The organism is Streptomyces sp. NPDC058653 (assembly GCF_042716895.1).
Classification (GTDB): domain Bacteria; phylum Actinomycetota; class Actinomycetes; order Streptomycetales; family Streptomycetaceae; genus Streptomyces.
Genome location: NZ_JBHXRM010000051.1, coordinates 1 through 57,671, shown reverse-complemented (window position 1 = coordinate 57,671; position 57,671 = coordinate 1). Strand labels below are relative to the sequence as shown.

The following is a 57,671-nucleotide window of genomic DNA, read 5'->3' as shown; positions in this document are numbered from 1 at the left end:
CATGACGCTCCTCGGCATCGGGCTCGCGGCCGGCACCGTCAACGCGACCCTCGCCGCCGCCCGCGCCCAACGCCAGGCCACCGGGCCCGACATCCTCACCGGCAAACTGCTCGGCGCCTCCTGGATCGTCGCGTTCACCGCGCTGTTCCTCGCCATCACCGGACTGACGAACAGCCTCGGCATGCCCGACCTCCAGTCCGTTCTCTGGCCGACCGGCTCCGGCCTCGTCGTCGGCCTGCTCTACCTCGCCGAAGGCGCCGTACGCCGCAACATGCTGCACTACACCCTCGGCGTCTGGCTCTCCCTGACCTCCACGGCGGCGCTCTTCCTCGGCACGCCCGGCCTCTACTGGGTCCTCACCCTCGCGGGCGGCGGCGCCTACGCGATCGCGGCGGTCCTCGAACACCACCGGCTCACCGCCCGCCGCGCGATCTGAACGATCCCGCCGCGCGACCTGAACCATCCTGCCGCGCGATCCGAACGACCGTACCCGGCATGGCCGAAACCCCGGTCGGCCGCGAGGATCGAGCACCGGTCGTACGGTCCGCCACCCGGTGTTCTCCACCCCGTAAACCCCGTACGGTCACCGCTCTCCGGCCCGTGTGCGGACCGCCGAAGATGGCCGGAGGGTGAACGATTCCCGCTGCGGCGGATGCGACGGCGGTCGGCGCGGCACCCTCGCCGCCACGCGAGCGGCCTTGCGGCAGCGGCTGGTTGAGGCTTCAACTGGCCGGATCCAGACCGTCGGCCGGGGACCGGGCACTCGTCGATGATCTTCCGCGGCTGTTCACCCGCACGCCGTTCCGGCCTTGCCCGCAGGTGGGACGATCCTGCCCTCCCACTGTCTGCAACGGAGAAACAATGCCCCCGAAGAGAACCTGCGCCGCGCTCATAGCCGTAGCAGTCGCCGCCGGCATGCTGGCCGGGACGGGCGCGGCGAGCGCACACCAGGATTCGCACCAGGACCGGCGGCGGCCGCTCGCCTTCGACCGCACCGCCACCTACCCGGTCTTCCAGAACCGGCCGGCCGGCGAGGACCCCGCCTCCGCGACCGTCGCCGAGATCTCGGCGACCAGCGAGGACGGCCGGACGCTCGTCTACACCGACGCCCTGGCCCGGCGGATCGGCTTCCTCGACATCCGCGACGCCGACCGCCCGCGCGGCCTCGGCACCCTGTCGCTCGCCGAACTCGGCGACGCCGAGGACGAGCCGACCTCGGTGGCCGTCGTCGGCGGATACGTGCTGGTCGTGGTCAACACCAGCGCCGACTTCACCCACCCCTCCGGCCGGCTCGACGTCATCTCCCTCAACAACCGCCGACGGGTGGCCAGTTACGACCTCGGCGGCCAGCCCGACTCGATCGCGATCAGCAAGGACAAGCGGTACGCCGCCATCGCGATCGAGAACGAGCGCGACGAGGAGGCGACCCCGCCCGGAGGCGAGGAGGGCGATCTGCCCCAGCTCCCGGCCGGCTTCGTACAGCTCGTCGACCTCAAGGGCGCCGCGCCCACCCAGTGGCGTGCGCGTGCCGTCCCGCTGACGCGCCCCGACGGCACGGCGCTGCCCGCGCTGGTCGCGGCCGGGATCACCGAGCCGACCGACCCGGAGCCGGAGTACGTCTCCGTCAACAGCCGCAACCAGCTGGTCGTGACGCTCCAGGAGAACAACGGCGTCGTCGTGCTGGACCTGCCGACCGGCAGGATCACCAAGGCATTCAGCGCCGGAAGGGCGTCGGTCGACGGCATCGACACCGTCGAGGACGGCAGCATCGACCTGACCGGCTCGATCACCGACGTACCGCGCGAGCCCGACTCCGTCGGCTGGATCGACGACCGCTACCTGGCCACCGCCAACGAGGGCGACTGGCGCGGCGGCACCCGGGGCTGGTCGATCTTCGACAGCCGTACCGGCAAGGTCGTCTGGGACGCGGGCAACACCTTCGAGGCGCTCGCCGCGCGTCACGGACTGCACAACGAGTCGCGGGCCGAGAAGAAGGGGACCGAGCCGGAAGGCCTGGCGATCGCCGAGTTCGACGGGGTGCGCTACGCGTTCGTCGGCTCGGAGCGGAGCAACTTCGTCGCCGTGTACGACCTGAGCCGGCCGACCGCCCCCGTCTTCCGCCAGATACTGGCCACCACCAACGGCCCCGAGGGGCTGCTGCCGATCCCGTCGCGCTCGATGCTCGCGGTCTCCAGCGAGGAGGACGACGCGTCGGTCAACGTACGGGCGTCGGTGAGCCTCTTCCGCCTCGGCAGGAACACGCCCTCCTTCCCGAGCATCGTCTCGGCGGACGACTCGACCGGAGCGCCGATCGGCTGGGGCGCGCTCGGCGCGCTCTCCGCCGTGCCCGGCAGGTCGAACCAGCTCTACAGCGTCACCGACGCGGCGTACTCCACCACCAAGATCCTCACGATCGAGGCGGCGCGCCAACCGGCCGTCATCACACGGTCGTTGACGGTCAAGGACGCCGAGGGCCGGCCGACCGGTTACGACGTGGAGGGCATCCACGCGCGTAAGCAGGGCGGCTTCTGGCTCGCGGTGGAGGGCACGACCGGCGCGGGCAACAAGCTGGTCCGCCTGGACGGCGCGGGGAAGACCCGGCAGGTCGTATCCCTCCCGGCGGACATCGCGGCGGGCCTCGCGGGCCAGGGCTTCGAAGGCGTCACCGCGACCACGGACCGCCACGGACACGAGGTCCTGTGGGCCGCGCTCCAGCGCGAGGTCAAGACCGACCCGGCGGGCACGGTCCGCCTCGGCAGGTACGACGTCGAGGCCGGCACCTGGAGCTGGTACGGCTACCGGATCGGCAGCACCACCACGCCGGGCGACTGGATCGGCCTCTCCGAGATCACGGTGGTCGGCGACAGGCTCGCGGTCATCGAACGGGACAAGCTGAACGGCCCGGCCGCGAAGATCAAGCGTGTCTACACGGTCGACCTCCCGAAGTCGGCGGCCCCGTCCGGCGAACTGCGTGTACTCCCGAAGAAGCTGGCCCACGACGTCCTGCCGGACCTCCGCGAGACGAACGGCTGGACCCAGGAGAAGCTGGAGGGCCTGACGGTGGCCGGCAACGGCGAGGTCTACGCGGTGACGGACAACGACGGCCTGGACAACGCCACGGGCGAAACGACGTTCCTGCACCTCGGCTCCACCCGCAAGATCTTCGACCACCACTGACTCCCAGCGCCTGCCCCCACCCAACGCCCCACCTCACGGCCGCCGGCACAGAGCCGACGGCCGTGAGCGGTCGGTCGGCCCCTGACAGTCGCCACCCCGGCCGCGGTGCGAGGCGGCGTTCAGTCGGTACTCGTGTGTGCCGCGAGTGCGTCGATCAGTGTTGGCCAGAGGGCGCGGGGGCGGTCGTGGCCCATGTCCGGGATCAGCAGGAGTTCCGCGTCCGGGACCAGGGCCGCCGTGCGCTCGCCGCCCGAGGGGGCGATCAGTGTGTCGTCGAGGCCGTGGATCACCAGGGTCGGGACGCGGAGCTCCCGGAGCGCGTCGGCGCGGGAGCCCGCGAGGACCATCGCCGCGAGTTGGCGTGGGGCGCCGGCCGGGTAGTACGCGCGGTCGTAGGCAGCGGCGGCCAACTCGCGGAGGGGCGCGGCATCCCCGTACCGCTTCGACGCCCACACCAGTTCCCTCTCCGCCGCCGCGACGTACCCCTCACGGTCCGACGGCTTCGGCGCGGAGAGCACCGCGCGGGCCTCGGGCGTGGACGCGCCGTACTCCGGCTCGCCGGTCGAGGACATCATCGACGTCAGGGACAGCACCCGCCCGGGACGGCCGATCGCCATCGTCTGCGCGATCATCCCGCCCATCGATGTCCCGACCACATGCGCCCGTTCGATGCCGAGCGCCGTGAGCAGACCGAGACCGTCGTCCGCCATGTCCTCAAGCGTGTACACCCGCATCGCGAGCGCGGACGGGAGATCTCCCGAGCGGACCGCGGCCATGAACGCGCCCGCGTCGACGGGGTGGTCGTCGAACTTCGTGGAAAGCCCGCTGTCGCGGTTGTCGTAACGGATGACGTGGCGGCCACGCCGCGCCAGCGCGCGGCAGAAGTCCTCGTGCCAGGCGATCATCTGGGCACCGAAGCCCATCACCAGCAGGACCGGCGGGTCGGAGGGGTCACCGAACGTCTCGTACGCGAGGGACACTCCGGGCGAGGTTTCAACAGTTGGCATGGATCGCAGTGTCCGTCATCGCAGGTCACGGCGCAGCCGGTTATGGGACGCCCGCCCAGGACCGTCCGCGGCACGTCCCCCGCACATCCCCCGCGCCTCCTCCATGCACCCTCCATGCAATGACATGGATCACAAAAGTGACCTGCGCGGAGAAAGCAACTATCCCCGTATGTGGCGAATGTCCGGCACATGGGGGGTCTGCACCGCACTCGTCGCGTTTTCAACCTGCTTCCGCCAACCGCGTTTCCGGTCATACGATCCCGACGAAGCCCCGCGTGACGCCCACCGCGGGGATCGCCTCAACTCTTCTGAACACGCATGTAGAGCCAGCTTTTCCACCTGCTTTCCGGGACCCGAGAAGGACGTCCGTTGAAGATTCGCCGCACGCTTGCCACGGCTGTTGTCGCCGCCGTCACCACCCCCGTCATCCTGCTCACCGTCACGCCCGCGCTCGCCGACGCCCAGGCGTCCGCCGCGTCCGCCGCGTCGGCCGCCCAGCAGCGAGGTGCGCAGGACAAGCCGTCCATCGAGGAACTGGAGAAGGCCGCCGAGAAGGCGCAGAAGGCCTACGAAGAGGCCGAAGCCGCCTACCAGGCCGCACGGGTGGTCCTCGAAGCGGCGATCTCCGACGACGCGCCTCTCGCCGTCGCCGCGAAGGAGGCCAAGAAGGAGGCGGCCGACGCCGCCACCGCCAAGGAGAACGCCGACAAGGCGCTCGCCGACGCCAAGACGGCACTCGCCGCGCTGCCCGAGACCGCCACCCCCGAGGAGAAGGCCGCGGCGGAGAAGGCCGTCACAGACGCCGAGACCGCCGCCACGGCCGCGGCGGGCGCCAAGACCACCGCCGACGAGAAGGCCGCGGCGGCCGGCCGCGCCAGGGACGACGCCCGCGTGGAGGCCGTCCGCGAGTACGGCAAGGTCCAGAACGCCCTGAAGGCAGCCCTCGCGGAGAAGGAGGCCGCCGACAAGGCGCTCGCCGACGCCAGGGACGAGGCGGGGAACCCCGGCGAGCCCAGCTGTGTCCCGGAGAACAAGCTCACCACCGTCATCAACGGCCTGCCGTCCAAGCTCGTCGCGGGCTCCACGACCGTCTTCTCCGTCCGCGTCACCAACGGCACGAAGAAGACGTTCGACAAGGTCTCCCCGAGCGTCAACTTCCACGCCACGGACAACGGCGGCCACAACGTCATCGACGACGCCTTCCACCTCCAGTGGTCGACCGCCGCGTCCCCGGCCTGGAAGAACGTGGGCGAGGACCACAAGGCGGGCTCCATCAGCGCGCTGAAGGGCGGCGCCCACGCCGATGTGAAGCTGCGCCTGAAGGTCGACGCGAAGGCCCCGGCCGGGCACGGCGTCGCCTTCGTGGCCGGTAACTACGTCAACGACGACGAGACCTGCGGCGGCAACTTCTCGAGCGAGTACGCCTTCGAGCTCCTCCCCGCGGGCAGCTCCGTGGGAGACGACGTCGAGGAGGCCGAGCCGGGCAAGACCCCGCCGGCGTCCCCGGACAACAAGCCGCAGGGCGGCACGTCCGACGTGGCGAACACCGGCGGCGACGGCGACGACAGCGGCTCGCTCGCCAGCACCGGCTCCTCCTCGCCCCTGCCGCAGCTCGCCGCCGCGGCCGGCGGGGCCCTGGCGCTGGGCGCGGCCGCGCTCTTCACCGTCCGCCGCCGTCGGGCCGGCTCCGCCTCCTGACCCGGCTTCACCTGCCGCACCACGGCGAAGGGCGCCCCTCCCGAGGGGCGCCCTTTCGCGTCGTACGGGGCCGGACGACCTCGCCCGACCAGGCACCACGAGCCGGAACGCCACCGTCGAAGTTGCGGGGGCGCGGAACGCTGCGCAAGGTGGAGGGAAAGGGACCCGCCCTGACGGGCTGACGAGCCTCCGGACGCCGACACGCTCCGCACGCTCGGGCCCCGCACCCTGTCCGACGCCACCGAGCAGAGGACCGACCATGGGGACGACGGAAACCTCCCGCGCCGTGCCGCCCGCTCTTACTGCGTGGCCCCGGCTGCGCGTCGACGACTGGACCGAGACCCGCGAGACGCTGCACATGTGGACCCAGATCGTGGGCAAGGTCCGGCTGGCACACGCCCCCCTGCTCAACCACTGGTGGCAGGTGGTGCTCTATGTGACGCCGCGCGGGCTGACCACCTCCGCCGTTCCCCACGGCACCGGAGCCTTCGACATCGAGTTCGACTTCGTCGACCACGCGCTGCGGCTGCGTACCAGTGACGGAGGCGCCCGCGGCATTCCCCTGGAGTCCATGCCGGTGGCCGACTTCGACGCCCGTGTCGGGCAGGCGCTGGAGGAGCTGGGCATACCCACGCCCATCCAGGACCACCCCAACGAGGTCGAGCCGGCCATCCCGTTCTCCTCGGACTACGAGCACCACACCTACGACCCACGTGCGGCGCACCTGTTCTGGCGTCAACTCCTCCAGGCGAACCGGGTGTTGGGAGCGTTCCGCGCACGCTTCGTCGGCAAGGTGAGCCCGGTGCACTTCTTCTGGGGCGGTATGGACCTGGCGTGCACCCGGTTCTCGGGGCGCCCCGCGCCCCCGCACCCCGGGGGCGCGCCGAACTGCGGTGACTGGGTCATGACCGAGGGGTACTCGCACGAGCTGAGCAGCTGCGGATTCTGGCCCGGTGGCGGGGAGGAGGGGGCGTTCTACTCGTACGCCTATCCCGAGCCCGCCGGGTTCGCCGAGGGCACGGTCACCCCCTCGGAGGCCTTCTACAGCCGGCAGAACGGGCAGTTCCTGCTGCCGTACGAGGCGGTGCGCACCGCCGACGATCCGGACCGCGCACTCGCCGGCTTCCTCCAGAGCACCTACGTGGCCGCCGCGGACCGCGCCGGATGGGACCGGGCGGCTCTGGAGACCGATCCGGAGCGCTGGGCCGACCGGTGAGCGGCGCCCGCCCCCTGGGGCGGGCGGAGACGACGACGGCGGCCGAGTGGACGACGCACACGAGCGGAAGGACCGACCTCATGACCGACGATCTGCCGACGCCCGCCGAGGGCTTGGTGCTGACCCACTTCCTGACCGTGCGGGACGTCGCGGTCTCACGTCGTTTCTACGCCGATGTGTTCGGCGGGCAGGTGGTGCTGGAGGAGAACCCCTGCATCGTGAAGATCTCCAACGCCTGGATCATCATGAACCCCGGCGGTGGCCCCACCTCGGACAAGCCCGACATCGTCCTCACCGCCCCCGAGCCCGGCGACCCGGTGTCCTCGTTCCTCAACGTACGGGTGGCGGACATCGCGGCCTTCCACGAGCAGGCGGTCGCCAAGGGGGCGGAGTTCCTCACCGAGCCCATCGACCGCAAGGCCGAAATCCGGTGCTACATCAAGGATCCGGACGGCTACCTGATCGAGATCGGACAGGCCACGGGCATGGCGAGGGGCGTCTTCGCGGACCGCGCGGACCCGCCGGGGAAGTAGTGCGCATTCCATTGGCGAGCGACTTCGGCACCCCCAACACCGGCTAAATCAACGGCCTTTCGGAGATGTGATCGGATTACGCTGTGGGAAGTGGTTGTCCGTTGCCGTGGTAGAATTCGGTGAATTCACAGGACGCCACAAAAAAAGGGGAATGGCGTGAATACCGAGAAGGTTGCGGCTCGACGTCTTACGGCCGGAGAGGTTGCGGAGTTGGGCCTCCAGGACGGGATCTTCGTCTCGGCCGAGATGGAAGGCCTTCCTCTCGACTGCTTCGCCCCGGCTTTCCTTACGGAGCCGGGTAAGAATTCCGAGGGAGGTTCCTTCACCGCGAGGACGGTTTTCGGTGAGGAAATCCATGTTCTCCCGGACAATGCCGAAGAGCGCGGTATCTGGGTCGCCGACAAGGCGGGGGAAGAAATCGAGGTTCTCCAGAGCGCCGGCGTCCTCCTGAATCTCGCCCTCTTTGTGCCCAACGGCAACAAGGACTCCCTGGAGGCGCTCTACACCGTCGCGCGGGACGCGTTCGGCGTGGGGATCGTCCAGCGCTGGAGCGAGGAAGTCGCCGAGGTTCCGGACGTCAAGGTCGACCTCTTCGAGGAGCCGGCCCGGGGCCGGAAGAACACCAACAACCAGAATCGCGACCGTCGCGCCCTGGACATCTACCCGACGCGGGTGCGGTTCCTGGAGCCCAGCGAGGGCTGGAAGTTCATCGTCGAACCGCACAAGGAAATCGTCGACGACACACCGACGATCTGAACCCACGGCCGCCCGAACCCCGGCCCGAACGCCGGCCTGAACCCGGGCCCGGCGGTTCCCTCCAGTCAGACGCGGACGGCCCATGAGGACTCATCGAGAGTCCTCATGGGCCGTCCGTATGCCCGCCTCCGGCGCGTCAGGCTTTCTGCGCCCGGTCGTACACCTTCTTGGCCGTGGCCCCGAACACCTCGCCGTACATCTTCGTCGGCGTCAGGGCGTCCAGCGAGGCGTTGACCGAGACCAGGACGCCCTTGCCGGTGGTGGAGTCGAAGTCGGCCAGCCACGGTCCGCCGCTCGCGCCGCCCGTCAGATCGCAGGGGATGCGCTGCATGCCGCTCTCCTTCTTCGCCGTACCGACGCAGCGCAGGAGCTCCTCGCCGAGCTGCGGGCGGGTGGCGGAGTAGCCCAGGGCGGAGACGGTGCCGCCGACGGGCCGGCTGAAGGCGATGGCCTGGCCGCCCACGACGTCGGTGAGCTTCCGGCCCTTCTTGTCGGCGTCGACCACCAGGGCCGCCAGGTCGTTCGTGGAGTCGTTCACCCAGGCACGCGGCGCCGCGGCGCTGCGTACCGCGAACACGCCGTACGGCTTCTTGCCCTTGTCGTAGCCGGGGACGAAGACCATCGTGGTGTTGGTGTTGCCGGGGGACGAGCCCCGCCGGACGCAGTGCGCGGCGGTCATCACGGCGGACCGGTTGGCGCTCTTGACGGCGGTGGCGGTGCACCAGGTGTCGGCGCCGTTCGTGTTGACGAAGAAGAGCCGCCCCACGGTCTTGAGGGCGGTGCCCCGGTACGGCTTGGCCTTCGGCCCCGTAGGACCGAGATCCACCGACTTCCCGACGGCCTTGATCCGGGCGGTCGTCCAGTAGGCGAGGGCCTCGCGGCGCTCCTTGGCGGTGTACGACAGGACGGAGACGGGGTCGGCAGCGGCGGCGGCACCGGCCTGCCCGACGGCGGCCGACGCGGTGACGGGCACGGCGAGGACCACGGCCGCACCGGCCACGGCGAGTCCCATGACCCGCCCACGAAGGCTCCGGATGAGGGGAGTTGATGTCTGGGACATGACGGCTGTCTCCTCGGCTGTTACGTGCGGGGCGTGCGGGGCTTGTCGGGCGCTCTGCAAGAGAGGGGAAGCGGCTCACTCGGTTGCGCCGCCGACGATCTGTGACAGTGCGCGGATATACGACGCGGGGTGCGCGGCCCGGCGTGCGAAACGGGATCGCCGGGACGGGCTACCCCCGCGCTCAGCGGACCGGGAAGCCGAATGTGTAGCCCTGGTCCTTGAGTTGGGGGAGGAGTTGGCGCAGGGCCTCGACCGTTTGGGTGCGGTCGCCGCCCGCGTCGTGGAAGAGGAGCGTCGGTCCGTTGGGGAGTTCGCGTTCGACCGTGGCGACGATGGCTTCCGTGCCCGGGCGTTCGAAGTCCTTCGTGTCCACGTTCCAGCCCAGCGGGCGCATGCCCCGGGATGCGGCGAGTTCGCGGCTGTACGGGGTGAAGGCCCCGCCCGGCGCGCGGTAGTACATCGGGCGTACGCCCCCGGAGGCCTTGGTGATCATGCGTTCCGCGTCGAGGATCTGCTTCGACTGGTAGGCCCGGGAGTCCTTGTCCATGGCGGTGTTGTGCGACACCGAGTGGTCGCACAGCCGGTGCCCGTCCGCGACGACCCTCTTCACGAGGTCCGGGTGGGCCTGTGCCTGCGTCCCCACCATGCAGAATGTGGCCTTCACGTCGTACTCCCGCAGCAGGTCGAGCACTTGGGGGGTCCAGACGGGGTCGGGGCCGTCGTCGATGGTGAGGTTGACGCCGCGCGGCCCCTCCTCCGAGGCGTGCGCGATGGTCTCGGCGACCGGCTTGAGGTCACCGGCGGGCGTGGCCGGCGCGGTCGGCCTCGGTGACGGTTCGCTCGCCGTGCCGACCTGTGTGGCCCACACCGAGGCGCCGGTGGCGAGCATCGTCACCCCGAGCGCCGCACCGATCAACTTGCTGTACCAGCCGCGTCCGCCGTGCCGTGCCATGTCCGCTCCTTATGGGCAGTCCCTCGTCGGTCCCCGGTCACCTCGCGACCACCTGTCAGGACGAGGCGGTCGGGCCGGGGGATGCGTCCGTTACGGATCACGGACAACACCGGGAGGGTTCGCGGACAACTCCGGGCGAGGCGGGGACCGGACCCACGGAAAGGGGTCGGCACTCGCCGCCCTAGTTCGCCGCCCCGTCCAGCAGCCAGTGGTAGCGCAGCCGCAGCGCCCGCTCCATGCTGCCCAGCGCCGCCGCGACCCCGAGCGCGATGTTGAGCCACAGCGGCAGATGCACGGGCGAGTCGAAGCCCCCGACGCGTGAGGCGACCGGAGGTATCCGGGAGAGCGGTTCCACGATCTGTACGGCCAGAAGACCGGCGCCGATGAGAAGCACGATCAGCGAGCAGAAGCCGATCCACCGGCTCAGCGCCCGGTGGTCGCGGTCGAGGCGGGCGCGGCGGCCCTCGGCGGAGGCGGGATCCGGGACGAGCTGGTGCTCCGCTCCCGCCGTGGTGACGTAGTGGCAGCGTTTGATCCCGAAGCCGCTCATCGCCACCTCGATCCTGCCGTCCGGTACGGGGAAGACGGCGGGGAGCTTGGACTCGGCGTGGAGCCTGCCGTCGAGGTACAGGTGCGCCTCGACGTTGCCGGAGCTCTGGTTCTGCCAGTGCCGTACATCTACCGCGTACGCCGCCGGACGACCGTCGTGCCGCCGCAGAGGCAGATGGAACAGCGCCCGGCCCGGCAGCTGCCACCAGCGGAAACGTTGCAGGGGCCGCCCGTCCCCCGGTCGTACGCGCCTCGCGGCCCGGCGCCGCCGCCGCTCCTTGAACATCGCTCAGCCTCCCTGGCTAGTACGGTGTACTAGTGTCATGGGAGCTAAGCTATCACGGCGTACTAGTACGGTGTGATGAGAGGCGGCGGCAGTGGTGGAGAACGAGAAGAGGACCGGCACGCGTGACCGGATCCTCGCGGCGGCCGCGGCGATGATCGGCGAGGACCCTTCGGTGAACCTGAGCGTGCGAGCGGTCGCCGCCCGCGCCGGGGTGAGCACCGGATCGCTCAGGCACTTCTTCCCGACGCAGCGCGAACTGCTGGACGCCGTACTCACCGTCATCTACGACCACGTGGTCTCCGAGGGCGGGATCCACGACCGTTCGGTACCGGCACGGGACCGGCTGGTGAACTGCCTCCGCCAGGTGCTCGCGCCCGCCGGGGTCGGGGAGCAGGCGCGCGAGGCGTGGACCAGACTGTTCGAGACCTTCATCGCCCCCGAGCCGACCGACGAGGTGCGTGCGGCGTATCTCGCCATGGACCGGGAGGGGCAACGCCGTGTCGAGTCCTGGCTGGCGGTCCTCACTCAGGAGGGCGCGCTGGCCGCGGGCGAGAACACACGGCGGGCGAGATTCCTGATGACTGTCCTCAACGGACTCGCGACCGAGAGGGCGTTGCCCGCCGAGAAGTCGATCCTGCGGTCCGAGACGGAGACCCTGTACATGGCCGTCGACTGCGTTCTCGGCACACGCATGTGACGATCCATCACCTCACGCACGCGACGACCGGCCCCCGCGTGCCGGCGTGGGCGACCACCCTTGCAGCTCCCGCGAATCCCCGTCCCGAGCTTCCCGGTTTCGGTGGAACCGGAGCCTGTCCCATGTATACCTAAGGTAACCGCATCAGTGTGATTTGTGATGGTGTGAATTCGGGGTCTTCGGGGCATTGTGCCGGAGATCGGTACGGTGACAGGCGCGAGGGGGGCGGCTCGGCTGTGAGTGAGAACGCGGGAAGAACCAACAAGGAACGGCTCGACGGGGTGTTACGCCGCAGGCGCGAGCAACTCCCGTTGGTGGACGCTCAGATCGAGCAATGGCATCGGATTCAGGGGCTGATCGGAGAGCTCGGCGACACGGCCGCCGGCGGCACACCGGCGGGCCGTACGGCGGTTGCCGGCACACCGGTTGGCGGCACGGCGGTCGGTGGCACGGCGGTTGGCAGCACAGCGGTCGGCGGCACCGCTGCGGGAGGCACCGCGCCCGCGAGCACCGCGCCCGCCGCCACCCCCGCCGACGAGGGTGAACCGGCCGCCGCGCTGCGCCGGTTGGACGTGGCCGAGATGGCACGCGCCGCGCGCGACTGCCTGGAGGTCCTCGGGACCGTACGGAGGAGGGTGAGCCGCGCCACCGTCAACATCGGTGTCAGCGGCCGGGCCAGGAACGGCAAGAGCACGGTCCTCCAGTCGCTGTCGGGACTCGACGACCGGCAGATCCCCAGCGGTCGCGGCCAGCCGGTGACCGCCGTGCGCAGCCGGATCTACCACTCGTCGACCGATCGGGGCGCCCGGCTGACGATGCATACGGAGGCTTCGTTCCTCCGCGACGTGATCGCCCCGTACCACGAGGAGCTCGGCCTGCTGCCGGCCCCGCGTGACCTGGCGGAGTTCGTCCGGTACCGCTACCCGAGCGTGGCCGACGGGGTCGAGGGACCCGATCAGCCCCGGCTGGCGCCGATCCTCGCGCGCGTGCGCGAGGCGCACGAGGCACTCGACTCCTACCGCGGCCATCTCACCGGCGAGGCGCGGACCGTGGACCTGACCGACATCCGCGCCTGGGTGGCCTACCCGGACGCCGGTTCCGGCCCCGCCGCGCGCCCCTACCTCGCGGTCAAGGACGCGGCGATCACCTGCGCGTTCCCCGTCGAGGACGTGACGGCGCTCGGGCTCGTGGACATGCCGGGCCTGGGCGAGCTGGTCCCCGAGGCCGAGGCGCACCACCTCGAAGGGCTGCGCAACGACGTCGACTTCGTCATCGTCGTCAAACGGCCGACGGACACCAACGCCATGTGGGCGGAGGAGGACGCCCGCGCCCTCCAGCTCATCGGCAGCGTCTGCACCGTGGCCGACGTACGGGACTTCGCCGCCGTCCTCGTGAACACCGGCGACTGCCTGCCGGAGAACGTCAAAGCCCTCGATGACGACCTGCGGGAGCGGCTCAACGGCCTCGACAGCGAACGCGGTTACTGGGTGATCCTCGCCGACGGCGCCGACCGGGACACCGTACGGGACCAGGTTCTCCAGCCGATCCTGGAGCACCTCGCCGACGCGCTCCCCCGGATGGACCGGCTGGTCATCGAGGACGCGGTCGCCGTCTGCCAGGACCGGCGCGACCGGATCGAGAGCGAGCTCGCCGCTTGGTCCGACGCCCTCAGGGCGGCGTTCGTGCCGACGACGACGGAGCAGACCATCGCCCGCGCCGAGGAGTTGCGCGCGGAGGTGGCGGCGTCCGTGCAGGAGTGGGTGGACTTGCTGCGCGTCCGGGCCGCGGACGACTACGAGGACACCGAGTTCTACGAGCGGGTCGCCGAGGTCCACCGGGACGTACGGGCCTGGGTGCTCGACGGCTTCGGTGAGGGCGGCGACGTGTGGCGCGAGCGGGCGCTCAGCCGCTTCCGGGTGGACCGGGCGTCCCTGCCGTTCGCGTCCGGTGAACTCAACCGGGTCCGGGTCGAGATGGCCCGCCGCTTCTCGGCCGTGGATGATCTGCTGACGCGGCGCAGGGACGAGTACTGGGCGGGTCTGGTCACCGCTCTCGGGCCCCGGTTCGCGCTCCTGGCCGAGGAACCGGCGCGGCCCGGCCCCTCACGGCACCAGTCGGCTCTCCCGTCAAGTCGGCGAGTGAGCAAGGGTGTTGAGGAGCCCAGGCAGCCTCAGGACGTGCTCGCCGCCCTCGCCGACATCCTTGGCAACGCACCCGATCCCTGCCCCGGCCTGGCCGGCACGCTCCGGTCGGCCCTGGACGTACGGCTCGACTACCGGACCCGGATGCTGCCGAGGCTCCGTCGCGCCCTCGGCGTACTGCTGCCCGAACCGGACGACGTGTCCGACAAGGGCCCCACCAGCCTGCTCGCGGTGGAGCGCACGGCGGCGGGCGCCGAGTTGCTGTTCGACCGCGTCACCCAGCTCGCCCGGCAGGCCGCCTACGACGCTCACGCGGTGCTGGCGCAGGAGCCGGGCACGACGGCCCAGGCGCTGTTCGCGTACGGCGAGCAGTTCGAGGACGCCCTGGTGCGGTCCGACTCCTCGGCGGCCGAGTTCAGGCGCCTGGTGGGCGGCTTCCAGGACCGGGTGTGGCCCGACGACGCCCGGGGGCCGAGGGCGGCGACGGAGCGGCTGCGCCAAGTGCGCTCGCTGCTGGGGGAGTTGCGCGAGCTGATCACCGCGGAGGCGCCACCGGGCACGTCGCCACCAGGCACGTGGCTTCCGGGCGCGCTGCCGTCGGCCCCATGGCGGGCGGGCGCGGGCGCGAACGGAAAGGGCGTACGGCGGTGACTCTCTCGTTCAAGACCTCGATGGTCGGCCCCTCCAGGGTCGGCAAGACCACCCTGATCACCGCCATCCTGGCGGAGACGGAAACCATGCTCGCGGGCAGCGGCATCGCCCTCGTCATGAACGAAGCGACCGAGATGCGGATCCGCAAGAACCGCAAGGACCTCCGACGCGCCGTCGAGGCACGGGAGTTCGACGCGGGCTCGCTCGGCGGCAACCAGTCCATGTTCCGTTACGAGGTGGAGCTGCGGGCCGCGGGCGACACCGAGACGGACCCCGGCATCCCGTTCAGCATCCTGGACTACCCCGGCGGCTGGCTGGACCCCGCGGTGCGTATGAGCAGTGCGGAGGCCCAGCGGGACTGGCCGGCGTGCGAGGAGCACATCACCGAGAGCCTCATGCTGCTGCTCCCGGTGGAGGCGGCTGTCCTGATGGAGGCGGTCACGCCCGCGCAGCGCCGCGCGGTGGCCGATCTGCTCGGTTTCGAGGACGTCGAGGCCATGGCCCGCAAATGGGCCCGCGCGCGCAACCTCCCCGAGCACCGTGACGAACCCGCCGTCGTGGTCATCGCCCCGCTGAAGTGCGAGAAGTACTTCGACGACAACGGCGGCACGGGCCGGGACGCGGTGCGGCTGCGGACGCTGGTGGAGGCCAAGTACCAGTCCGTGATCGACATCATCCGGGAGGAGACCACCGACCGGGCGGTACGGGTGGTCTACGCGCCCATCGACACGTACGGCTGCGTCGATCTCATGGAGGGCGAGTGGATCGAGCGGCAGGACGAATACGGCTCTCCCACTCTCGACTTCCGGGGGCACTACCGCTTCCGCGAGATCCCGCCCGTGGTACGGCCCAAGGCGGCCGGCTCCGTGATGCGTGAGCTCTGCCAGTGTGTCGTCTCCGGGCGGCGTACGGCGGAGCAGCGCAGGGCCGCCGAGGCCCAGGGCTCGTACCAGGCCGCCCTGGAACGCAGGACGGAGCAGAAGGGCTTCTGGGGAGCGCTCGACTACTACCTGAACGGCGAGGCGCTGGCCAACAGGGCGGCCAGGCTGCGCAGCCGCCGGACCCTCGCGGAGGCGCGGGAGCGGCAGGAAGAGCTGAACACGATGCTGAGCCGTCTCGCCGGGCAGCCCGTGGACGACCGGGTCGACGAGTGGAAGACGAGCTGATGCGCGCCTACGTGATGACCCGGGGCACCCAGCGCCGGCAGGACTACGCGTTCCTCGGCGACGCCCCGCCCGACCTGTGGTGGGAGACCGTCGCCGCCTGGGTGTTCCTGGAGAGCGAGGAGTTGGTCGTCCGGCGGCGGGGTGCGGCCTCGACCGGGCTGCTGATCAGCGGAATCCCCTCGCGGCGTACCGATGTGATCGGCACCCGGATCCGGTTCACGGTCGTGGTGGACGACGTGCACGACGACCCGGTGTTCGCGGAGCGACTCGTACGGTGCGGGCTTGATCCCGCCGAGCGCGCGGCCCTGGGCGCGGCGCTGGACACGGCCTTCGACGCGGACTTCGTGGACGCGCGGCTGGCGGGCGGGGACGGGGAGGTCGAGACCCCGCTGCTGGCCGCGCTGCGGCAGGGCACGGACGGGCCGGACGGGGCGGCGGAGACGGCCGCCGGTGCGTCCGGCCGGCGCTCGGAGAAGGACCGCCGGCGCTCGGAGAAGGACCGCCGGGGGTCCTGGGCCGGGGACGCGGGGGACGAGACGGCGGTACGGGCCTTCCGGGCCCGCGTCCGTCGGCTGCTGGAGTCGGAGCGGCCCGGGTGGGCGTTCGCCACCCACGCGGTGGGAACTCTCGACGGGGCGCGGCGGGTGGCCGGCGCGCTGCCGCACGAGGTGGCCGTTCTGCTGCACGACAGCGACGACGACGGCGAGTTGCGGGGAGTCGAACCGCTGGGAAAAGCGCCCGTCCCGGCGGGCCGCCGGGACACCACGGGCGAACCGGCACCGGGCGGGGACAAGCCGTCCCGTACGGCTCCGAGGACGACGCCGAGCGCTACGAATATGACGACGCCGGGCGCTACGACTCCGACGACGCCGGGCGCTACGACTCCGACCACGCCGGGCGATACGACTCCGACGGCGCCGGGCGGTCGCTGGACATCGGGGGGTCGCCCGACATCGGCGGGGGCGGCGACGGCTCTGGTGACGCTCCTCCTGGTGACGGCGATCGCGGTCTGGTGGCTGGTCCGACTGCTGGGATGACCTCCCTGGAGGAACTGCTCGTCGCCCAACAGGGCCTCTACCGGATGGAGTTCTCGCTTCCGGGCAGGTCCCTGACCGCGAAACGGCGGTACGAGGTGGACGTGCGCGTACTCGCTCCCGTCGTCACCGGCGAGGTGCTGCTCAAAAGTGGCTGGGTGCCCCTGCGCGGCTACATCGTCCAGCGTGAACGGCGTCGGAACCCCTATGCCGATCACGACTGGGTGAAGGGCCGGTTCGTCTTCACGGTGGGCAGCTCCCGGCAGGAGGTGCGGATCGAGTTCGACTCCTCGTTCAACGGGAGCCCGCAGAACGTGCTGACCTCGTTCGCCGAGGCGGTGAGCCCGTACCGCTCCGACGATCTGCCGCGCCATCTGGCACGCGTCGTACAGGACGCGGGGCGCGGTCTCGACCACGTACGCGAGGTCTGCGCGGAGCTGGCGGGACACGACGACCCGGAGAGCCGGCTCGCGTACGCCGAGGCTCTCCTGGCCCAGGCGCGGCTGCTGCTGCTCCTCGACCAGGGGGCGGCGGCGGCCCGCGTCGGCGAGGAGGGCGCGGGGGCGGCCCGGGAGTCCGGTCTGCCGCCCGGCGCGCGCATGGCGACGTCGGGTCGGGATCTCGCGTGGGCGCTCGACCTGCGGGGACGGGCCGCGGCGGCGGCGCGGGTCACCGACGGCCTGAGCGCGGCGGCCGAAGGCGGCGGCGCCGGACCGGCGGCGGGCGGGGCCCCGGAGCCCGGGAGCACCGGGGAGAAGCGGAGAACGGAAGGGGAGGAAGTCGAATGAGCGACCCTGTCGAGCGCATCCTCGAACTGATCAACGCCCTGGGGCAGCGCGTGCTCTCCTACCAGGAGACACAGGACGCGCACTGTCTCCTGAACGCCGACGTGCCCGCGGAATTCGCCGAGTTGCGCCGGCTCGCGGGGCGCCCCGGCATACCGGAGGGCCTTGCGAGGCGGGCCGGACTGGCCGGCGCCTGGCTGCTGTTGTGCCGCTCCGACGTACTGCCGCCGACGGAGGCCGAGCAGTCGCGGGACTGGGCCTTCGACATCTTCCGGGACATCCTGCTCACCGAACCGGAACTGGTCCCGGATCTCGTACGCCGGGAGGTGGAGGCCCGCGAAGCGGCTGCCGCCGGGACCGGCCCCGACGGAGGGGCCCCGGACGGCCTCCCCACCCAGATGGTGGAGGAGGCGCTGCGGATCCTCGACGGCGCCTCGGACCCGGCCGGCCTGAAGCGGGGCCTGGACCTCATGCTGGGTGCCCTCGACGCGACGCCGGCGGACCATCCGTTCGCCTTCGCGGTGGCGACGTCGGCGGGCCCGCGCGCCCTGCAACTGTTCCTGCTCTCCGGCGAACTGGCCTATCTGGAACGGGCGGTGTCGCTGCTGACCTCCGTGGTCGCCGCGCTGGGGGCCGACGAACCGACCCGCCCCGCGATGCTGATGAACCTCAGCTCGGCCCTGACCGCACGCCACCGGAGCGGGTCCTCCGTACGGCAGCCGGGAGACATCGACGAGGCGCTGCGCCACGCCCGCGAGAGCGTGGCACTCGCGCCGGCCGGTCACGAGGACCACGTCGGCTGCGTGGGCGCGGTGGTGCTGGCGTTACAGCTGCGCTACGAGACGACCGGCTCCTTCGCCGACCTCGACGAGGCCATCGCCACCGGCCTCGCCGTGCTGGCCGAACCGCGGGGCCCGAACGAGGACACGGCGTGGGCGCGGAGCACGGTGCCGCTGCTCCAGGGGAACCTGGCGGCGGCGCTGCGGGTGCGCTTCGAGGCCCTCGGCGACGCGGCGGACCTCACGGAGTCGGTGCGCTGGGTCCGCACCTCCATCGCCGCCACACCTCCGGCCGACCCGGAACTCCCCCGCCGGATGGTCACCCTGGGCACGGCACTGAGCCTGGGCCCCCGGCTGCCGGAGGGGAGTACGGCGGGGGCGGGGAGCGTGGGCGTACCGGGGGCGGGCGCACCGGAAGGGCGCGCGTCCGAGGCGAGGGCACCGGAGGCGGGCCCACCGGCAGCCGGCCCACCGCAGGCGGGTGCACCGGCGGCGACCGCACCGCAGGCACCCCCACCCGTCCCCACCGTGGCCGACCTCCTCGAAGAGGCCGTGCAGTGGTGTCGGAAGGCCGAGAGTCTGCTCGTCGAGGGCAGCTCCGCCACTCCCGACGTGCTGTCCGGACTCGGGCTGGCGTTGCGCGCCCGTGCCGAGTGGCTGGGGGACTCCGGCGACGCCGAGGAGGCCGTCCGGTACTGCGAAAACGCCCTCGCGCGGCTGCGCGCGGACGACCCGAGGCACGCGCCCTACGCGGGGAACCTGGCGTACGCGCTCGGCCTCCTCCACGAGCTCACCGGGCGGCGGACCGTCCTGGACCGCGCGGTCGCGGTGGGGCGCGAGGCGGTCGCCGGGATCGACGCGACCGCGCCCGCGTTCCCGGTGCTCATGTCGACCCTCGGCGCGACGCTTCAGAGACGGTTCACCGTCGCCCGCCACCCCGACGACATCAACGAGGCCGTGGAGGCCGGCCGCGCGGCGGTCGACGCGCTTCCCGACGGCCACAACGACCGCGCCGCCTTCCTGTCGAACCTGGCGGTGGCGCATCGCGGTCGCCACGGCTGGTTCGGCGACCCCGCCGACCTCGGGGAGGCCGTCCGGCTGATCTCCCGGGCGGTGGCGCTGGTGGCCGTGGACGACCCCGAACGCACCTCGCTGCTCTCGCACTTGGGTATGCTGCTGCGCGTCCGGTACGAGCGGGACGCCGCCCCCGCCGATCTCGCCGAGGCGCTGAAGGCCACCTTCGCCGCTGTCTCCGCGACCCCGACGGGCCATCCCGAGGCGGCGGGCCGGGCCAACAATTACGCGCTCGCCGCACTGGCCCAGTACGAGTCCGACGGTGACACCGAGGTCCTCGAGAACGTCATCCGGCTGGCCCGCCAGGTACTTGACGACACCTCGGCCGACCGTCCCGACCACCCCGGACTCGCCGGGAACCTCGCGTTCGCCCTGAGACGCCGCCATGACATCACCGGCTCCGCCGAGGACGCCGACGAGGCGCTGCGGCTGTGGCGCGAAGCCGCACACCGTACGGACGCGCCCCCGCACACCCGCCTCGTCGCGGCGGAGAACTGGGCCGTGTTCACCGTCGAGTCCACCGGTGACGCCCGTGCCGCCATGCCCGGATACGCCCTCGGTGTCGACCTGCTGAGGGTCATCGCGGGGCGCGGCCTCGACCGGGCCGGCGGTGAACAGGCCCTGGCCCACTGGACCCGGCTCGCCGCCGACGCGGCCGGCAACGCGCTCGCCGCCGAGGAGCCGGAGCAGGCCCTGCTGCTCCTCGAAGCCGGCCGCGCGGTGATCTGGTCCCAACTGCTGGAGAACCGCGCGGACATGTCGGGGCTGCTGACCGACGACGACCCCGTCGTGCGCGCGCTGGCCCGGCGCCTCGGCGAGCTGCGCGATCTGCTCGGCACCCTGCCCGACCCGGCCGCGTCGTCCCTCCCGGTCGCCGGCCGGGGCGGCGGCGAGGGCGCCGCCGTCCACCGTACGGACCGGCGCATGGAACTCGCCGCCGAGCTGGACCGTACGGTCGAGGAGCTGCGCGCCCGCCGCCCCGACTCCGCGTTCCTGAGCCCACCCGGCATGGACGCCCTGCACACGGCGGCGGCCGACGGCCCGGTCGTCGTCGTCAACGTGGGCCGGTGGCGGTGCGACGCGCTCGTCCTGCACGGCGGGCGGATCAGGGTGGTGCCGCTGGACGTGTCCGCGGCGCGGGTGGCCGAACAGGCGCAGGAGTACCTCACGGCGCTCCAGACGTACGAGACGGAACAGCGCTCCTTCGCCGCGGCCCTCGGTCTGGAGGACAGCCTCACCGACATCCTCGCCTGGCTCTGGGACGAGGTCGCCGGCCCGGTACTGGACGAACTGGCCCTCACCGCCGGGTCCGACGGGGAACCCGCCCGCATGTGGTGGTGCCCGACCGGGCCGCTGGCGCTGCTTCCCCTCCACGCGGCGGGTCACCACTACGCGGGCGCGCCGCCGGACTGGAACGTCCCCGACCGGGTGGTGTCCTCGTACGCGCTCACGCTGCGGGCCCTGCTGGACGCCCGCGCCGCCGCGCACGGGGGTACGGGTCCCGGAACCGACCCGTTCCTGGTGGTCGCCCTGCCGGAACCGCCCGCGCTCCCGGAGACGGACACCCCTGCTCCGGGGGAGGAGCCGCTCCCACCGGTCGCCGCGCTGCCCGCCGTCGCCCGCGAACGGGACCGGCTCCGCGAACTGCTGACCGACCCCGCCCCCACCGTCCTCGAAGGCCCGGAGGCCCTACGGTCCTCCGTACGCGCGGCCATGGAGACGCACCGGTGGGTCCATCTCGGCTCCCACGGCACCCAGCGACTCGACGCGCCCTCGAAGGGCGGCGTGCTCCTGGCCGACGGCGTGCTGACGATCGCCGAACTGGCGGACGGGCGGGGCGGCGGCGAGTTCGTCCTCCTGTCGGCCTGCAAGACCGCGCTCGGCGGCGCCGCCATTCCCGACGAACTGGTCTCCGTGACGGCGGTGCTCCAGTACGCCGGCTGGCGCCATGTCATCGGCACGCTCTGGTCGGTGGACGACGAACGCACCGCCGATCTGACCGGTCTGCTGTACGAACGGATGATCGAGGACGGCACGATCCGTACCGACCTGGCCGCCCGCGCCCTCCACGGCGCGGTCCGCACGCTGCGCCGTGACGACATCGACAACGAGGTCCGCTGGTGGATCCCGTACCTGCACGCCGGGCCGTGACGGACCCGGCCCCGACACACGCCAACGACCCCGACGCGAAGGAGACGGCATGACGCCGCGCCCCGCCCGCCATCCCTACAGCACGCTCGTCGACACGCCGTACGACCCGGAGGCCCGCCGGCACAGGATCGTCGTGCCGGAAGGCGCCGCGGTCGGGGACGTGGCGGAGGCGGTCCACACCGTGTTCCTCACGACACCCGCGTGCTCGGTGCTCTCCCTGGAGGCCGGTGACCGGCCCCTCGCGTCCGTCGGCCGGGAGCGGTTCGAGCGCCGGATGGGCGGCCCGACCAAACCCTGGCGCGGCACGGGCGACGGCGACGGCGCGTCCCTGGCGGGCGCGGCGAACCGCTACGAGGTGTACGCGTACGACTGCGCCACCTGCGGGAGTTCGGCCTACGAGCTGGAGGCCGACCGTCCCGTCCCGGAGTGCGACACGGAGGGGGACGGCGCGATGGTACGCCGGACGTGAAGCTCGACAGCGTCCTGAGACCACCGTCCGCGGCGCTGTCCGGGCGCTTCTTCCTCGTCGGCCACCTGCCCGCCTTCGCCGCCACGGTCTACCTGCTCGTGCTGGTGTGGGCGGGCGCCCCGGGACCCCGGCTCTCCTTCTCGGACGCCTGGCGCACCGCGGGCGGACTGTCCGTGGGCGAACTCGTGCTCATGCTGGTCACCCTCACCCTGCTCAACCTGGTCCTGCACCCCCTCCAACTCTCCCTGGTCCGGCTCCTGGAGGGGTACTGGCCACGCTGGGCGGCCCCCCTGACCCGCCACTGCCTGGGCCGACAGCGACGGAAGGAGGCGGCGGCCCGGTCGGCGTCCCGGCTCCCGCGCGACACACCGCCCGACGCCCGGTCCATACACGCGGCGGGTGTCGCGATGAGCCATCTGCGGGCGCGTTACCCGGGCCGCCCCGAGGCGCTGCGCCCCACGGCACTCGGCAACGCCCTGGCCGCGATGGAGGACCGGGCCGGGACGGCGTACGGCTGGGACACCCCGGTGGCCTGGCCACGGCTCTACCCGCTGCTGGGCGCGGGCGTACGCTCCGTCGTCGACGACCGCCGCGACCAACTCGACGTCTGCTGCCGCGTGTCGGCGGTCGCGGGCGTGAGCGCCCTGGCCTCCGTACCACTGCTGGCCACCACGGACTGGTGGCTCGCCCTGACCGCGGCACCGCTGCTGCTGGCCTGGTTCGCCTACTCGGCGGCGGTACGCGCGGCGGTCTCGTACGGCGAGTCGGTCCGCGTCGCCTTCGACCTCCACCGCTTCGACCTCTACCCGGCCCTCCACATCCCGGTCCCTGACACCCCCTCGACGGAACGGACGACGAACACCGCACTGAGCACGTTCTGGCGCCAGGGCGCCCCCCTGACCACCCCGTACGAACACCCACCCCCACCCCCACTGCTGCTCCCACCACAGCCACCCCCACCCTCGCCACCCCCACCGGGTCAGTGACGCACGCCCACCAAGACACGAACGGCGGCTCCGGCGGGCGCCTGCCACGAACGTCCGCGGACCAGCACCAGTCGTGAGCCGATCACGCGCGTTCCTGACTCACCGTCAGATCGACCGCGGCGTTCAGCAGTCCGGTTCGCCGGCGCACGCGTCCTCGAAGGATTCGCGGACGCTCTGGAGCGCCTTGAGCAGTCGGTCGCGTTCGGCCTCGTCGACGTCCAGCGGGGTGATGCCGGAGACCTCCGTGAGCCGGCGGAAGCCGCCGCTGGACTCCAGACGGCCGCTGATCCGCAGCGGCAGGCCGACGAGGTGCGCGTGCGCCGCGATGCGGTAGGACTCCTCGTCGAGCTGGATCCTGACCTGGCGGACATCGGCTCCGGCGAGCACCTGGAGCCGGACGATGCCGCCGCCGGACGGCTCGGGGCGGCGCAGGCGGACGACGGTGCCGGTGAGGCTGACCGGTACGGAGGGCTCGCGCTCGCGGTAGTGGTCGGCGGCTGCCATCAGGGTGGGGATGTCGCCGGGCGAGAACTCGACGGGTTCGGGACGGCGGGCGAACCCCCGGGGACCCGCCACCAGCGGTGACCAGGCCAGGGTGATGGCGACACCCTCCGTGCCCCGGACCAGTTTGACGAGCGCGCGTACGAGTTCATGGCTGACGCCGAGGGCGACCGCGTCGTCGAAGGGGTCGAGGCCGCCGGTGGTCCGGGTGTAGTCGACGGCGTCCCGGGTCGTCTGAAGGGCGCGCAGCAACGTGGTGGCGGTCGGTCGGCCGTCGGGCACGGGCGCGTAGACGGAGAGCAGGTGGCCGGCGGGGGCGGGCCCGACGAGGATCTCGTCGAGCACGCGCGCGGCGTGCGTCCTGTGGCGCGCGCCGAACCAGCCCGCCGGGTGGACGGCGGCAAGGGTCGCGGCGACCAGCATCCCCCGGGCCGCCGAACGCAGTTGTTCCGCCGCGGTCCACGAGACGGCTGCGCCGGAGCGAGGGATCACACGGCGCCAGCTGATCTTGTCGCCGGGGATCGTCAGCGCGTCCAGCACCTCCCGGGCGGAGGGCACGCTGGAGCGGCTCAGCGCGGTGAGGGCCTCGCCGAGCAGCTCGCCGTGGTCGGCGTACGCCGACCGGGAGGCGTCGGGGACGAGGAGGCTGGTGCCGTCGCCGCTGGGCGGTGTCCAGCGGCTGTAGCGGCCGGGCGCGCCTCCGCGGCGGTGCCAGCCGTGCTGCTTCAGCAGACCGGTGAGGACGGCGGAGTCCACGTACTCGGGGCTGGGGGGCGTCGGCGCGTCGCCGGTGGGTTGCGTCACGGTCGTCCTCCGGCTCCGACCCGCGCCATGATCTCGCACAGCGCGCGGTCGTCGAAGATACGGGCGGTCGGTATCCGCACGGTGGTACGGGTCCGGCCGGTGATGGGGCGCCCGGCGAGATTGACCCAGTAACAGCAGTGCCGCAGGTCGAGTTGGTCGTGGCCGGCGCGCAACCACTGGTCCTGGGTGCGCGGGACGAGCATCACCACGAGGATCTTGTGGACCGACACCGGGGTCCGACCGAGCTTGGCGAGGTGGTCGTTGTCGAGGGTGAAGGCGAACGACGACCCCGGGGGGTGGGGCGCGGTCTGATACGTGCTCTTGAGCTGCACCTTGATGGTGACCTCGTCGTCGACGGTGTGCGCGCGTGAACTGTGGCTGACGTGCCAGTCGATGCCGTTGTCGGGAAAGGGCTGCGAGAGCGAGCAGCCCGCGGCTGCGGCGACCGCGTGCAGATAGCCCACTTGCAGGGTCTCCATGCAGCTGGTGGTGGCCAGACCGCCGCGCAGCACCCTGGCGCGCTCGGGCAGCAACTGGCCGTGGTCGGGCTGTGCGAGTGCCATCGCCCCGTGTGCCTTCCGTGCTGGTGTGGCTCGTCGAACGGTTGAGGCGGTAGTGACGACGCACCTACGCAACTCGTACAACCATGCGTGAGTCGTATGTTCTCCCCAACACCTGTGTTGTCTCCACCTGCGCCAACTCGTAAACGGTCCCGGTTCGTTGATGTTCCGTCAGGGGAATACCTTTGATGGGGAGTTGTCCCTCATCTCCCCCAGGACATCTTGTCGTTACGTGCTATTCAGCAGAATTCGGGGCAGACAATGAACTATTGGTACGAGGGAATCCTGGCCGCCTTCGACACCGAGACGACCGGGGTGGACGTCGAGCGGGACCGCATCGTCTCCGCCGCGTTGGTGGTGGAGTCCGCTCCGGAGCGGCCGACCGAGGTCATACGGTGGCTGGTCGACCCGGGCGTCCCCGTTCCGGAGTCGGCGCGGGCCGTGCACGGGCTCTCCGACGCCTTCCTGCGGGAGCACGGCCGGAGTCCGGGACCGGTGACCGACGAGATCGCCCGGGAGCTGGCGGCGCGCTGCGGGGCCGGCATACCGCTGGTGGTGATGAACGCGCCGTTCGACCTGACCTTGTTGGACCGTGAGGTGAAACGGCATCACGGGGCGCCCCTCAGCTCGTACTTCGGAGGCGGCGCGCCCTGGTGTGTCCTCGATCCACGGGTGCTCGACAAGCACCTGGACCGCTACCGCAAGGGACGCCGCACGCTCACCGACCTCTGCGCGCTGTACGAGGTGCCGCTCACCGACGCCCACGACGCCGCCGCCGACGCGCTCGCCTCCCTGGCCCTGGTCCGGGCGATAGGGCGCCGCTACACCGAGCGGATATCCGGGCTGAGCCGCGCCGAACTCCACTCGCGCCAGGCGGTCTGGCACGCGGCCCAGTCCCGGGGCCTCCAGGCGTGGTTCGCCCGCAACGGCTCCGACGAGGTGTGCGACCCGGCCTGGCCGCTGCGCCCGGTCCCGCCGGCCAGGGAGGCGGCATAGCCCTCGCGTACGGGACCGTCGGCCGCGAGGGTTCGTCGAGGAGCGGGTGACGAGAGCCGGACTCTCCGGTCAGGGCTTACGGGCGACCGCCCCGTACATGGCGATGTCGCGGCCGTCGATGCCGGCCTGTTCGGGGCCGGGGCGCCAGGTGTGCACCTGGGTGACTCCCGGCTCCTGGAGTTCCAGTCCCTCGAAGAAGGAGGTGGCGGTGGGGAGATCGCGCAGCGCCATGGGCATGTTCTGCTGCCGGTACTCCTCCGCCACCCGGTTGACCTCCTCGGGCGCGAAGTCGGCGGTGCCGATGGTCATCGCCAGATAGCTGCCGGACGGCAGCGGGTCCAGGAGCCGCTTGATCAGGCGCCGGTCGTCCGGCGGCAGGATGAAGTGCATGATGCCGATCACCATCAGGCCGACGGGCCGGTTCAGATCGATGAGGTCACGGAACTCGGCGCTGTCCAGAATCGTGTCGGGCTGGTGCATGTCGGCGTCCACGTACGCGGTCGCCCCTTCGGCCGAGCTCTGCAGCAGGGCGCGGGCGTGGGCGAGGACGATGGGGTCGTTGTCGACGTAGACCACATGCGATTCGGGCGCCACCTCCTGCACGATCTCGTGCAGGTTGGGCGAGGTCGGCAGCCCGGTCCCGACGTCCAGGAACTGGCGGATGCCCCGCTCCTCGGCAAGGAAGCGGCCCGCGCGGTGCATGAACCGGCGGTTCTCCATCATGTGGACCGGCAGGGCGGGCCAGTGCCGGCACATGACGTCGCCCGCCTCGACATCGACGGGATAGTGATCCTTGCCGCCGAGAATGTAGTCGTAGACGCGGGCGGAGTGGGCGCGCGTGGTGGCGAGTCCGCTCTGTCGATCGTGCGGGGAGTTCATGCGGCGCCTCTTTCGGTCGAGGACGGCTTGTCAACGGTATGAAGGTGGGGTTCGGGGCGCAAGCGAAACAGCGGGACGAGGACGCGGGTGGCGGTGCGGGCGGGCCGGGCGGGGTGGGCAGGCCGGGCGACGGGGGCGAGCCAGGCGTGGCGGGCGGGCCGGCCATGCGGACCAGGCGGACCAGGCCGACGGACCCCCGGCATCACTCCTCCCTCCGCGCGTGCAGGGAGATGACGGCGATGTCGTCCCAGCGGTTCTGGACGGGCGGCAGGAGCCCTCGGATCAGGCTCAGCTGCGGTACGCCCTTTCGGACCAGCGCGTCGGTGTGCTCACGCAGGCGCCGGAGACCGTCACCGATGTCTGTGCCCGGCACCTCCACGAGCCCGTCGGTGTACAGCACCAGGGTGTCGCCCTCCCGGATGACCGCGTGGAGGTCGGTACGGGGGATGGCCTCGCCGACACACAGCGGTGGGTCCGCGGCCGTGAGGTCGTGCAGGAACCGCGACGGCGCGTCCGCCGGGATCAGCAGGGGCGGCGGATGGCCGGCGTTGGACAGCGCGATGTGCCAGGCACCGTCCGCCTGCCGGTGCAGGACCGCGTGCACGGCCGTGACCATCGACGGGCTGTCGAGCGCCTGCACGATGCGGTCGAGCCGGCTCAGGGTGGCCGCCGGGCTGGCGCCGGGGCCGCTGTCGTACGCGAGTCCCCTCAGCATGCTGTTGACACGCCCCATCGCGGTGGCCGCGTCCACGTCGTGACCTGCGATGTCGCCGATGGACAGGGCGAGCGAGTCGGCCGAGAGCCGGACGGCGTCGTACCAGTCCCCGCCGACCTCGGCGGCCGAGTCGGCCGGATGGTAGAGCGCGGTGATGACGAGGCCTTCGACGGACGGCGGGGCGGCCAGGAAGGACTGCTGGAGTACGAGGGCCATGTCGCGGATGCTCTGCAGTTCCATCGTCCGGCGCAGGGGCCCGCTCATCTGCTGGAAGACGTCCTGCAGCAGATAGAGGTCGGCCTCGTCGGAGGGCGGGTTGCCCCGGCAGTTCGCCGTGGTCGCCAGCGCGACCGTGCGGCCGTCGACCACGACGGGCAGCAGGGCCACGCTCGTCGCGTCGGCCTCGCGAAGCCACCGGACGGAGACCCTGGAGAGACTGTCCGTGGGCGGCTCTCCGGGCGGGAAGGTCAGCAGCACGGGCTCCTGGCTGTCGATGGCCGCCTTCGCGGCCGGGCCCAGCAGGAAGTCGGCGTCCAGCGGATACATGGGAGGCAGCCCGGGGGCGAGCCCCACCCGCTCCGGCGAGGCCGCGGCCGGGACACCCGCGGACGTCCGGAAGGCTGCTTCGCTGTCGCCCTGTACGCGGAAGATGGCGACGGCGTCGGCGAGTTCGGGCACGACGGCGGCCGCGGTGGTCAGAAAGGCCTCGGACAGGTTGTGCGCCGCCGGTACGGGTGCCATACGGGCCAGCAGCTTCTCCCGCATGCGGGTGCGCCAGTGGTCCTCGGCATCGGTGGCGGTACCGACCCACTCCACCTCGCCGCTCGGGTCCTGGACAGGGGCGGCGATGAGCTTGATGTGGCGGAAACGGTCGGGGGAGCCCTCGAGCCGTACTCGTACGATCGTGTCGATCGGGGACCGCTGCTCGGTGGCCTTGCGCCACGCCCGCCGGAACCAGTCCCGGTCCTTCGGGTGCACCGCGTCCATCCATGAGCTCTCACCGTCGGGGCGCCAGAGCCGCTCCGGCAACCCGCTGCCCTTCAGAAGGGTGACCACCCCGTCGGCGGACAGCACCCAGACCGACTGCGGTACGGCGCCCAGGAGCGCTTCGTACCGTCTGAGGAGAGACCCTTCATTCACCGCCCCCTCCTCCACAGCCGGGCCGCCGCCGGCACGGCCCCGCCACGACCGGCGGCGCTCCCGGCCCGGACCCTCCGGACCGCACCGGTCACCGCCTCCTCAAAGCCCTGTACGCCCGGCCGCGCACCGACCACCAGAGGATCGTCGCCTCTCATGCACCGATCATCCCTCGCCTGAGGGACAACAGCACGCCCTGGCCCTTGGCTCATATGGCCATGCCTCCGCGTCCGGGCACGGATGGCCACTGCCCTGGTGCCCCGGATGTGCCCGGGCTGATCGACCTCGTCACGCTGCCCACCGTCTGTCGCCAAGCCGGACACGTTATCGTCCGGCCAGAGCCGTGGACCACCCCGGGGAGGCACCCCGTCGAGGCCGCGACGCGCCTGCTCGCCGCCACGCTCACGAAGGGCCGCGGTCACGAAGGGCCACGCTCACGAAGGGCCGCGGTCACCCGTACCGGCCCGCGTGGGATACGGGTGGGGAGAGCCGGCCGCCGAAGGGGGAGTGGCATCGCCCGGGATCGGCTCCGTGGCCCCCACGGACGGCTCGGACGCGAAGCCCAGACGCCCCCGGGTGACGGTCACCACGATGAGCGCCCCCGTGACGGCGGCCATCAGGAACGCCTGGGAGCCCTGCTTCTCCGTCAGCGTCGGGAACATGTCGGCCCAGGCCATGGAGAAGAAGTTGTTGACGCCGGTGTGCAAAAGCATGACCAGCGGCATGCTCTCGCCCGAGCGGTTGAACACCCACGTCATGACGGCGCTGAAGGCGAGCGCGGTGATCATGAACTCCAGCACGCCCATCGGGTCATGGCCCCGCCCGCCGCCCCAGTCGGTCAGGAACAGCGGCAGGTGCCACGCGCCCCACAGGACGCCGACGACGAGGGTCGCGACCAGCGGGCCGTACCGCCTCTGCATCCGGGGCATGGCGTACTCGCGCCAGCCGGGCTCCTCCGCGAGGCCCGTCGTGATCATCTGGATCAACAGTCCGGGCAGGTACATGGCGAACACCATGGCGCCGGGAAGTACGGGCTCGGTGTCCGTGGTCGCGACGGCGGCGAGGATCAGCGCGGCGGGCACCGAGACGAGCACCAGCACGTACCACTGCCAGCCGACCCGGAACTTGGTCATCCGGGCCCGCCAGTTCCGCAGCCCCTGACGGCCCTCGGTCAGGGAGGTGATCAGCAGGGCCGAGCAGATCGGGCCGAGGTACGCGCCCGGCAGCACACCCAGGATCTGGCCCGAGCCGCCGGCGCCGAAGTCGTGGTCCCAGACCCCCAGCCCGTTCTCCGACAGGATGTACGGCGTCCAGGCCAGCCAGCTCAGTGCGTACGCGAGGAAGAAGAACCAGGTCAGCGGGGCGCGTTGAAAGGCGCCTCGGATTCCTGAGGTGGTCTGGACGGTCACCGCGTGTCCTCTCGGAGGGGGCTGATGTCGATGCGCCCAGCACACCAGCCCCACCACCACGGATCATTCCCGCCGGCACCCCGAAGGGGGGTGCAGCAGGCTGTACTTTTCGTTCGCGAGCGGGACCGTGAGCGTGAGGGCGACACGCTCCGGTGAGTACGTCGACGTCCGGTAACTCGGCGTTCATCAAATGAGCCTCCGGCATTCCCCAATAGGTAACCTTCGGCCCCCGATTCGTTAACCGGTCGGTTGACGGCTATGGGTAACGGAATCCGTAATAGCCATGCATAAACGCGTACGTGAGAAAACTTCACGGAGTCGCACAACCATTCACCCGTGCTCCATGTCTGATCAGTGGAGTCAGCAGACTCCAGAGACTGGCTGGATCGGGCGGCACGGAAGCACGCAACAGAGCTGTCCCGTGCGCCCCTTTCTCAGACGTGGGGAAACACATGCGCATTCGTGCCTCTGTCACCGCAGTGACAGGCGCCCTGGCCCTTTCCGTCCTCGCCGTTCCGGCGGCGCAGGCGGATGACGGCAACACCGTCTCCTCGTTCACGAAGAGCGCCGAAAGGGGCGCGGCGGTCGCGGCCGACGACGTCATCGGAGACACCGCGATCTCGAACGTGGTCGTGAACGGAGGCAAGGCCGTCGTCATGGGCGCGACCACGAAGAAGACCTTCACGGTCAGCTTCACCGCCACGGACGACTCGGGCATCGCGTGGGGAACCGCGGTGCTGTGGCACGGTTCGACCTTCGACACCCTTGACGGCGGCGCGTTGCCCAACGAGGACGAGGCCGTCTGCACCGAGGTCAACGCCACGACCTCCACCTGCAAGCACACCTTCACCGTCGACGCCAACTACGACCTGCTGAACAAGCTGGCCGGCGGTTGGAAGGTCTGGGCACTCGCTCAGGGCACGGACCTCGACTTCGTCCAGAAGGACAACGTCAAGGGCTTCAACCTGCAGCGCATGTCGAAACTGACGGTCAACGCGTCCCCGGAGCCGGTGGTGAAGGGCAAGACCATCACGGTCACCGGCGCGCTGACCCGTGCCGACTGGGAGACGAACAAGTACGCGGGGCTCAGCGGCCAGTCGGTGGTGCTGCAGTTCCGCAAGGCGGGCACCACCAACTACACCAATGTCAAGGGCATCAAGTCGACCACGGGCGGCGCGCTGAAGACCACGGTCCCGGCGTCCGCAGACGGCTATTACCGCTTCACGTACGCGGGTATCGCGTCCACCGCGGTGGTCAGCGCCGAGGGTGACTACGTCGACGTGAAGTAATCCATGGCCCCGAGGCAGGGGCCCGTAACGGATTAACGGATTTCACACGGGAAAGCGGCGGTCGCCCCACCTCCACACGAGGTTCGGGGCGGCCGCCGCCACCGGTCACACTCGACTTCGAATCGCTGACCGGGATTTCGCCGATGGCGGTGCCGGTCGGCCGGTACGTCGAGATCCTCCGCAGCGCCTTTGCGCTTTCATGGCGGTCCACGTCGACAGCGACACCGCGAAGACCCACGCGCACGTCCGTGCCGAGCACTGACTCCCGGGGGAGACCTGTGGCCGCGATCTCGGGACCCTGCCGCTGATCGGACACGGGAGATCATCGGAGCGGTCCTGGAGGCCTTCACGGACCAGGTCCCCCGGCCCATGTTCCGGCGGGGTGCGCCGAGATGCCGCCCCGGGCCGGGCACCCCGTTCCTCGTGGTCGTGGTCGAGGTGGAGACCGTCGTCCCTAACGCCGCGATGTCGGCGACGTACACCTCGCGGTGGAGCCGCTGTCCGGCGTCATGCGCCCCCGCGCCGAACGCATCGGCCCTGATCCCGCCGCCTTCGCGCACACGGTCCGGTCGGCCCGGGAGACCACCGACACCGACACCGACGGCTCACGTCACAGCCTCGTCCGGGGAATGATCCACAAGCCCGGCTGACACAGGAAGCCCTGGGTCACGAGCCGGTGGGTGCCGGCACCGCCGTTGGCCCGCCGCGGGCGCCGGGCGCGCGAGCGGGCCCCGGCTCCGGCAGTTCCTTCACGCGTACGGCGGCGTCGACGATGAAGGGGTTGAACAGTTCCCGGATGCACAGAAGCGGTCGGCCGTCACTGTCGAGGGTGTAGGTCTTGACCGCACACGGGGTGCCGTCCGGCCAGGTGGCCCGGCCGACGTGCACGATGCGCCTGCGCAGGGCCACTTCCGCTTCGGCGAGCGCGAATCCCACCGGTTGCGAGGGGTCGGTGACCGCCTTGTCGACGCGCGGGTCGACTCCCGAGCGGGCCGCGACCGTGTTCTCCGACACCGTCTGTCCCGTGACCGTCAGAAGGCGGGATCGGCGCAGAAGGCAGTTGTCGCGGACGTCGGGGCGCAGGGCCTCGCCGATGCCGGGCGGGAGAACGGTCGGCCCGACCGTCCGTACGCCGTCCGCTCGCGCCCGCAGAGGGCCGTGCACGAGCGCCTGCAGAAGAGGGGTGGTCATGCCGTCACCGCTCAGCAGCATGCGTGTCGCCGCGGAGGAGAAGACCATCGCGGCAGGATTCAGGCCGCGCGGCGCCGACTCGGTTCCAGGCTGGAGAGTGGGGGAAGGCACGAACATCCTCGGTCTGGTCGACAACGGTCATCGGCGGTACTGAAGCGGACGGCGACGATCGCGCGTGCCCGCCCGGCGGGTCGGATCGTCACCGAACCGGGGCTCCCCCCGGCGGGGCGCGGAGCGGTCGCAGTCGCCGGGAATGCCGACGGCCGGGTCCGCGCCCACTCGAAGCTGCCCTGCTACAGACGGGCCGCGGGTCCCTTCCCGCAGGCGCGCTTGCCAGAGCGCCCACCGCCAGGATACTGCTATCGGTGACGGATCAGTCACTATGTGTCGCGTACGGCGATGGTCGTACGAGGCGAATCGAGGACCATGTGAGCCCAGCACCCGCCGCCGTACGCGACGTAGATCCTCCGGCGGCTGCCGACTACCTGCTCGGGTCCTCGTGTGCCGAGCATGAACGTCTCCTCGCCCAGTGCGCACTCCTGCGACCGGCCGCAGCCGCCTTTCTCGACACGATTCCCCTGCCGCCCGACGCGGACGCACTGGACCTGGGCTGCGGCCCCCTCGGCATCCTCGACCTTCTCAGCGAACGAGTCGGCCCCACCGGATCGGTCACCGGCCTCGACACCGACCACCGGATGACCGGCTGGGCCCGCGAGTCCGTCGGCCAACTCGGCCTCGGCAACGTGGAGATCCGCCACGAGGCCCTGCCGCCCGCCGCCGACGCGCACGCCCGGTACGACCTGGCCCACTGCCGGCTGCTGCTGATCAACACGACCGGCCCCCGCGGGATCCTGGGCTCCATGGCTGCCGCCGTCAGGCCCGGCGGATGGGTCGCGGTCCAGGAGTTCGACTGGGCGACGTGGCAGTGCGACCCGCCCCACCCTGCGTGGAACCGCCTCAAGGACCTGCTCGCCGGGGTCTTCGGAGGCGACGTCCACATCGGCGCCCGGCTGCCCGGTCTCCTGCGCGAAGCCGGCCTCACCGATGTCCGGGCCACCGCCCACACCTACTACTGGCATCCGGGCGACCGCTACCAGACCCTGCTCCTCTCCTTCGCCCACCTCTTCCGCGACCGCCTCCTGCACCACACCCCGCTCACCACCGAGGAGTTCGAGTCCCTCACCGGCACACTCCACGACCACCTCGACCAACCCCACACCACCGTCCGCGAAAGCCTCCTGGTCCAGGCATGCGCCCGCAAACCCTGACCCTGCGAGCAGGCCGTCTGCCGGTGTGCGGGACACCGGTCGACGGGCGCGCATCGGCGGAATCAGTACTCAATCGTCGTATTGGCCCACTAGAGGGGCGCATCGCACGCTAGGGTTCACTTCGCACATAGGGAGTGTGCTTCAGATCACATTGCATGACCGGCCGGCCCACGTCGCGGGGCCCGGCGCGGTCGCATGGCTGGGGGGCCGCATGCTGGAGATGGTCAAGGGCGCCAATGTCGCACTGGATGTCCTGAGCGAGGACATCAGTGCCGTGGTCCTGAGCTTGGCCTGGCGCAGCGCGACAGGGGACGGGGACGCGGACGTCTCCCTGCTGCTGGTGGGCGGGAACGGGAAGGTGCGTAGTGACGCGGACTTCTTCTTCTACAACAACCCGGCTTCGGCGGACGGCAGCGTGCAGTTACTGGGCAAGACACCGACCGCCGACGGCAGCGAGGACCGGATCACCCTCGATCTGAGCGCGATGTCGTCCGGTGTGGAGCGCGTGGTCCTGGCGGCCAGCAGGTATGGCGGCGCGCGTTTCGGCGATCTGGACGAGCTGCGCATCACGCTGGCCGACCGTACCGGCGAGCCACTTCTCACGTTCTCGATCGACGACGCGGACACGGAGAGCGCATTCATCTTCGGTGAGTTGTATCGGCGAGGGGAGGAGTGGAAGTTCCGGGCCGTAGGCCAGGGGTACGCGAGCGGTCTGGCGGGTCTGGCAACGGATTTCGGCATCGACGTGGACGACGCGTCCGAGGAGGAACCCGAAGTGCCGGTGGCGGACGCAGCCCCGGCGCCTTCCGCCGCGGTGTCGGTCACCCCCGCCACCGAGCCCCCGGCGACGCTGCCCGCGCAGCCGACAGCGCCCAAGGCCGTCGGTGTGCCCGCGCCCCGGCGTCCTCGTACCGCCAAGAAGAAGGTCGTTCTTCCCAGGACGGGCGGGAAGTCGCTCGCCGAGAGTGACGCGTGGCGACGTGCCCGACTCTTCCCGGTCCCGTCCCTCAAGAGCGATCGGGAGCGGGAGATGCGGGCGACGTCCATCCTGCTCTCGGTGATGGCTCAGGTGCCGGAGTACGGGCGCAGGCTCACCGCCGCGTTCGGCGCTCCCGCCGGCCGTACGGAGACCTTCACGGAGGTCTCACTGCCGTACGGCGACACACCCAAGCGTCCTGACGGCGTCATTCGCGTCGAGCGTGCGGGGAAGTTGTGGACCGCCCTGGTGGAGACGAAGACCAACGGCAACGCGCTCAGGGCCGACCAGGTGCAGGACTACATGGACATCGCGGCGAGGCGCGGCTACGAGGCCGTGATCACCCTGTCGAACGACGTGGCTCTGGACGGCAGGCCGCCGGTGGACGTCAAGGTGGACGGCCGGCGCAAGCACAAAGTGGCTCTGTGGCATCTGTCCTGGGCGGAGGTCGCTCACCAGGCGCAGATGCTGATCCGTCACGAGGGCGTCGGCAACGCCGCCCACGCCTGGCTCCTCCTCGAACTCCTCCAGTATCTCCAGCACGAGAACTCCGGCTGTCACGGTTTCCAGAACATGGGACCCGCCTGGGTACCGGTACGCAAGGGAATCGATGAGGAGACCCTCTGCCAGGGCGACCCGCACGCCATCCAGGTGGTCGAGAGCTGGGAACGCCTTGTCCGCCAGGTCTGTCTGCGGCTCGGTGGCGAACTGGGCCAGAAAGTTCTGCCCGTACAGCGGGCCAAACGCGGCACCGACCCCCATACCCGCCGCGCCACTCTGGCCGACCAGCTCTGCGACGACGGCCGCTTGCACGCCGAACTCCGTATCGACGGCACGCAGGGCGCCTTGTCCGTGGCCGCCGACCTGCGCACCGGCAGGTTGCGCACCTCCATCGACCTCGCGGCCCCGGAACAGGGTTATCCACTCACCTGGGCCAAGCGCCTGATCCGCCAACTCACCGAGGCGCCGGCGGACCTGCACATCGAGACACTCATCGAGGGCCAGGGCGGGGGCCCGCGCGGCACTCTGGAACGGCTCCGCCGCGAGCCGGCGGACATGCTCCCGCGAGACGGCGCCCAGATCGCGGGCTTCCGGCTCTCCCTCTTGAAGGGCATGGGCAGCACTCGCGGTAACAGCGACTCCGGCTTCATCCGAAGCGTGGACGATGCCGTGGACCGCTTCTACACGGGCGTGGTCGCCCACCTTGAACGCCGCCCGACCAGACGCCCCCAACTCACCGAAACCACGGCCGGGTGAGGTCCGCCAGGTCTTGGCCCGGGCAACCCTCGGTTGCCTGGGGTGGGCGTGGAGCGGGTGACGAGCAGGTACAGGTGCCGTGGTTCTCCACCGGGACGGGTACGCAACGGGCGCGCCCTTAACCGTGGTGGGGGTAGGGGGCGTAGATCGTCTGAGGTTCGGACGGCGACGGATGGTCCGTTTCGAGTTCCGGCAAGGTGTACTCAGGGATGAGGAAGCTGCTGTACGTCTCCGGTGCGGAGGACTCGCCCCAGAACGCGTTGCCGGCGACGACGAATCCGCCCAGCAGTCGCTCGCCCAGGACGAAGGCTCGCGCGTCGTACCAGGGGCCGGGAACTGCTTCGCGCAGCTCCTCCTCTTCCTCGCCGGATGCCAAGCGGATCGTCAGCGAGGGGTAGTGGTCCCGGACCGACAGGGCGCTGACGTTCTTGAAGACCACTTCCAGCGTTGTCGTGAGGCCCCGCTCATGGTTCTGCTCCCCGCGGAGCAGGAGTTGGCTGTGCCCGATGATGTACGTGAAGAGCCGGAGGGGACGCGCGAAGGTCACCGGCAGATCCACCAAGCTGACTCGTCGAGTCACAACACGTTCTCCCAGACCAGTGAGAAGCCCACCTGCGCCGTCATCTTTGCACCCTCGCGGACCGCTTTAGCGTCCTGGCCGTGCCGTGGGGGTCCACGCTCGTTGATGTCAGCGGTCCGCCACACCCCAGAAGCGCCGAGCGGCGCGGCACCCCTGGGCAGGGAAGTGGGCGGTCGTCCCGCGCTGTTCGCCGTCGGCGTGTGACCAAGAACAACTCTGACCCCGAAATCGGCGAGCACCCAAGCTGCACGCCCCGGACCGGACTCAGGACCGACCGCTGAGTCTCGCCGAGACCACGTACCCGCTGCCGGCCGGGCGCCGGAAGGATGGTGCGGAGGGGGTGCGAGATCCTCGCAGGGTCCAAGCAACAAACAAGGCCCAAGTCGCTGACTTGGGCCTTCGGCGTGGAGCGGGTGTCGAGAGGCGAACTCGCGCTCTGGGCTTGGGGATCACGGGTGACCGCAGGATGCTGTTGTGTGTGGTGCGGGAGGGGTGCAGTGGAGGGAGGGTGTCGGGGTTCGACGTCTTCCATCGAGCCGACGCGGCCCGCACGACGTCTTCGGGATCTCGGGTGGGATGCTGGTGGCGGTCTGTGGTCGGCCGTAACCAGTTCGCTGGCCAGCCGATTTGGCCTGTTTGTCGCTCCCGCTGCAGTTGGTTCAACGCTGCCTTGCCCGCGAAAAAACCTGCTGGCCACGCAGCCTGCTCCCCGCGCCAGCGGGGATGGACCCGTCACCCGTGGAGGGTTCGGCTTCCGTGGACTCTGCTCCCCGCGCCAGCGGGGATGGACCCGCGGACGCCGCGAAGGTGTACACACTGTCCGACTGCTCCCCGCGCCAGCGGGGATGGACCCTCGGAGACGAGTGCAGCCGCGCCGTCCTCGTTCTGCTCCCCGCGCCAGCGGGGATGGACCCGAGCACTACACAGAATGGCTCGACGCCATCGACTGCTCCCCGCGCCAGCGGGGATGGACCCGCGACAGTGATGATCGCGGTCGGCCCCCCGCGGCTGCTCCCCGCGCCAGCGGGGATGGACCCGCGGGGGATGTGCCCTCAAGATCGGGACCCGACTGCTCCCCGCGCCAGCGGGGATGGACCCGGGCGGAAGACGCAACGCAACCGGGTTACACGCTGCTCCCCGCGCCAGCGGGGATGGACCCGCGCGCTTGCCGAACCAGCGGCGACTACCGAACTGCTCCCCGCGCCAGCGGGGATGGACCCGAGACCGCCTCGAACGGCTGCCTGATCGCCCCCTGCTCCCCGCGCCACGGGGATGGACCCACGGGCGAGAACTTCGAGGGCATCGCCACCGTCTGCTCCCCCGCGCCTGCGGGAATGGACCCAGCCACTTCGTCGTCCCCGAGCGCGAGGCGAACTGCTCCCCGCGCCTGCGGGGATGGACCCGGGTACGGCCTGGAGTGGTGTCAGGGCCTCACCTGCTCCCCGCGCCAGCGGGATGGGCCCCCGGTCCTCGGCAACGGGCTTTGCTCTGGCCGCTGCTCCCCGCGCCCTGGGGATGGACTTGCCGAGGGCTAGGGGCCCGGCAACGCTGGTCTCTGGTCCCCCGCCGGAGGACGGACCCAACTCCGGAGATTCCGAGCCCGATATATAGAGCTGTGCGGGTCACTGTTCCTGGTTGGGCGGACCAGATGTCCTTCCCAAGCGCGGCGAGCGCACCCCTAGTGATCAAAGGGCTTCCAACGACCTGTGCAGACAGGCGAACCGTGGCTTTGCCGTTGGGGATCCGCATGGTTAGTGCCTGGCACGACCTGTGAGTTGTCCGGGTATGTGCACGGGTGCGACGTGAGCGAGGACGCCACGGCAGCACCGACCCTCCGGACCCCGGCTCTGACGCTCGACGGATTGCACCACCAGCCGAGTAGGTAAATGACGATTGCCGGGCAGAGCTGCGAGACGGGCGCAAAAACTTCAGCGGTCATTTTCTCCGTCAATCCTTTAAGTCGCATTATCGACGAGCCTACGTAGTGGCACGGCCCAAGCGGTCCTGACGTTTGGACTGTGGCGGACGCTATCCCTGAATCGCGAGCGCTTGCTACCGCCACGCCGTGGATGGGACGTTTTGGAGATTCAACTTCTAGCGTTACTGTCAATTGAATCCGGGCGTTGCTGCTCGTGATCCCGGGTGGGTTGGCGCAGGGGTCATCTCGCTCTGTGTCGGCGAGCGTGATGCCAATCCCCGCAGGCGCGGGGAGCAGGCGGATAATACGAGTGGAGATTCAACTTCTAGCGGGTACATCCGGTTTGCTCCGGATCATGAAATTATATTCCCGCAGGTATAACCGGGCCACCGTCCGCACACGGTTCTCGTACGCTCATGGCTCCAGCCAATTTCCCCGCATCGGCGGGGAGCAGACCTTGGGTCAACCGTAATCGATCCAAGGCTGTTAGCGGGTACTTCGGTCTACGGGAGAGCGTGCGCACCATTGAAGGCCGTCCCGTCGTGGATTGTCGCGCTGTCTGTGTTCCGTTGAGCGTGCTTAGATTTGACCGATCCTGATCGTTTTGCCGAACGTGCCGCTTGCTCAGCGCGGTGCCCTGTTAAATGACCGCCGTGCGTAACGACAGGGCTCAGCCCGCAAGTCTCGGTGGCCGGTTGACGGCTGCTGCCCGGACTGTGTGGGCCAAGCACAACCGGGCCACCGAGAAGTGGCTGCCCTTGTGGCGGCACATGGCGGACAGCGCTGCCGTCGCTGGGCTGTTGTGGGAGCACTGGTTGCCTCGCAATGTGAAGGGAATGGTGGCGGAGGCCCTTCCCGGGGGAGAGGAAGACGGGCGGCGGCTCGCCGTGTGGCTGGCGGCAACACACGACATCGGAAAGTGCACACCGGCTTTCGCCTGCCAAGTGGACGAGTTGGCACAGGTGATGGCGTCCGCTGGTCTCGGGATGCGTACCCGGAGACAATTCGGTGACGACCGTCGGATGGCTCCGCACGGGCTTGCCGGCCAAATGCTGCTCCAGGAGTGGCTTGAGGAGCGGCATGGATGGACCCGCCGGGCCTCGGCCCAGTTCTCCGTGATGGCAGGCGGCCACCACGGTGTGCCGCCGGATCACATGCAGATCCACAACCTTGACGCTCACCCCGAGTTGTTGCGGACCCCCGGCCCGGCGGAGGCCGTCTGGGCACGCGTGCAGAACGAGCTGCTGGATGCGTGCGCGGACGTGTTCGAGGTGGACGATCGGCTCGGCCACTGGCAGAAAGTGAAGCTGCCGCAGACAGTTCAGGTGTTGCTCACCGCCACGGTGATCGTGTGCGACTGGATCGCCAGCAATCCTGACCTTTTTCCTTACTTTCCCGAAGAGCAGTCCCGTAGTGATGCCGAACGGGTGGCCGCGGCATGGGAAGGTCTGAGGCTGCCGGCTCCCTGGGCGCCGGTCGAACCACCTCAACGCGCGGCCGAGTTGTTCGCCTCGCGCTTCGCGCTTCCCCCCGGCGCGTCAGTGAGGCCCGTACAGGAACAGGCTGTTGCGATGGCCCGCGGTATGGCTCGGCCGGGAATGCTTGTCATCGAGGCGCCCATGGGGGAGGGGAAGACAGAGGCGGCGCTCGCGGTGGCAGAGGTGTTCGCCGCTCGCTCAGGTGCGGGTGGATGCTACGTCGCGCTGCCCACCATGGCGACCAGCAACGCCATGTTCCCGCGGCTGTTGGACTGGCTCGACCGGCTTCCGGGGTTCGTACCATCCGCGCCGACCGAGCCCTCGGGCAGCGGTGAGCGGTCGGTACTGCTGGCCCACGCCAAGGCGGCGCTCCAGGAGGACTACGCCCTTCTGATGCGGGAAAGTCACCGCACCATCGCCGCCGTGGACGCGTACGGCGCCGACGAACGTCCCGCCGCTCCGGCCGGGGCCGACCCAACCGGGCTGAGCTCCTCGGAAGGGAAGACCGCGCCCGCCGACCTCGTCGCACACCAATGGCTGCGAGGCCGCAAGAAGGGGCTGCTCGCCTCGTTCGCGGTCGGGACGATCGACCAGTTACTGATGACCGGCCTGAAGAGCCGCCACTTGGCGCTGCGGCACCTGGCCATGGCCGGCAAGGTCGTCGTCATCGACGAAGTGCACGCCTACGACGCGTACATGAACACCTACCTCGACCGTGTGCTGTCGTGGCTGGGGGCCTACCGCGTTCCGGTGATCGTCCTGTCGGCGACACTTCCGGCCCCGCGGCGGAGGGAGTTGGCGGAGGCGTACACAGGCGCCGACGCTGCGGAGGTGGCAGCCTCCGCCGGTTACCCGTTGCTGACCGCGGTGGCTGCCGGTGCGGTTTCCGTGACGGCGTCGCCCGCTGCCTCCGGCCGCCGTACCGACGTGGAGTTGGAGCGTCTCGACGACGACGTGAGCGTGCTCGCCGACCGGTTGGTCGAGGAACTGGCCGATGGGGGCTGTGCCTTGGTCGTCCGCAACACCGTCGACCGGGTGATTGACACCGCAGCCGTACTACGGGAGAGGTTCGGCGCCGAGCACGTCACCGTGGCGCATGCGCGCTTCATCGACGTCGACCGAGCCCGCAAGGACGCATCACTGCTGGCCCGCTTCGGACCGCCGGACCGCGACGGCACGTCCCCGCAACGACCGCTCGGTGCGCACATCGTGGTGGCCAGCCAAGTGGCCGAGCAGTCGCTGGATGTGGACTTCGATTTGCTGGTGACCGACCTGTGCCCGGTGGACCTGCTGCTCCAGCGGATGGGGCGGCTGCACCGCCATCCGCGGGGCGAGCTCCAGAACGGGCGTCCGCCACGCCTACGGCGGCCTCGCTGCCTGGTGACGGGTGTCGACTGGCGGACGCGGCCTGCCCCCGAGCCCGTACGAGGTTCGCGCACCGTCTACGGCGCCTACCCTCTGCTGCGTTCCCTTGCCGTCCTGGCCCGGCATTTGGGCACCGGCGACGGGGCGGCCTGTCCGGTACGCCTGCCGGAGGACATCTCCCCGCTCGTCCAGCGGGCGTACGGCGCGGACGAGCCCTGCCCACCGCAGTGGGCGGAGACTGTCGGTCAGGCACGCGCCGCGCATGAAGAGGTCAGTGCCGGACAGCGGCAGAAGGCGGGCGTTTTCCGGCTGGACGAGGTACGCAAGCCCGGGCGGCCGCTCATCGGCTGGATCGACGCCGGCGTCGGGGACGCGGACGACAGTCGGGCCGGACGGGCGCAGGTTCGTGACAGCCGGGAGAGTCTGGAGGTCCTGGTCGTGATGCGCCGGGCCGACGGGACTCTGTGCACCTTGCCCTGGCTGGACAAGAGCCGGGGCGGCCTCGACCTGCCGACCGGCGCGGTGCCGTCGGCTCGCGCCGCGCGTGCGGCCGCCGCGAGCGGTCTGCGGTTGCCCTACCACTTCTCCTTCCCCAAGGAATTGGAACGGGCTCTCACCGAACTGGAGGAGCTCTACATCCCAGCCTGGCAGGAGAAGGAGAGCTACTGGCTCGCGGGAGAGTTGGTCCTCGCGCTCGATGAGGAATGCCGGACCTCGTTGGCAGGGTGGTACCTGTCCTACGACCCGGACGAAGGGCTTCTGGTGACCCGGGACAGACCGAGAAAGAGGACGGAGCCGGTACGGCGGACCGAAGCACCGTCCTTTGACTTGACCAACCGTCCCTGGCTGCCGGTGCAGTTCACCGACGGCCAGGAGCGTGAGCTGTCGTTACTGGAGCTATTCGACCAGGCCGGCGACATCCGTCGGCTCGTCGGGGATCTCCCGACCCAGGACTTCGCCCTGATCCGCCTGCTACTGGCGATCCTCCATGACGCACTCGGCGACGACCAGGAGGACGGACAGGCCCCGGCCGATACCGACGCGTGGGGCGAATTGTGGCTGGAGGAAACGCCGTTCGCGCCGGTCGTCGGCTATCTGGACCGATACCGCGACCGGTTCGACCTGCTGCATCCGGAACGTCCCTTCTTCCAGGTCGCCGAGTTGCGTACGGCCAAGGACGAGATCTCCTCGCTCAACCGCGTCGTGGCCGATGTGCCCAACGGCGAGCCGTTCTTCAGCATGAGAAGGCCGGGCGTCGACCGGCTCGGCTTCGCGGAGGCGGCCCGCTGGCTTGTCCATACCCAGGCGTTCGACTCGTCGGGCATCAAGTCGGGTGCCGTGGGTGATCCTCGGGTGAAGGCGGGCAAGGGCTATCCGCAGGGCCTGGCCTGGGCGGGGAATCTCGGCGGGGTTCTGATCGAGGGGGACACCCTCCGCGAGACGCTGCTGCTCAATCTCATGGGCGCGGACACGGCCGGTCGGCACATGGACAGGGCGGACCGGCCGGCCTGGCGGGCGGCACCCTGCGGACCGGCCGAGGCGAAGGATCTCCCGCAACGGCCCTACGGCGTAAGGGACCTGTACACCTGGCAGTCGCGTCGCATTCGGCTGCACCACGACACCGACGGCGTCCACGGTGTTGTGCTGGCCTACGGTGACCGCCTCGAACCGCACAACAAGCAGGGGTACGAGCCCATGACGGGCTGGCGGCGCAGCCCCGCGCAGGAGAAGAAGCGCGGAGAACCGCAGGTGTACATGCCCCAGGAGCACGCCCCGTCGCGGATGGCCTGGCGCGGTCTGAAGGGGCTGCTCGCCGGCCAGGAGCGGGCCGCCGCGATGGGGAAAGAGGGGGCGCCGCGTCTCACGCCCGGGATCGTGGAGTGGGTCGCCCGGCTGGCCACCGAAGGGTTCCTGCCGCATCGGCACCTGATCCGTACCCGCGTCGTCGGCGCGAGATACGGCACCCAGCAGTCGGTGATCGACGAGGTGGTGGACGACGGAGTGCTGATGCCCGTGGTCCTTCTCCACCGTGACGACAGGCGTTACGGACAGCGGGCCCTGGACGCGCTCAAGGACGCGGAAGAGGCTGTCCAGGTGCTCGGCGACCTCGCCGCCGACCTCGCCCTGGCAGTCGGCTCCGATCCCGAGCCGCGTAAGAACGCGGCACGTGACCTGGGATTCGGCACCCTCGACACCCTGTACCGCCACTGGTTGAGGGAACTCGGCGCGGCTTCAGACCCGGACCGACAGCGCGACCGCTGGAAACGGGACCTGCTCCGCATCGTCGGGGACCTGGGTGCCGGGCTGCTGGACGACGCGGGGCTCGCCGCGTGGGAGGGCCGCGTCGTGGAGGCCCGGGGCGGACCGCGCTGGCTGAACGACGCCGCGGCCGAATCACGCTTCCGCACCCGGCTCAATCGGCTCCTGGCCACCGACAGCGACGGCGCCCCACCTTCGATGCACGCCCAGCCCGCTTCTGTGGAGTCGCCGGCATGACCACCACCGTCCCTACCGCCAAAGCCGTCTCCGCCCGCGGCCCCCGGCAGGCACCGCTCGGTCCTGTCGGCGCTGTCGTCCACCAGCACATCAACGCTCTACAGCGTGGCTATCTGGACGACCGGAGCGATGCCGTGAGCACCCTGGCCCGGCTGCGGCGTGGCATCGGCCGCTCCGCCGGTGAGGCACCCGACCTGTGGGGTCTGATCGGCACCGAACCGCTGTACGCGCGTTACGAACGCGGCGAGGTGGCCGAGGAGGCGATGCGCCGGGCCGAGGAGGCGGCGTATGCCGCGGTCACCCTGTGGTCGCTGCACCAGCAGTCCCACCACCTCGCCCGCATGCACCGCAGACCCGGTCCCGAACTCGGTTCAGCCGTACGCAGGTTGCATCCCGGTCCCGAGATCGACGAGCCCACGCGTAGACGCTTCGTCCGCGTCGGCACCGCCGCCACCCCCGCCGTGCTTGCCGGCCGGTTGCGCGACCTCGTTCTCCTGCTGCGCCGCGACACGATCCCACTCGATTACGCGCTGCTCGCCGACCAGCTCTACACCTGGCAACAGCCGGGCGGATCCTCGTCGGTGCGTCGCTCCTGGGGCCGCTCCTACCTCGCGGTCCACCGGCCCGCGTCCGGCGGGGGCACGGCGGAGGCCGGACAGAGCGCACCGGACGATTTCGATACCACCACCCCAGAGGACGACACCCCGTGAGCCGCACCATCATCGACGTGCACGTCCTGCAAACCGTGCCGCCGAGCAACCTCAACCGCGACGACACCGGAACCCCGAAGACCGCCATGTATGGCGGCGTGCGCCGGGCCCGGGTATCCAGCCAGGCATGGAAGAGGGCCACCCGCCGGGCGTTCGGGAATCTGCTGGACTCGGCCGAACTGGGTGTCCGTACCCGCCGGGTCGCCGAGCTGCTCGCCGAGCGGATCACTGCCGAAGAGCCCTCGCTCGAAGGTTCCGTCTCCCTGGCCCTCGCCGCCGAGACGCTGTCCGCCGCGACAGGGGCGAAGATCGAGGTGCCCCGAAGGAAGGCGGAGAGCGCCAAGAAGAAAGGCGAACCCGAGCCACCACCCGAGTCCTCCTACTTGATGTTCCTCAGTTCCAGCCAGTTCGACGGCCTGGCCCGGCTCGCGGTCGAAGGTGCCGACGACATCAAGGCGTATCTGAAGGTCAAGGAGAACAGGCAGAAGGCCCGGGAGATCGCCGACACCCGGCACTCGGTGGACATCGCGCTGTTCGGACGGATGGTCGCCGACTCGTCGGACCTCGGCGTCGACGCAGCGGCCCAGGTCGCCCACGCCATCAGCGTCCACCAGGTCGAGAACGAATCCGACTACTACACAGCGGTGGACGACCAGAACGAGAAGGATCAGGAATCCGGTGCCGGCATGATCGGCGTGGTCGACTTCAACTCGGCCACGCTCTACCGCTACGCGGCGCTCGACGTGGACCGACTCCGGGACAACCTGGGTCTCGGCCTGCGTGCCGACGAGCCGCTGGACGAGCCGGTCCTCAGGGCGGTGCGGGCCTTCGTACAGGGCTTCGTGTCCTCCATGCCCACCGGGAAGATCAACACTTTCGGCAACCACACCCTTCCCGAAGCGGTCGTCGTCACCCTCCGCTCGGCCCGGCCGATCAGCTTTGTCTCCGCTTTCGAGGAGCCTGTCCTCGCTCCTCAGGGGGGCGGCCATCTGCGTGGTGCGTGCGCCCAACTGCTCGCGTACGTCTCCGACATCGAGAAGGCGTACGAGGTGACAGGCGATCCGAGCTGGGTGCTGCGCGCCGGGGCGGCCACCGAGCCGCTGGCAGCCCTCGGCACCGAGGTCACCCTGGGCGGGCTGCTCGACGCGGTGGGCACGGCGGTCGCCGCCCGGCCGGCCGGTCCGGAGCCACAGGGACGGAAACGTCCCGCATGAGCGAACAGACCGGGGTGCTGACACTGCGCCTGGCCGGCCCGCTCCAGTCCTGGGGAGTGTCCTCCCGCTTCTCGCGGCGTACGACGGAACGCGCACCCACCAAGAGCGGTGTGCTCGGGCTCCTCGCCGCGGCCCTCGGTCGCGATCGCAGCGCCGATGTCTCCGATCTGGCGGCTCTCGCCTTCGCCGTTCGGCTCGACCAGCCGGGCACTCGAGTACGCGACTTCCAGACCGCGCACCACGGTGACACCTGGAAGCCCATGCCGGTCTCCGAACGCTTCTATCTCTCCGACGCGGTCTTCGTCGCCGCGGTCGAGGGGGAGGCGGCCCTGATCGAAGCCCTGTACGAGGCGGTCCGGGCCCCGGTGTATCTGCCGTACCTCGGCCGCCGCTCCTGCCCGCCTTCCCGTCCGATCGATCTCGGTGTCCATTGGAGTGGTCTGTGGCGGGCCTTGCGCACGGAACCCTGGCAGGCATCTCCCTGGGTCCAGCGCCGCCGTACCCGTGAGCGGCGCGTCGAACTCGAAGTGATCGCCGACCCGCCGGCCGGCCACGGTCCCGGCGACGCGGTACGGGACCAGCCGCTCAGCTTCGACCCCCGCCACCGACGGTACGCCCTGCGCACCGTCCGGTCGGGTGCCGTCACCGTCCCCAATCCGACGAGTACCTCCCGCCATGCCTTCGTACCGTCGAACCATGATCCGATGCGGCCACTGGAAGACCGACCATGTTCCTGACCCGATTTCGCTTCAACACCGCACGCATGGGCGCCCGCCGCCTGCTGACCGCTCCTCAGAGCCTGCACGCCGCGGTGATGGCGTCCTTCGCCGAGAAGGTCGATCACCAGGGTGACGGCCCCCGGGTGCTGTGGCGGCTGGACCAGGACTCCCGCAGCGACGTACTGCTCTACATCGTCAGCCCGCACCGGCCCGACCTCACACATCTGGTGGAGCAGGCCGGCTGGCCGACGACGGGTAGCTGGCAGACCGCGCCCTACGCCCCCTTCCTCGCCCGGCTCGCCCCCGACGACACCTGGGCCTTCAGGCTCACCGCCAATCCCGTGCACAGTGCCCGTCGGCATGCCGCCGAGCCGACAAAGCGCACCGCGCATGTCACCCCGCGCCACCAACTGGACTGGCTGCTCAAACGGCAGGCCGATGCCGGCTTCGCGATCGTGGAACGGCCGGAACGCCTGCCGGACGAACTCGACTGCGTCCGGCGCGAGGTCGTTGTCCACAACCGTCACGACCTCACGTTCGGCAAGAAGGACCGGTCCGACGGCCGCGCGCACGAGGTGAAGCTGACGCGCGTCACGTACGACGGCCGTCTCCGGATCCTCGACCCGGACGCGCTGCGCCGCACTCTCACCGTCGGCCTCGGCAAGGCCAAGGCGTACGGCTGCGGGCTCATGACGCTCGCCCCGGCGGAGTAGCGGTGACCACCGTCGGCAGGCGTCCGGCCGCCGGCCCGCGACAACTCACCCGTGTCGGTGACCGCCTGTCCTTCGTCTATCTCGAACGCTGCGTCGTGCACCGCGACGCCAACGCCATCACCGCCGAGGATGCCGACGGCGTCACCCACATCCCCTCCGCGACCATCGGCACCCTGCTCCTGGGGCCGGGCACCCGGATCACCCACCAGGCCATGGCTGTTCTGGGTGAGAGCGGAGCTGTGGTGGTGTGGGTCGGCGAGCAGGGGGTTCGGTTCTACGCCGGCGGCCGGGCACTGAGCCGTTCCTCCGGCCTCGTCGAGGCGCAAGCGGTCGCGTGGGCCAACCAGCGGACCAGGCTCGATGTCGCGAGAGCCATGTACCGGCTGCGCTTCCCCGACGAGGACCCCGCGGGCTGCACCCGGCGCCAACTTCTGGGGCGCGAGGGCGACCGGGTCAAGCGCTGTTACGCGGAGCAGGCCGCCCGTACCGGAGTGGCCTGGCGAGGTCGGAGGTTCACGCCGGGCGACTTCGGCTCGGGCGACCCGCCCAACCAGGCCGTCACCGCCGCCGCCCAGTGCATGTACGGCATCGCGCAGACAGTGGTCGCGGCATTGGGGTGCAGTCCGGGGCTCGGGTTTGTCCACTCGGGCCACGAACTGTCCTTCGTCCTCGATATCGCCGACTTCTACAAGACCGACATCGGTATCCCGATCGCCTTCGAGGTGGCTGCCGAAGGCCCTGAGGACATCGGGTCCCGCACGCGCCGGGCGCTTCGCGACCGGATCAACACCACCGGGCTGCTGGATCGGTGCGTACGTGACATCCAGGCGCTGTTCGCACCCGCGGGTGCCACTCCCGCGGACGGCGGCGACCGCGTCCTACTCCTCTCCGACAAGGGTGCGGAGGTGGCGGCCGGCCGCAACTACGGAGACGAGGAGGCGAGGCAGGACGCCCTTGTACGGGGCGGTGTCATCTGGTGACAGTCATCGTCCTGACCCACTGTCCGGCGGGCCTGCGCGGCTTCCTCACCCGCTGGCTCCTGGAGATCTCTCCCGGCGTCTTCCTCGGCAGCCCCAGCGCACGTATTCGCGACGCCTTGTGGGACGAGGTGCGCCAGTACGCGGGGAACGGCCGCGCCCTTCTCGCGTACTCCACCAACTCCGAGCAGGGCTACACCTTCCGCACCCACGACCATAAATGGCACCCCGTGGACCACGAGGGACTGACCCTGATCCTCCGCCCGTCGGAACGACCCGCTCCTAGAGATGCGTCTTCTGCAGTTGATGCGGGTTCATCCGGCAGGGCCGGCTGGAGCAAGGCGTCCAAGCGCCGCAGGTTCGGCGGCCGCAACCGCAATCCATAGCCGCCACCACGAACACGCTGGGCCACGGTTCTCAGGACGGCGGCTCCGCTGCCAAGCGCGTACGGCAACGGTGTCCGCTCCGGCTTCGAACGTCTCCGGGCAGGTCAACGGGCCCGTCAGGCCAGGCGGATGACGTTCCACGACATCGGTTCCAGTGTGGCGCGGAGCGTGCCGTCGGACAGTGTCGTTCCCTTGCCCTCATGCGGTACGACCCGCTCGGGGTCGGCCAGGGTGTTACTGGCCTCGGGGTCCTCGTCGGCCAGGACGCTGTGTCCGACGACCCGGCCGGCCGCCACCCCCCGCAGAGCGGCTTCGAGCGGCAGCGCCTTCTCCAGGCTCCGGTTGACCGCGAAGATCGTCACCGCGCCGGTCTCCTCGTCCACCGTCGCCGTGGCGTGGAGCAGGGGCACCTCGCCGTAGCGTGCGGTCTCGTGCGCCGGGCCCGTGACATTGACCTGGAGCACCCGTCCGCGCCCGTACCGGGACGCCTGCGCGAAGGGAAAGAACGTGGTCTGCTTCCAGGCCGGGCCACCCGGCTCCGTCATGATCGTGGCGATCACATTGACCAGTTGGGCGAGGCAGGCGATGCTCACCCGGTCGGCGTGCCGCAGCAGCGCGATGAGCAGCGAGCCGAAGACGACGGCGTCGGTGACCGTGTAGTTGTCCTCCAGCAGCCTGGGCGCCTCGGCCCAGTCGGGGGACGGCTGCTCGTGGTGGCGGGTCTGGTACCAGACGTTCCACTCGTCGAAGGAGAGGCTGATCCGCTTCTTGGACTTGAGCCGGGCGCCGATGTGGTCGCAGGTGGCCACGACGCTCTCGATGAACGACTCCATGTCGACGGCGGACGCGAGGAACGAGTCGCGGTCGCCGTCGTGCTCCTGGTAGTAGGCGTGCAGCGAGATGTGGTCGACGAGGTCGTACGTCTGCGTCAGGACGGTGGCCTCCCACTCGGCGAAGGTGGGCATGGAGCGGCCGGAGCTGCCGCAGGCGACAAGTTCGAGACCGGGCTCGATCTGCCGCATCGCGCGTGCGGTCTCGGCGGCCAGCCGCCCGTACTCCTCGGCCGTCTTGTGGCCGGTCTGCCAGGGGCCGTCCAGCTCGTTGCCCAGGCACCAGAGCCGGATGCCGTACGGGTCCTTGACGCCGTGCGCGACGCGCCTGTCGGACAGCGCGGTGCCGCCGGGGTGGTTGGCGTACTCCTGCAGTTCGAGCGCTTCCGCGACTCCGCGCGTGCCCAGATTGAGCGCCATCATCGGTTCGCCGCCCGCCTTCGTGGCGAAGTCGATGAACTCGCCGAGGCCGAAGCGGTTGGTCTCGGTCGACCGCCAGGCGAGATCGAGGCGGCGTGGCCGGTCCTCCACCGGGCCGACACCGTCCTCCCACTTGTAGCCGGAGACGAAGTTGCCGCCGGGGTAGCGGATCGCGGTGACCCCCAGTTCACGGACGAGGGCGAGGACATCCTGCCGCAGCCCTGCCTCGTCGGCGGCGGGATGTCCCGGTTCGAAGATCCCGGTGTAGACACAGCGGCCGAGGTGCTCGACGAACGAGCCGAACAGGCGCGGATCCACGGTCCCGACGCCGAAGGCGGGGTCGAGGGTGAAGCGGGCGGGGGCGTCGTTGCCGGTCATGCGTACCTTTCGGGAGAGGCGGCCCGGGCGGGGGAGGCTCGGCAGGCGGGCTCACTGGCCGGCGAGGCCCGTGTGGGCGACACCGCGCACGATCTGCCGCTGGAACAGGGCGAACACGACGAGCAGCGGCAGTCCTCCGATGATGACCGAGGCCATCATCTGGGCGTAGCGGACGCCGTAGCTGGACTGGACGTTGACGAGTCCGACGGGGAGCGTCATGCCGTTGGGGTCGGTGGTGACGAGGAACGGCCAGAGGAAGTTGTTCCAGGTCTGGATGAAGGTGAAGATCGCGACGGCGGCGAGGACGGGGCGGGAGAGCGGCATGACGATCTGCCAGAACACCCGCCAGCGGCCCGCGCCGTCCACATGGGCCGCCTCCTCCAGTTCGCGCGGCACCCCGTCGAAGAACTTGACCAGGATGAAGACCATCGCGGGCGTGGCGACCTGAGGCAGGATCACGCCCCAGTACGTGTCGACCAGACCGAGCGTGACCATCTCGGCGAAGAGCGGGGCCATCAGCACCTGAGGCGGCACCATGATCCCGGCGAGGACGAGCCCGTACAGCAGCCCGCGGCCACGGAACCGGGTACGGGAGAAGCCGTAAGCGGCCATGGCGCACAGCAGCACGGTCAGCACAGTCGTCACCACGGAGATGTAGGCCGTGTTGAACAGCCAGCGCCCCAGGTCGCCCGATGCCCACACCCTCTCGTACGCGGCGAAGGTGATCTCCGAGCCGATCCACCTGAGCGGCGTCCGCGCCGTCTCGGCCTCCGGCTTGAGCGAGGTGGCCAGCGCCCAGGCGAGTGGCAGCACCCACAGCAGGACGAGCGCGAGTGCGCAGACGAGCATGGTGATCCGGCCCGGCGTCCAGCGCGGACGACGGCTTTCCGGGACGGGGACGGTACTCACTTCGCGGCCTCCTCACGGGAGCGGCGGGTGAGCCGCAGCTGGATCAGCGAGACGATCACGATCAGGGCGAAGAAGATGTACGAGACGGCGGACGCGTAACCGATCCGGTAGTTGGTGAAGCCGGCCTGGTAGACGTACTGGAGGATCGGGCGTGTGGAGTCGTCGGGGCCGCCGCTGGTCATGATGTAGATCTGGTCGAAGATCTTCAGCGAGGCGAGCAGTTGGAGGACGACCACCACACCGGTGGTGCGGCGCAGCAGGGGCAGGGTGATGTGCCACAGGCGGTGCCGTGCTCCGGCTCCGTCGATCTCGGCCGCCTCGTAGAGGTGCTGGGGAATGGACTGGAGCGCGGCGAGATAGAGCAGGAAGTTGAAGCCGACGGTCCACCAGATGGTGGTGATGACGATGGAGATCATCGCGTAACGGGGGTCGGTGAGCCAGCCGATGCCGGGGTCGAGGCCGATGGCGGTGAGCAGTTGGTCGGCGAATCCGAAGTCGGAGGGGTAGATGACCCACAGCCACATGAGGCAGACGACGCCGGACGGCAGCACGAAGGGCGCGAACCAGCTGAGCCGCCACAGCCAGCTCACCACCCGCAGATGGTGGGCGAGGAGTGCGAGCACCAGGCCGATGACGACCAGTGGAGCGGTGCTGAGAAGGGTGAACCAGACGGTGTTCCACAGCGAGGACCAGACAGCGGGGTCCCCCAGCGCCTCGGCATAGTTGTCGAAGCCGATGAAGTCGGAGCGGGTGCCGGCGACATCGTCGTTGCCGAGGCTCATCTTGACGCCCCACAGCAGCGGCCAGACCAGGAAGAGCGCGTAGACGATCAGGAACGGCAGGATGAAGGTCAGTCCGTGCTCGGTCCAGCGGCGCCGGACGGTCCTCGTTCCGGCAGGTCGGCCGCCCGCGGGCGCGGTGGCGGTGCCGGCGGCGGGAGCGGTCGTGGTCATACGGCGGCTCCGAAGGGTGGCGGGGTGTCGATCAGTCTCCGGAGCCGTTTCCTGGTTTCGGTGAGTGCGTTCTGGGGCGTTCGTGACCCGGTGAGCACCCCGGAGAAGACAGCCCCGAGTTCGAGTTCCAGCGCGGAGGCGGAGCCGGAGAACCAGGCTTCGGGGTCGAGGGCGACCTCGTCGATGACGGACCGGTACGCGGACTGCGGCCGGAGCCCCAGATAACCGGGCTCCTCAAGGGTGGGCAGATACGCGGGTACGTGGCCGCCCTTGGCCCAGTCGACGCTGTGTCCGAGCATCCAGGCGACGAAGGCGTGGGCCGCCGCGTTGCTCGCTCCGCCACGGCCGCTCTGGTGCGGCAGTACGAAGGTGTGGGAGTCGGCGAAGACGCTGGCGCGGCCGAAGAGGTTGGGTATCCGGCTCATGGAGAAGGGGAGTCCGGTGGTCTTGAAGGTGCTGACCTCCCACTCGCCGTTGATGAGGAAACCGGTCCTGCCGGCGCTGAACACACCGATGCCGCCGTTGTAGTCGACCCGGCGCACGGCCAGCCCCTCGGCCGTCAACGCCTGCATGAAGGTGAGGACTTCGAGCGCCTTGGTGTCGTCGATGGTGATCCGGTCGGCGCGGGGGGACAGGATCGACCTGCCGGTCTGCGAGTAGAAGGTCGCGAACAGTTGCCAGGGCCCGGTGGTGTTGCTGCCGAGTGTCTCCGTGACCAGACCCGGCTGCCCGGTGACCTCCTTGGCGGCACGCAGGGCGTCGGTGAACTCCTTCACCCCCTGGATGGGTTTGAGCTGTCCGTCTCTGTCGAGGAGTCCGGCCTTCTCGCAGATTTCGGTGTTGTGGTAGAGCACCGCCGGGTGGGTGTCGAGCGGGACGGCGTACTGCCTGCCGTCGACCGTGCCACGCCGCCAGAGATCCTCGGGGAAGTCCTCGGCCGAGATGCCGGCGTCGGCGAGCATGCCGAGGTCGAACGGGTCGAGCAGGCGCCGGGGCGCGAAGCCGGGCAGCCGGGCCAGGTGCAGTACGGCCACCTCGGGAGCGCGCCCGCCGGCGCCCGCCATACCGAGCTTGGTGTAGTACGGCGGGCCCCACTGGAGAGTGGACGCCTCAAGTTCGATCCCGGGGTGGGACGCGCGGTAGGCGTCCAGCATCGCCTGCATGTTGACGCCGTCGCCACCGCCGAAGAGATGCCAGTAGCGCAGCCGGGTGCGTCCGGATCCGGCCCCCGTGGGAGCGGCACAGCCGGAGGCCCCGACACCCAGGGTCCCTGCCGCGGCGAGGGCGCCGAGTCCGGTGAGGACGCTTCTGCGGCCCGGTGAGGTCTGTTGCATCGAGGCCCCTCCCTGTGTCGTCACGGCTCCGGGACATCAAGCGGCATGCGTCATCGCCCCGCATGACGTTCGATATTTCGAATGGCGCTCGTACAGTCGAACGGGACCATAGGGTTGAACATCACACCCGTCAACGCCTCGCGCAGAGTCGGGGATCCGCCGACTCGCGCCGGCGGACGCGGCTCGACGGATCACCTCCTTGACACAACTCCCGTACGGGGGGACCTTGTTGGCGGCACCAGGGCCGAGAAGGCCCTGTCTCCGCGCAGCTGGGGGAGCCGCATGGTGGAGATTTCGATGCCGGTCGGCGTTCCCTCATCCTGGAAGAGCCTGTGACGTTCGCTGTCGACCAGCCGTAGGGCCTTAGCGGCGGTCTTCTGAACCTGCGCCACGCCGCCGACGACGTCTTTGGAGACCTGGTGGACGTCTGGCAAGCGGTACGGCGTTTTCGCCGGCAAGAGCGTCTCGTGGGTCTTGATCTCACACAGCAGGAGGCTGCTGATGAAGCCTTTGGATCGCATGAGGCATCACTGCGCTTTCCCGCCCCGGTGAAGATGTTGGCACCGGTCGTGACGCGCTCCAGCTTGCCGTTATCGAGAGGCTCGCAAGCGATGAGGTTGAGACCGTAGGCGAAGATCCATGGGTTCTCTTCGAAGAAGCCCTGCCACGCTGCTCCCGGTCCTGGCCTTCCTTCTTGCTCGAAGAAACCTGGATGGTCAGCAACCTCTGGAATCTTTGAAGTTGCGACTTGCGGTTGCTGACAAGACGGGCTCGACGCCTCACCGGAAATGATCCGTCGACTCGGAGAACACCAGGACCGGCTGCCCGCCGGCCGCCCCGCCGTGCGGGCCCGCCTCGGCGACATGGCCCTGTTCGACCTCGGAATCCGCTACCCGCTCATCTACATCTCGGCCAGTACGTTCTTCCTCCTCACCAGCCAGGAAGCGCAGGTCAGCTGCTTCCGAAGTGCCGCCGGACACCTCACCCCCGACGGGCATTTCGTGATCGAGGCCGCAGTCCCCGCATACCTCCGGCATGGCGGCCGAACGCCAGCAGATGATCGTCCGCGAGATGAGCGAATACCATCTGAAATGGTCGGCCTTCGTCCACGACTCCGTGGCGCAGACCGTCCACGCCCAGGAAGTACGCATCGGGCCCGACGGTTACCGTCTCCCCCGAGCTGGCGTCCCACCGACTGGCGACGAAGCCGTCCGACCACCTCGAACTGACCACCGCCTCAGAGGTCTGGTCCCTCTGCGCCACCATCTACGCCTGCTGGACCGGCACATACCCCATCAGCGAAAAGAACACCCAGCTCAGCACACCTGCCCTCGGCGCCGAACTCGCCCGAGGCCACTACCGCGACCTCACCACCACCAGACCCTGGGCATTCCCGGCATTCGAGAACACCATCACGGCCGGCCTGACCATGGACCCCACCCGGCGCCCTACAGCACGACAGTGAGCTCGGTGTGCTGTCTCGTGAGGGGGGTGCCGCTAGTTCCCGGTGGTGCTGGTCGGCGGAGCCTGCTGATAGAGCGCTACCAGCACACCGTGCACGGGCTGGTCCTCCGCGTTCTCCTCGGCCTCGTCGACCAGATCGGCGAGGGCCTCGCCGAGTTCCCTTGCCTGCGCGGGGCTGAGACGCAGATGGCGCAGGGTCAGGTGGGTCTCGGCGGGGGACTGGTCCAGCTCCTGGGCGACTGCGGCAAGCATCGCGGCGGTGCCTGCCGCCCGGGGTTCGGCGACGACCATGCGCCGGGCCGTGCGCTGGTAGTACTGCTCGGTGCCGCCGCGGACCTGGCGGGTCTCGGCAACGTGGACCAGTCCGGCTTCGCGGAGCACTTTGAGGTGGTGGGCCACATTGCCCTTCTTTGCGTCGAGCCCCGCCGCGAGCTGGCTGACGGTGGCGGGCCGGTGGCCCAGGGCGAAGATCAACCGCTGACGCAACGGGTGGGCGAGCGCCGCGAACTGCTCAGGCGCACCGATCTCCAGAACGTCCTCGGGAGGTGGCAGGTGGGAGGGCTGATCGCGCATACCAAAAGTGTCTAAACTCTTTGACGCTTTCGCAAGGGCGATGCTCTACTCCCTGCCATGACGACTCCGACGAAGCTTCAGCCTGCTCCTGTCATCGACGAGACAGCCCAACTGCTGACCGAGCACTACGTTTTCCCCGAGATAGCCGAGCAACTCGCCGGCCTGCTGCGACGACGCCTCGCCGAGGGCGCCTATGACGTCGACGGCGCCGAGGAGCTCGCCCGTCTGGTCACCACGGACCTCCAGTCCGTCAACGGCGACCGGCACCTGCGACTCAAGCACCACGCCGACCCGGTGTCCCCGAAGGAGGGGGCGGCCACCCTGGATGCCATGCGCCGGGACTTCGGCACCTCGCTGGGCGGGGCGCCCCGCGTGGAGTTGCTCGACGGAGGGGTCGCCGTGGTGGAGCTGGCGCCGATGCTGTTCCCGCTGGAGTGGGCCGCCGAACCGCTGGGCGCCGCGCTCACCCTCGCCTCCCGCGCCCAGGCGCTGATCGTGGACCTTCGCGCCAACCGCGGTGGCGACCCGGACACGGTCGCCTTCGTCTGCAGTTACCTGCTCGACGAGCGGACCCACCTCAACACCATGTACTGGCGCGGCGGCGAACGCCGCGAGCAGTCCTGGAGCCTGCCGTACGTTCCCGGTGCGGGCTTCGGCGGCAGCAAGCCGTTGTACGTGCTGTCCAGTGACAGCACCTTCTCCGCCGCCGAGGAGCTGGCGTACGACCTCCAGCAGCTCGGCCGCGCCGTGGTCGTCGGCGAGCGCACCCGTGGCGGCGCACATCCGTGCAAGGGCTGGACCGTGCACCCGCACCTGGAAGCCACCGTCCCCTTCGGCCGAGCCGTCAACCCCGTCTCCGGCACGAACTGGGAGGGCACCGGTGTGCAGCCGGACATCCCCTGCGCCGCCGCCGACTCCCTCGACCACGCGCACGCACTGGCCCTCACCCGACTGAAAGGCTGACCCGCTCCGACTGGATCCACTGGTATGGAAGACGAAACGGCTGTGTTGGACGACGCAGGAAGGCAGTTCGCCGCAGGCAGGCAGACAGGAAGGGCCCGAGAAGGACTGGGCAACGTCGGCAGACCATGTCACACCGCGGCTCCGGCCAACCCTGAACGCCCTCCCACCGTCGAGGCCCTGCGGCTGTCCCGTTCCGTTTCGAAACACCAAGCATGTTCCGTCCCGGAACACGAATCCCGTTCGTCGGAGAAACGGACAGTGCGGTCCCTCGGGAACAGGCCGGAGTCGCCCAGCCCATCATGGGAGGTGCACCTCTGCGGCAAGGGCTGCCATTTCTGTCCTTGCTGGTCCTCCCTCAGCCACCCCAATAACGACGGTTGGGAGGACGGCGCGCGACCCGCAAGAGTGTCCTGCCACGGATCTTCTGTCCGTGAACATCCGCCGTGGCTGTACCGCCGAGAATCAGATACGTCATCGCAGCGACACGCTCACCAGCTTCGGCTGGACGCATCTGACGATCGTCCGAGACGGCAGGAGCCGGAGGAGGCACCGCGGGACCGGCAGGTCCTGCGCAGTACCGTCCTGCACATCAACCCCAACACCCTCCGCTGGGCCCAATGGGTCCTGGCGGACGAGCCGTTTCTCCTGGGGGAGCTGCCGGTCGCCCGGCAGATCTCCGCCCGCAAGGACATCATCAGCCCGCTCGCCCCCGATGCTCACCGCATGCGTGGGCCTCGGCGAGGTGCCGCCCCTCATCCGGGACGGTGACCCACGCGCCCTCACAGCCGCGGAGGACGAAGCAGGTGCCACCGGGTGGCAGGCATGGGCCGAACCTGCGCTCGGCGCTCCACGCGTTGCTGCGGACTACGGGGACGCCGCCCCTCTAGCCGGTGCTCCGCGAGCCCAAGCAGCTTCCGCCGCCGATCCCGCGTACCTCCGAAACGTTCCGATCCGAGCCTGCCGGTGTTGGCCTTGTTGTGATGCCTGGACGGCCATGCAAGAGCGGGCAGTGTCGTTCAAGGTCCGGTGGTTGAGGGCCTGGTCGACGAAGGTGGAGAGGGCAACGGTGACGCACGGAGACCGTTCTCCACCGGCCCCTTGGCCCCACCCTGCTGCGGCAGCAGTGCGGTGGTTGGCAACCC

General features: G+C 70.3%; 45 protein-coding genes and 1 CRISPR repeat array (1 of these 46 running past the window's edge). Of the genes, 27 read left to right on the top strand and 18 right to left on the bottom strand.

Features of this window, described 5'->3' with window-relative positions:
• On the top strand, positions 1 to 436 hold the 3' portion of the coding sequence (locus tag ACFWU9_RS31570; RefSeq protein ID WP_384324490.1) for an ABC transporter permease. It extends 173 nt beyond the left edge of the window; the window shows 436 of its 609 coding nt (coding positions 174-609); its start codon lies beyond the left edge, outside the window; it ends in the stop codon at positions 434 to 436.
• A 425-nt stretch (positions 437 to 861) separates the two neighbouring features.
• Positions 862 to 3,177, top strand: coding sequence for an esterase-like activity of phytase family protein (locus ACFWU9_RS31565; protein WP_384324489.1), 2,316 nt, complete (start codon positions 862 to 864; stop codon positions 3,175 to 3,177).
• A gap of 119 nt (positions 3,178 to 3,296) precedes the next feature.
• On the opposite strand, the gene ACFWU9_RS31560 is transcribed toward ACFWU9_RS31565, so the two are convergent.
• Positions 3,297 to 4,184, bottom strand: a complete 888-nt coding sequence (locus ACFWU9_RS31560; protein ID WP_384324488.1) for an alpha/beta fold hydrolase — start codon at positions 4,182 to 4,184, stop codon at positions 3,297 to 3,299.
• A 369-nt stretch (positions 4,185 to 4,553) separates the two neighbouring features.
• Here ACFWU9_RS31560 and ACFWU9_RS31555 point away from each other — a divergent pair, with 369 nt between their 5' ends.
• From ACFWU9_RS31555 to ACFWU9_RS31540, 4 genes are all read left to right on the top strand, one after another.
• A complete protein-coding gene (locus ACFWU9_RS31555; RefSeq protein ID WP_384324487.1) occupies positions 4,554 to 5,882 on the top strand; it encodes a peptidase in 1,329 nt (442 codons plus the stop codon).
• Between the two features lie 259 nt (positions 5,883 to 6,141).
• Positions 6,142 to 7,098: a DUF5996 family protein gene (locus ACFWU9_RS31550; protein ID WP_384324486.1), complete on the top strand. Its 957-nt coding sequence runs from the start codon at positions 6,142 to 6,144 to the stop codon at positions 7,096 to 7,098.
• 80 nt (positions 7,099 to 7,178) lie between these two features.
• A complete protein-coding gene (locus tag ACFWU9_RS31545) occupies positions 7,179 to 7,631 on the top strand; it encodes a VOC family protein (protein ID WP_384324485.1) in 453 nt (150 codons plus the stop codon).
• A gap of 156 nt (positions 7,632 to 7,787) precedes the next feature.
• Positions 7,788 to 8,387 carry a hypothetical protein gene (locus tag ACFWU9_RS31540; protein WP_384324484.1) on the top strand — a complete coding sequence of 200 codons (600 nt, stop codon included), beginning with the start codon at positions 7,788 to 7,790 and terminating at the stop codon, positions 8,385 to 8,387.
• Positions 8,388 to 8,523: 136 nt separating this feature from the next.
• On the opposite strand, the gene ACFWU9_RS31535 is transcribed toward ACFWU9_RS31540, so the two are convergent.
• The 3 genes from ACFWU9_RS31535 to ACFWU9_RS31525 form a co-directional block, all read right to left on the bottom strand.
• The gene (locus ACFWU9_RS31535) at positions 8,524 to 9,447 is read right to left on the bottom strand and encodes a trypsin-like serine peptidase (RefSeq protein ID WP_384324483.1); all 924 of its coding nucleotides are present in this window, start codon (positions 9,445 to 9,447) and stop codon (positions 8,524 to 8,526) included.
• Between the two features lie 181 nt (positions 9,448 to 9,628).
• Positions 9,629 to 10,399 carry a polysaccharide deacetylase family protein gene (locus tag ACFWU9_RS31530; RefSeq protein ID WP_384324482.1) on the bottom strand — a complete coding sequence of 257 codons (771 nt, stop codon included), beginning with the start codon at positions 10,397 to 10,399 and terminating at the stop codon, positions 9,629 to 9,631.
• A 181-nt stretch (positions 10,400 to 10,580) separates the two neighbouring features.
• The gene (locus tag ACFWU9_RS31525) at positions 10,581 to 11,234 is read right to left on the bottom strand and encodes a hypothetical protein (protein WP_384324481.1); all 654 of its coding nucleotides are present in this window, start codon (positions 11,232 to 11,234) and stop codon (positions 10,581 to 10,583) included.
• Positions 11,235 to 11,325: 91 nt separating this feature from the next.
• Here ACFWU9_RS31525 and ACFWU9_RS31520 point away from each other — a divergent pair, with 91 nt between their 5' ends.
• From ACFWU9_RS31520 to ACFWU9_RS31485, 8 genes are all read left to right on the top strand, one after another.
• Positions 11,326 to 11,931 (top strand): TetR/AcrR family transcriptional regulator, encoded by a 606-nt coding sequence (locus tag ACFWU9_RS31520; protein ID WP_384324480.1) that lies wholly within the window; start codon positions 11,326 to 11,328, stop codon positions 11,929 to 11,931.
• Between the two features lie 236 nt (positions 11,932 to 12,167).
• The gene (locus ACFWU9_RS31515; protein ID WP_384324479.1) at positions 12,168 to 14,723 is read left to right on the top strand and encodes a hypothetical protein; all 2,556 of its coding nucleotides are present in this window, start codon (positions 12,168 to 12,170) and stop codon (positions 14,721 to 14,723) included.
• Positions 14,720 to 15,889 (top strand): hypothetical protein, encoded by a 1,170-nt coding sequence (locus ACFWU9_RS31510; protein WP_384324478.1) that lies wholly within the window; start codon positions 14,720 to 14,722, stop codon positions 15,887 to 15,889. Before ACFWU9_RS31515 ends, ACFWU9_RS31510 begins: the two co-directional genes overlap by 4 nt.
• Positions 15,889 to 16,926, top strand: a complete 1,038-nt coding sequence (locus ACFWU9_RS31505) for a hypothetical protein (RefSeq protein ID WP_384324477.1) — start codon at positions 15,889 to 15,891, stop codon at positions 16,924 to 16,926. Before ACFWU9_RS31510 ends, ACFWU9_RS31505 begins: the two co-directional genes overlap by 1 nt.
• Positions 16,923 to 17,711, top strand: a complete 789-nt coding sequence (locus ACFWU9_RS31500; RefSeq protein ID WP_384324476.1) for a hypothetical protein — start codon at positions 16,923 to 16,925, stop codon at positions 17,709 to 17,711. Before ACFWU9_RS31505 ends, ACFWU9_RS31500 begins: the two co-directional genes overlap by 4 nt.
• Entirely contained in the window at positions 17,708 to 21,712 is a 4,005-nt protein-coding gene (locus ACFWU9_RS31495) for a CHAT domain-containing protein (protein WP_384324475.1), read from the top strand. The genes ACFWU9_RS31500 and ACFWU9_RS31495 overlap by 4 nt, the downstream gene beginning before the upstream one ends.
• 49 nt (positions 21,713 to 21,761) lie before the next feature.
• A complete protein-coding gene (locus ACFWU9_RS31490) occupies positions 21,762 to 22,181 on the top strand; it encodes a hypothetical protein (protein ID WP_384324474.1) in 420 nt (139 codons plus the stop codon).
• The gene (locus tag ACFWU9_RS31485; RefSeq protein WP_384324473.1) at positions 22,178 to 23,167 is read left to right on the top strand and encodes a hypothetical protein; all 990 of its coding nucleotides are present in this window, start codon (positions 22,178 to 22,180) and stop codon (positions 23,165 to 23,167) included. Before ACFWU9_RS31490 ends, ACFWU9_RS31485 begins: the two co-directional genes overlap by 4 nt.
• Before the next feature lie 123 nt (positions 23,168 to 23,290).
• Here ACFWU9_RS31485 and ACFWU9_RS31480 read toward each other — a convergent pair whose 3' ends face one another.
• The gene (locus tag ACFWU9_RS31480; protein WP_384324472.1) at positions 23,291 to 24,472 is read right to left on the bottom strand and encodes a hypothetical protein; all 1,182 of its coding nucleotides are present in this window, start codon (positions 24,470 to 24,472) and stop codon (positions 23,291 to 23,293) included.
• On the bottom strand, positions 24,469 to 25,035 hold the full coding sequence (locus ACFWU9_RS31475; RefSeq protein WP_384324471.1) for a DUF4365 domain-containing protein: 567 nt from the start codon (positions 25,033 to 25,035) through the stop codon (positions 24,469 to 24,471). Before ACFWU9_RS31475 ends, ACFWU9_RS31480 begins: the two co-directional genes overlap by 4 nt.
• A 258-nt stretch (positions 25,036 to 25,293) precedes the next feature.
• On the opposite strand from ACFWU9_RS31475, the gene ACFWU9_RS31470 reads away from it, so the two are divergent.
• The gene (locus tag ACFWU9_RS31470; RefSeq protein ID WP_384324470.1) at positions 25,294 to 26,028 is read left to right on the top strand and encodes an exonuclease domain-containing protein; all 735 of its coding nucleotides are present in this window, start codon (positions 25,294 to 25,296) and stop codon (positions 26,026 to 26,028) included.
• Between the two features lie 69 nt (positions 26,029 to 26,097).
• On the opposite strand, the gene ACFWU9_RS31465 is transcribed toward ACFWU9_RS31470, so the two are convergent.
• From ACFWU9_RS31465 to ACFWU9_RS31455, 3 genes are all read right to left on the bottom strand, one after another.
• A complete protein-coding gene (locus ACFWU9_RS31465) occupies positions 26,098 to 26,907 on the bottom strand; it encodes an SAM-dependent methyltransferase (RefSeq protein ID WP_384324469.1) in 810 nt (269 codons plus the stop codon).
• A 202-nt stretch (positions 26,908 to 27,109) separates the two neighbouring features.
• Positions 27,110 to 28,762 carry a SpoIIE family protein phosphatase gene (locus tag ACFWU9_RS31460; protein ID WP_384324468.1) on the bottom strand — a complete coding sequence of 551 codons (1,653 nt, stop codon included), beginning with the start codon at positions 28,760 to 28,762 and terminating at the stop codon, positions 27,110 to 27,112.
• Positions 28,763 to 29,193: 431 nt separating this feature from the next.
• On the bottom strand, positions 29,194 to 30,168 hold the full coding sequence (locus ACFWU9_RS31455) for a CPBP family intramembrane glutamic endopeptidase (protein WP_384324467.1): 975 nt from the start codon (positions 30,166 to 30,168) through the stop codon (positions 29,194 to 29,196).
• A 479-nt stretch (positions 30,169 to 30,647) separates the two neighbouring features.
• Here ACFWU9_RS31455 and ACFWU9_RS31450 point away from each other — a divergent pair, with 479 nt between their 5' ends.
• Together ACFWU9_RS31450 and ACFWU9_RS31445 are read left to right on the top strand one after the other, a co-directional pair.
• The gene (locus ACFWU9_RS31450; RefSeq protein ID WP_384324466.1) at positions 30,648 to 31,457 is read left to right on the top strand and encodes a DUF5707 domain-containing protein; all 810 of its coding nucleotides are present in this window, start codon (positions 30,648 to 30,650) and stop codon (positions 31,455 to 31,457) included.
• A 488-nt stretch (positions 31,458 to 31,945) separates the two neighbouring features.
• The gene (locus ACFWU9_RS31445) at positions 31,946 to 32,107 is read left to right on the top strand and encodes a hypothetical protein (RefSeq protein ID WP_384324465.1); all 162 of its coding nucleotides are present in this window, start codon (positions 31,946 to 31,948) and stop codon (positions 32,105 to 32,107) included.
• Positions 32,108 to 32,123: 16 nt separating this feature from the next.
• Here ACFWU9_RS31445 and ACFWU9_RS31440 read toward each other — a convergent pair whose 3' ends face one another.
• Entirely contained in the window at positions 32,124 to 32,696 is a 573-nt protein-coding gene (locus ACFWU9_RS31440; protein WP_384324464.1) for a hypothetical protein, read from the bottom strand.
• A 380-nt stretch (positions 32,697 to 33,076) separates the two neighbouring features.
• Between ACFWU9_RS31440 and ACFWU9_RS31435 the strand changes: the two genes are divergently transcribed.
• Both ACFWU9_RS31435 and ACFWU9_RS31430 read left to right on the top strand, forming a co-directional pair.
• Positions 33,077 to 33,916 carry a methyltransferase domain-containing protein gene (locus ACFWU9_RS31435; protein WP_384324463.1) on the top strand — a complete coding sequence of 280 codons (840 nt, stop codon included), beginning with the start codon at positions 33,077 to 33,079 and terminating at the stop codon, positions 33,914 to 33,916.
• A gap of 211 nt (positions 33,917 to 34,127) precedes the next feature.
• On the top strand, positions 34,128 to 36,149 hold the full coding sequence (locus ACFWU9_RS31430) for a TerD family protein (protein WP_384324462.1): 2,022 nt from the start codon (positions 34,128 to 34,130) through the stop codon (positions 36,147 to 36,149).
• Positions 36,150 to 36,267: 118 nt separating this feature from the next.
• Here the strand turns inward: ACFWU9_RS31430 and ACFWU9_RS31425 are convergent, their stop codons facing one another.
• The gene (locus ACFWU9_RS31425) at positions 36,268 to 36,729 is read right to left on the bottom strand and encodes a hypothetical protein (RefSeq protein WP_384324461.1); all 462 of its coding nucleotides are present in this window, start codon (positions 36,727 to 36,729) and stop codon (positions 36,268 to 36,270) included.
• 702 nt (positions 36,730 to 37,431) lie between these two features.
• Positions 37,432 to 38,253: a CRISPR direct-repeat array (repeat unit 29 nt; unit sequence CTGCTCCCCGCGCCAGCGGGGATGGACCC).
• Between the two features lie 1,038 nt (positions 38,254 to 39,291).
• On the opposite strand from ACFWU9_RS31425, the gene casA reads away from it, so the two are divergent.
• Genes casA through cas2e form a run of 7 tightly spaced genes read left to right on the top strand, consistent with a single transcriptional unit; the run spans position 39,292 to position 48,705 of the window.
• Positions 39,292 to 43,986: a type I-E CRISPR-associated protein Cse1/CasA gene (casA, locus tag ACFWU9_RS31420; protein ID WP_384324460.1), complete on the top strand. Its 4,695-nt coding sequence runs from the start codon at positions 39,292 to 39,294 to the stop codon at positions 43,984 to 43,986.
• Positions 43,983 to 44,696 carry a type I-E CRISPR-associated protein Cse2/CasB gene (gene casB, locus ACFWU9_RS31415; protein ID WP_384324459.1) on the top strand — a complete coding sequence of 238 codons (714 nt, stop codon included), beginning with the start codon at positions 43,983 to 43,985 and terminating at the stop codon, positions 44,694 to 44,696. Before casA ends, casB begins: the two co-directional genes overlap by 4 nt.
• Complete coding sequence (gene cas7e, locus ACFWU9_RS31410; RefSeq protein WP_384324458.1) at positions 44,693 to 45,910, top strand: type I-E CRISPR-associated protein Cas7/Cse4/CasC; 1,218 nt, start codon at positions 44,693 to 44,695, stop codon at positions 45,908 to 45,910. The genes casB and cas7e overlap by 4 nt, the downstream gene beginning before the upstream one ends.
• Entirely contained in the window at positions 45,907 to 46,647 is a 741-nt protein-coding gene (gene cas5e / locus ACFWU9_RS31405) for a type I-E CRISPR-associated protein Cas5/CasD (RefSeq protein ID WP_384324457.1), read from the top strand. Before cas7e ends, cas5e begins: the two co-directional genes overlap by 4 nt.
• Complete coding sequence (gene cas6e, locus ACFWU9_RS31400) at positions 46,638 to 47,342, top strand: type I-E CRISPR-associated protein Cas6/Cse3/CasE (protein WP_384324456.1); 705 nt, start codon at positions 46,638 to 46,640, stop codon at positions 47,340 to 47,342. The genes cas5e and cas6e overlap by 10 nt, the downstream gene beginning before the upstream one ends.
• 2 nt (positions 47,343 to 47,344) lie before the next feature.
• Positions 47,345 to 48,322 (top strand): type I-E CRISPR-associated endonuclease Cas1e, encoded by a 978-nt coding sequence (gene cas1e / locus ACFWU9_RS31395; protein WP_384324455.1) that lies wholly within the window; start codon positions 47,345 to 47,347, stop codon positions 48,320 to 48,322.
• Complete coding sequence (gene cas2e / locus ACFWU9_RS31390) at positions 48,319 to 48,705, top strand: type I-E CRISPR-associated endoribonuclease Cas2e (protein ID WP_384324454.1); 387 nt, start codon at positions 48,319 to 48,321, stop codon at positions 48,703 to 48,705. Before cas1e ends, cas2e begins: the two co-directional genes overlap by 4 nt.
• 116 nt (positions 48,706 to 48,821) lie before the next feature.
• On the opposite strand, the gene ACFWU9_RS31385 is transcribed toward cas2e, so the two are convergent.
• The 7 genes from ACFWU9_RS31385 to ACFWU9_RS31355 form a co-directional block, all read right to left on the bottom strand.
• Positions 48,822 to 50,333 (bottom strand): alpha-N-arabinofuranosidase, encoded by a 1,512-nt coding sequence (locus tag ACFWU9_RS31385; protein ID WP_384324453.1) that lies wholly within the window; start codon positions 50,331 to 50,333, stop codon positions 48,822 to 48,824.
• A gap of 51 nt (positions 50,334 to 50,384) precedes the next feature.
• Positions 50,385 to 51,182 carry a carbohydrate ABC transporter permease gene (locus tag ACFWU9_RS31380; protein WP_384324493.1) on the bottom strand — a complete coding sequence of 266 codons (798 nt, stop codon included), beginning with the start codon at positions 51,180 to 51,182 and terminating at the stop codon, positions 50,385 to 50,387.
• Between the two features lie 56 nt (positions 51,183 to 51,238).
• On the bottom strand, positions 51,239 to 52,195 hold the full coding sequence (locus tag ACFWU9_RS31375) for a carbohydrate ABC transporter permease (protein WP_384324452.1): 957 nt from the start codon (positions 52,193 to 52,195) through the stop codon (positions 51,239 to 51,241).
• The gene (locus ACFWU9_RS31370) at positions 52,192 to 53,529 is read right to left on the bottom strand and encodes an extracellular solute-binding protein (protein ID WP_384324451.1); all 1,338 of its coding nucleotides are present in this window, start codon (positions 53,527 to 53,529) and stop codon (positions 52,192 to 52,194) included. Before ACFWU9_RS31370 ends, ACFWU9_RS31375 begins: the two co-directional genes overlap by 4 nt.
• A 191-nt stretch (positions 53,530 to 53,720) precedes the next feature.
• Positions 53,721 to 54,050, bottom strand: coding sequence for a hypothetical protein (locus tag ACFWU9_RS31365; RefSeq protein ID WP_384324450.1), 330 nt, complete (start codon positions 54,048 to 54,050; stop codon positions 53,721 to 53,723).
• A 258-nt stretch (positions 54,051 to 54,308) separates the two neighbouring features.
• Positions 54,309 to 54,680 (bottom strand): hypothetical protein, encoded by a 372-nt coding sequence (locus ACFWU9_RS31360; protein WP_384324449.1) that lies wholly within the window; start codon positions 54,678 to 54,680, stop codon positions 54,309 to 54,311.
• A 346-nt stretch (positions 54,681 to 55,026) separates the two neighbouring features.
• Entirely contained in the window at positions 55,027 to 55,566 is a 540-nt protein-coding gene (locus ACFWU9_RS31355) for an ArsR/SmtB family transcription factor (RefSeq protein ID WP_384324448.1), read from the bottom strand.
• Positions 55,567 to 55,623: 57 nt separating this feature from the next.
• Between ACFWU9_RS31355 and ACFWU9_RS31350 the strand changes: the two genes are divergently transcribed.
• The gene (locus tag ACFWU9_RS31350) at positions 55,624 to 56,529 is read left to right on the top strand and encodes a S41 family peptidase (protein ID WP_384324447.1); all 906 of its coding nucleotides are present in this window, start codon (positions 55,624 to 55,626) and stop codon (positions 56,527 to 56,529) included.
• Positions 56,530 to 57,671: the final 1,142 nt, after the last annotated feature.

Coding starts and splice junctions, on each gene's coding strand:
- ACFWU9_RS31565 (WP_384324489.1), top strand. CDS start 862: ATGCCCCCGAAGAGAACCTGCGCCGCGCTCATAGCCGTAGCAGTCGCC.
- ACFWU9_RS31560 (WP_384324488.1), bottom strand. CDS start 4,184: ATGCCAACTGTTGAAACCTCGCCCGGAGTGTCCCTCGCGTACGAGACG.
- ACFWU9_RS31550 (WP_384324486.1), top strand. CDS start 6,142: ATGGGGACGACGGAAACCTCCCGCGCCGTGCCGCCCGCTCTTACTGCG.
- ACFWU9_RS31545 (WP_384324485.1), top strand. CDS start 7,179: ATGACCGACGATCTGCCGACGCCCGCCGAGGGCTTGGTGCTGACCCAC.
- ACFWU9_RS31535 (WP_384324483.1), bottom strand. CDS start 9,447: ATGTCCCAGACATCAACTCCCCTCATCCGGAGCCTTCGTGGGCGGGTC.
- ACFWU9_RS31530 (WP_384324482.1), bottom strand. CDS start 10,399: ATGGCACGGCACGGCGGACGCGGCTGGTACAGCAAGTTGATCGGTGCG.
- ACFWU9_RS31525 (WP_384324481.1), bottom strand. CDS start 11,234: ATGTTCAAGGAGCGGCGGCGGCGCCGGGCCGCGAGGCGCGTACGACCG.
- ACFWU9_RS31505 (WP_384324477.1), top strand. CDS start 15,889: ATGCGCGCCTACGTGATGACCCGGGGCACCCAGCGCCGGCAGGACTAC.
- ACFWU9_RS31500 (WP_384324476.1), top strand. CDS start 16,923: ATGACCTCCCTGGAGGAACTGCTCGTCGCCCAACAGGGCCTCTACCGG.
- ACFWU9_RS31495 (WP_384324475.1), top strand. CDS start 17,708: ATGAGCGACCCTGTCGAGCGCATCCTCGAACTGATCAACGCCCTGGGG.
- ACFWU9_RS31490 (WP_384324474.1), top strand. CDS start 21,762: ATGACGCCGCGCCCCGCCCGCCATCCCTACAGCACGCTCGTCGACACG.
- ACFWU9_RS31475 (WP_384324471.1), bottom strand. CDS start 25,035: ATGGCACTCGCACAGCCCGACCACGGCCAGTTGCTGCCCGAGCGCGCC.
- ACFWU9_RS31470 (WP_384324470.1), top strand. CDS start 25,294: ATGAACTATTGGTACGAGGGAATCCTGGCCGCCTTCGACACCGAGACG.
- ACFWU9_RS31465 (WP_384324469.1), bottom strand. CDS start 26,907: ATGAACTCCCCGCACGATCGACAGAGCGGACTCGCCACCACGCGCGCC.
- ACFWU9_RS31440 (WP_384324464.1), bottom strand. CDS start 32,696: ATGGTCTTCTCCTCCGCGGCGACACGCATGCTGCTGAGCGGTGACGGC.
- ACFWU9_RS31430 (WP_384324462.1), top strand. CDS start 34,128: ATGCTGGAGATGGTCAAGGGCGCCAATGTCGCACTGGATGTCCTGAGC.
- casA (WP_384324460.1), top strand. CDS start 39,292: ATGACCGCCGTGCGTAACGACAGGGCTCAGCCCGCAAGTCTCGGTGGC.
- casB (WP_384324459.1), top strand. CDS start 43,983: ATGACCACCACCGTCCCTACCGCCAAAGCCGTCTCCGCCCGCGGCCCC.
- cas5e (WP_384324457.1), top strand. CDS start 45,907: ATGAGCGAACAGACCGGGGTGCTGACACTGCGCCTGGCCGGCCCGCTC.
- cas6e (WP_384324456.1), top strand. CDS start 46,638: ATGTTCCTGACCCGATTTCGCTTCAACACCGCACGCATGGGCGCCCGC.
- ACFWU9_RS31385 (WP_384324453.1), bottom strand. CDS start 50,333: ATGACCGGCAACGACGCCCCCGCCCGCTTCACCCTCGACCCCGCCTTC.
- ACFWU9_RS31380 (WP_384324493.1), bottom strand. CDS start 51,182: ATGCTCGTCTGCGCACTCGCGCTCGTCCTGCTGTGGGTGCTGCCACTC.
- ACFWU9_RS31375 (WP_384324452.1), bottom strand. CDS start 52,195: ATGACCACGACCGCTCCCGCCGCCGGCACCGCCACCGCGCCCGCGGGC.
- ACFWU9_RS31370 (WP_384324451.1), bottom strand. CDS start 53,529: ATGCAACAGACCTCACCGGGCCGCAGAAGCGTCCTCACCGGACTCGGC.
- ACFWU9_RS31365 (WP_384324450.1), bottom strand. CDS start 54,050: ATGCGATCCAAAGGCTTCATCAGCAGCCTCCTGCTGTGTGAGATCAAG.
- ACFWU9_RS31360 (WP_384324449.1), bottom strand. CDS start 54,680: ATGCGTACTTCCTGGGCGTGGACGGTCTGCGCCACGGAGTCGTGGACG.
- ACFWU9_RS31355 (WP_384324448.1), bottom strand. CDS start 55,566: ATGCGCGATCAGCCCTCCCACCTGCCACCTCCCGAGGACGTTCTGGAG.
- ACFWU9_RS31350 (WP_384324447.1), top strand. CDS start 55,624: ATGACGACTCCGACGAAGCTTCAGCCTGCTCCTGTCATCGACGAGACA.